54 protein-coding genes and 5 tRNA genes (1 of these 59 running past the window's edge) are annotated in these 57,671 nt (G+C 39.5%); 19 read left to right on the top strand and 40 right to left on the bottom strand.

The features are described 5' to 3' along the window. Positions 1 to 371 carry the 3' portion of a hypothetical protein gene (locus tag IC612_RS08365; protein ID WP_194739728.1) on the top strand. The gene continues 184 nt to the left of window position 1, outside the view, so 371 of the gene's 555 nt are visible here — the last part of the coding sequence; the start codon falls outside the window, past its left edge; it ends in the stop codon at positions 369 to 371. A gap of 50 nt (positions 372 to 421) precedes the next feature. Next, positions 422 to 826 carry a GPI anchored serine-threonine rich family protein gene (locus tag IC612_RS08360; protein WP_194739727.1) on the top strand — a complete coding sequence of 135 codons (405 nt, stop codon included), beginning with the start codon at positions 422 to 424 and terminating at the stop codon, positions 824 to 826. 9 nt (positions 827 to 835) lie between these two features. On the opposite strand, the gene IC612_RS08355 is transcribed toward IC612_RS08360, so the two are convergent. After that, positions 836 to 2,320: an NAD(P)H-hydrate dehydratase gene (locus IC612_RS08355; RefSeq protein ID WP_194739726.1), complete on the bottom strand. Its 1,485-nt coding sequence runs from the start codon at positions 2,318 to 2,320 to the stop codon at positions 836 to 838. Positions 2,321 to 2,416: 96 nt separating this feature from the next. On the opposite strand from IC612_RS08355, the gene mscL reads away from it, so the two are divergent. Next, the gene (gene mscL / locus IC612_RS08350; RefSeq protein ID WP_194739725.1) at positions 2,417 to 2,800 is read left to right on the top strand and encodes a large conductance mechanosensitive channel protein MscL; all 384 of its coding nucleotides are present in this window, start codon (positions 2,417 to 2,419) and stop codon (positions 2,798 to 2,800) included. Between the two features lie 42 nt (positions 2,801 to 2,842). Here mscL and IC612_RS08345 read toward each other — a convergent pair whose 3' ends face one another. Together IC612_RS08345 and IC612_RS08340 are read right to left on the bottom strand one after the other, a co-directional pair. After that, complete coding sequence (locus tag IC612_RS08345) at positions 2,843 to 3,805, bottom strand: D-2-hydroxyacid dehydrogenase (protein WP_194739724.1); 963 nt, start codon at positions 3,803 to 3,805, stop codon at positions 2,843 to 2,845. Between the two features lie 7 nt (positions 3,806 to 3,812). After that, positions 3,813 to 4,214, bottom strand: coding sequence for an LNS2 domain-containing protein (locus IC612_RS08340; RefSeq protein ID WP_194739723.1), 402 nt, complete (start codon positions 4,212 to 4,214; stop codon positions 3,813 to 3,815). Positions 4,215 to 4,367: 153 nt separating this feature from the next. On the opposite strand from IC612_RS08340, the gene idi reads away from it, so the two are divergent. Both idi and gcvT read left to right on the top strand, forming a co-directional pair. Beyond that, positions 4,368 to 4,877: an isopentenyl-diphosphate Delta-isomerase gene (gene idi, locus IC612_RS08335; protein ID WP_194739751.1), complete on the top strand. Its 510-nt coding sequence runs from the start codon at positions 4,368 to 4,370 to the stop codon at positions 4,875 to 4,877. Positions 4,878 to 4,898: 21 nt separating this feature from the next. Then, positions 4,899 to 5,978, top strand: coding sequence for a glycine cleavage system aminomethyltransferase GcvT (gcvT, locus tag IC612_RS08330; RefSeq protein ID WP_194739722.1), 1,080 nt, complete (start codon positions 4,899 to 4,901; stop codon positions 5,976 to 5,978). Positions 5,979 to 6,057: 79 nt separating this feature from the next. Here gcvT and IC612_RS08325 read toward each other — a convergent pair whose 3' ends face one another. The 7 genes from IC612_RS08325 to IC612_RS08295 form a co-directional block, all read right to left on the bottom strand. Then, positions 6,058 to 6,477, bottom strand: coding sequence for an Hsp20/alpha crystallin family protein (locus tag IC612_RS08325; RefSeq protein ID WP_194739721.1), 420 nt, complete (start codon positions 6,475 to 6,477; stop codon positions 6,058 to 6,060). A 164-nt stretch (positions 6,478 to 6,641) separates the two neighbouring features. Then, the gene (locus tag IC612_RS08320) at positions 6,642 to 6,995 is read right to left on the bottom strand and encodes an arsenate reductase family protein (RefSeq protein WP_194739720.1); all 354 of its coding nucleotides are present in this window, start codon (positions 6,993 to 6,995) and stop codon (positions 6,642 to 6,644) included. 56 nt (positions 6,996 to 7,051) lie between these two features. Then, the gene (gene rny / locus IC612_RS08315; RefSeq protein WP_194739719.1) at positions 7,052 to 8,623 is read right to left on the bottom strand and encodes a ribonuclease Y; all 1,572 of its coding nucleotides are present in this window, start codon (positions 8,621 to 8,623) and stop codon (positions 7,052 to 7,054) included. Positions 8,624 to 8,848: 225 nt separating this feature from the next. After that, entirely contained in the window at positions 8,849 to 9,136 is a 288-nt protein-coding gene (locus tag IC612_RS08310) for a cell division protein ZapA (protein WP_194739718.1), read from the bottom strand. Continuing rightward, on the bottom strand, positions 9,137 to 9,439 hold the full coding sequence (locus IC612_RS08305) for a hypothetical protein (RefSeq protein WP_194739717.1): 303 nt from the start codon (positions 9,437 to 9,439) through the stop codon (positions 9,137 to 9,139). It lies immediately after the preceding gene. A gap of 143 nt (positions 9,440 to 9,582) precedes the next feature. Beyond that, positions 9,583 to 10,302, bottom strand: coding sequence for a bifunctional demethylmenaquinone methyltransferase/2-methoxy-6-polyprenyl-1,4-benzoquinol methylase UbiE (ubiE, locus tag IC612_RS08300; RefSeq protein WP_407676053.1), 720 nt, complete (start codon positions 10,300 to 10,302; stop codon positions 9,583 to 9,585). 3 nt (positions 10,303 to 10,305) lie between these two features. Beyond that, positions 10,306 to 10,878, bottom strand: a complete 573-nt coding sequence (locus IC612_RS08295; protein WP_194739716.1) for a hypothetical protein — start codon at positions 10,876 to 10,878, stop codon at positions 10,306 to 10,308. Between the two features lie 102 nt (positions 10,879 to 10,980). Between IC612_RS08295 and IC612_RS08290 the strand changes: the two genes are divergently transcribed. The 6 genes from IC612_RS08290 to IC612_RS08265 all read left to right on the top strand — a co-directional run bounded on the left by IC612_RS08290 (position 10,981) and on the right by IC612_RS08265 (position 22,084). Beyond that, the gene (locus tag IC612_RS08290) at positions 10,981 to 12,048 is read left to right on the top strand and encodes a 3-oxoacyl-ACP synthase III family protein (protein WP_194739749.1); all 1,068 of its coding nucleotides are present in this window, start codon (positions 10,981 to 10,983) and stop codon (positions 12,046 to 12,048) included. An 83-nt stretch (positions 12,049 to 12,131) separates the two neighbouring features. Then, the gene (locus IC612_RS08285) at positions 12,132 to 13,340 is read left to right on the top strand and encodes a metallophosphoesterase (RefSeq protein WP_194739715.1); all 1,209 of its coding nucleotides are present in this window, start codon (positions 12,132 to 12,134) and stop codon (positions 13,338 to 13,340) included. 59 nt (positions 13,341 to 13,399) lie between these two features. Continuing rightward, entirely contained in the window at positions 13,400 to 17,311 is a 3,912-nt protein-coding gene (locus IC612_RS08280) for a PAS domain-containing hybrid sensor histidine kinase/response regulator (RefSeq protein WP_194739714.1), read from the top strand. Then, entirely contained in the window at positions 17,308 to 17,661 is a 354-nt protein-coding gene (locus IC612_RS08275; protein ID WP_194739713.1) for a response regulator transcription factor, read from the top strand. Before IC612_RS08280 ends, IC612_RS08275 begins: the two co-directional genes overlap by 4 nt. A gap of 8 nt (positions 17,662 to 17,669) precedes the next feature. Further along, positions 17,670 to 18,716 (top strand): HEAT repeat domain-containing protein, encoded by a 1,047-nt coding sequence (locus IC612_RS08270; RefSeq protein WP_194739712.1) that lies wholly within the window; start codon positions 17,670 to 17,672, stop codon positions 18,714 to 18,716. Then, positions 18,713 to 22,084: a sulfatase-like hydrolase/transferase gene (locus tag IC612_RS08265; protein WP_194739711.1), complete on the top strand. Its 3,372-nt coding sequence runs from the start codon at positions 18,713 to 18,715 to the stop codon at positions 22,082 to 22,084. The genes IC612_RS08270 and IC612_RS08265 overlap by 4 nt, the downstream gene beginning before the upstream one ends. On the opposite strand, the gene IC612_RS08260 is transcribed toward IC612_RS08265, so the two are convergent. From IC612_RS08260 to IC612_RS08185, 16 genes are all read right to left on the bottom strand, one after another. After that, complete coding sequence (locus tag IC612_RS08260) at positions 22,081 to 23,307, bottom strand: YaiO family outer membrane beta-barrel protein (RefSeq protein ID WP_194739710.1); 1,227 nt, start codon at positions 23,305 to 23,307, stop codon at positions 22,081 to 22,083. The two genes, IC612_RS08265 and IC612_RS08260, sit on opposite strands and share 4 nt — an antisense overlap. A gap of 254 nt (positions 23,308 to 23,561) precedes the next feature. Then, positions 23,562 to 23,635 (bottom strand) — tRNA-Asp (locus IC612_RS08255). Positions 23,636 to 23,671: 36 nt separating this feature from the next. Further along, a tRNA-Asp gene (locus IC612_RS08250) sits at positions 23,672 to 23,745 on the bottom strand. A 127-nt stretch (positions 23,746 to 23,872) separates the two neighbouring features. Next, a complete protein-coding gene (trxA, locus tag IC612_RS08245) occupies positions 23,873 to 24,190 on the bottom strand; it encodes a thioredoxin (protein WP_194739709.1) in 318 nt (105 codons plus the stop codon). A 67-nt stretch (positions 24,191 to 24,257) separates the two neighbouring features. Next, a complete protein-coding gene (locus IC612_RS08240) occupies positions 24,258 to 25,439 on the bottom strand; it encodes a cysteine desulfurase family protein (RefSeq protein ID WP_194739708.1) in 1,182 nt (393 codons plus the stop codon). 65 nt (positions 25,440 to 25,504) lie between these two features. Further along, positions 25,505 to 26,092, bottom strand: coding sequence for an HAD family hydrolase (locus IC612_RS08235; RefSeq protein WP_194739707.1), 588 nt, complete (start codon positions 26,090 to 26,092; stop codon positions 25,505 to 25,507). A gap of 15 nt (positions 26,093 to 26,107) precedes the next feature. After that, entirely contained in the window at positions 26,108 to 26,995 is an 888-nt protein-coding gene (locus IC612_RS08230; protein ID WP_194739706.1) for a UbiA prenyltransferase family protein, read from the bottom strand. 124 nt (positions 26,996 to 27,119) lie between these two features. Continuing rightward, positions 27,120 to 27,818 carry an OmpA family protein gene (locus IC612_RS08225; RefSeq protein ID WP_194739705.1) on the bottom strand — a complete coding sequence of 233 codons (699 nt, stop codon included), beginning with the start codon at positions 27,816 to 27,818 and terminating at the stop codon, positions 27,120 to 27,122. A gap of 122 nt (positions 27,819 to 27,940) precedes the next feature. After that, positions 27,941 to 29,671 carry a S8 family serine peptidase gene (locus IC612_RS08220; RefSeq protein WP_194739704.1) on the bottom strand — a complete coding sequence of 577 codons (1,731 nt, stop codon included), beginning with the start codon at positions 29,669 to 29,671 and terminating at the stop codon, positions 27,941 to 27,943. After that, positions 29,672 to 30,277, bottom strand: a complete 606-nt coding sequence (locus tag IC612_RS08215; protein ID WP_194739703.1) for a WbqC family protein — start codon at positions 30,275 to 30,277, stop codon at positions 29,672 to 29,674. It lies immediately after the preceding gene. A gap of 71 nt (positions 30,278 to 30,348) precedes the next feature. Then, positions 30,349 to 32,010, bottom strand: a complete 1,662-nt coding sequence (gene lepB / locus IC612_RS08210) for a signal peptidase I (protein WP_194739702.1) — start codon at positions 32,008 to 32,010, stop codon at positions 30,349 to 30,351. Positions 32,011 to 32,033: 23 nt separating this feature from the next. Then, positions 32,034 to 32,741 carry a 4-hydroxy-tetrahydrodipicolinate reductase gene (gene dapB, locus IC612_RS08205; RefSeq protein WP_194739701.1) on the bottom strand — a complete coding sequence of 236 codons (708 nt, stop codon included), beginning with the start codon at positions 32,739 to 32,741 and terminating at the stop codon, positions 32,034 to 32,036. A gap of 5 nt (positions 32,742 to 32,746) precedes the next feature. Then, positions 32,747 to 33,373 (bottom strand): DUF5683 domain-containing protein, encoded by a 627-nt coding sequence (locus IC612_RS08200; RefSeq protein ID WP_194739700.1) that lies wholly within the window; start codon positions 33,371 to 33,373, stop codon positions 32,747 to 32,749. After that, a complete protein-coding gene (locus tag IC612_RS08195) occupies positions 33,370 to 34,254 on the bottom strand; it encodes a ParB/RepB/Spo0J family partition protein (RefSeq protein ID WP_194739699.1) in 885 nt (294 codons plus the stop codon). The genes IC612_RS08200 and IC612_RS08195 overlap by 4 nt, the downstream gene beginning before the upstream one ends. Beyond that, the gene (locus IC612_RS08190; protein WP_194739698.1) at positions 34,244 to 35,050 is read right to left on the bottom strand and encodes a ParA family protein; all 807 of its coding nucleotides are present in this window, start codon (positions 35,048 to 35,050) and stop codon (positions 34,244 to 34,246) included. Before IC612_RS08190 ends, IC612_RS08195 begins: the two co-directional genes overlap by 11 nt. 191 nt (positions 35,051 to 35,241) lie before the next feature. Then, complete coding sequence (locus IC612_RS08185; RefSeq protein ID WP_194739697.1) at positions 35,242 to 36,528, bottom strand: adenylosuccinate synthase; 1,287 nt, start codon at positions 36,526 to 36,528, stop codon at positions 35,242 to 35,244. Between the two features lie 158 nt (positions 36,529 to 36,686). Between IC612_RS08185 and hpt the strand changes: the two genes are divergently transcribed. The 4 genes from hpt (at position 36,687) to IC612_RS08165 (ending at position 40,205) form a co-directional block, all read left to right on the top strand. Continuing rightward, positions 36,687 to 37,241, top strand: coding sequence for a hypoxanthine phosphoribosyltransferase (gene hpt, locus IC612_RS08180; RefSeq protein WP_194739696.1), 555 nt, complete (start codon positions 36,687 to 36,689; stop codon positions 37,239 to 37,241). Positions 37,242 to 37,266: 25 nt separating this feature from the next. Continuing rightward, complete coding sequence (locus IC612_RS08175; protein ID WP_194739695.1) at positions 37,267 to 37,857, top strand: adenylate kinase; 591 nt, start codon at positions 37,267 to 37,269, stop codon at positions 37,855 to 37,857. 12 nt (positions 37,858 to 37,869) lie between these two features. Further along, a complete protein-coding gene (gene obgE / locus IC612_RS08170) occupies positions 37,870 to 38,853 on the top strand; it encodes a GTPase ObgE (protein WP_194739694.1) in 984 nt (327 codons plus the stop codon). Between the two features lie 95 nt (positions 38,854 to 38,948). Then, complete coding sequence (locus IC612_RS08165) at positions 38,949 to 40,205, top strand: DEAD/DEAH box helicase (protein ID WP_194739693.1); 1,257 nt, start codon at positions 38,949 to 38,951, stop codon at positions 40,203 to 40,205. A gap of 8 nt (positions 40,206 to 40,213) precedes the next feature. On the opposite strand, the gene IC612_RS08160 is transcribed toward IC612_RS08165, so the two are convergent. The 8 genes from IC612_RS08160 to IC612_RS08125 all read right to left on the bottom strand — a co-directional run bounded on the left by IC612_RS08160 (position 40,214) and on the right by IC612_RS08125 (position 48,955). Then, positions 40,214 to 40,981 carry a TatD family hydrolase gene (locus IC612_RS08160; protein WP_194739692.1) on the bottom strand — a complete coding sequence of 256 codons (768 nt, stop codon included), beginning with the start codon at positions 40,979 to 40,981 and terminating at the stop codon, positions 40,214 to 40,216. 23 nt (positions 40,982 to 41,004) lie between these two features. Next, on the bottom strand, positions 41,005 to 41,964 hold the full coding sequence (locus IC612_RS08155; RefSeq protein ID WP_194739691.1) for a GSCFA domain-containing protein: 960 nt from the start codon (positions 41,962 to 41,964) through the stop codon (positions 41,005 to 41,007). A 13-nt stretch (positions 41,965 to 41,977) separates the two neighbouring features. Beyond that, a complete protein-coding gene (locus tag IC612_RS08150; RefSeq protein ID WP_194739690.1) occupies positions 41,978 to 42,949 on the bottom strand; it encodes a polyprenyl synthetase family protein in 972 nt (323 codons plus the stop codon). A gap of 106 nt (positions 42,950 to 43,055) precedes the next feature. Continuing rightward, positions 43,056 to 44,198: an inorganic phosphate transporter gene (locus IC612_RS08145; protein ID WP_194739689.1), complete on the bottom strand. Its 1,143-nt coding sequence runs from the start codon at positions 44,196 to 44,198 to the stop codon at positions 43,056 to 43,058. A 15-nt stretch (positions 44,199 to 44,213) separates the two neighbouring features. After that, positions 44,214 to 44,852 carry a DUF47 domain-containing protein gene (locus tag IC612_RS08140; protein WP_194739688.1) on the bottom strand — a complete coding sequence of 213 codons (639 nt, stop codon included), beginning with the start codon at positions 44,850 to 44,852 and terminating at the stop codon, positions 44,214 to 44,216. A 126-nt stretch (positions 44,853 to 44,978) separates the two neighbouring features. Further along, on the bottom strand, positions 44,979 to 46,670 hold the full coding sequence (locus IC612_RS08135; RefSeq protein ID WP_194739687.1) for a DEAD/DEAH box helicase: 1,692 nt from the start codon (positions 46,668 to 46,670) through the stop codon (positions 44,979 to 44,981). A 142-nt stretch (positions 46,671 to 46,812) separates the two neighbouring features. Further along, the gene (locus IC612_RS08130) at positions 46,813 to 47,328 is read right to left on the bottom strand and encodes a TlpA family protein disulfide reductase (RefSeq protein WP_194739686.1); all 516 of its coding nucleotides are present in this window, start codon (positions 47,326 to 47,328) and stop codon (positions 46,813 to 46,815) included. Continuing rightward, complete coding sequence (locus IC612_RS08125) at positions 47,318 to 48,955, bottom strand: alpha-amylase family glycosyl hydrolase (protein WP_194739685.1); 1,638 nt, start codon at positions 48,953 to 48,955, stop codon at positions 47,318 to 47,320. The genes IC612_RS08130 and IC612_RS08125 overlap by 11 nt, the downstream gene beginning before the upstream one ends. A gap of 190 nt (positions 48,956 to 49,145) precedes the next feature. Here IC612_RS08125 and IC612_RS08120 point away from each other — a divergent pair, with 190 nt between their 5' ends. Further along, the gene (locus IC612_RS08120; protein WP_194739684.1) at positions 49,146 to 50,621 is read left to right on the top strand and encodes a lipopolysaccharide biosynthesis protein; all 1,476 of its coding nucleotides are present in this window, start codon (positions 49,146 to 49,148) and stop codon (positions 50,619 to 50,621) included. On the opposite strand, the gene IC612_RS08115 is transcribed toward IC612_RS08120, so the two are convergent. The 6 genes from IC612_RS08115 to IC612_RS08090 all read right to left on the bottom strand — a co-directional run bounded on the left by IC612_RS08115 (position 50,614) and on the right by IC612_RS08090 (position 57,255). Then, a complete protein-coding gene (locus tag IC612_RS08115; protein WP_194739683.1) occupies positions 50,614 to 51,066 on the bottom strand; it encodes a hypothetical protein in 453 nt (150 codons plus the stop codon). The two genes, IC612_RS08120 and IC612_RS08115, sit on opposite strands and share 8 nt — an antisense overlap. A 70-nt stretch (positions 51,067 to 51,136) precedes the next feature. Next, positions 51,137 to 52,213, bottom strand: a complete 1,077-nt coding sequence (locus tag IC612_RS08110; RefSeq protein ID WP_194739682.1) for a hypothetical protein — start codon at positions 52,211 to 52,213, stop codon at positions 51,137 to 51,139. Continuing rightward, the gene (locus IC612_RS08105; protein WP_194739681.1) at positions 52,213 to 53,847 is read right to left on the bottom strand and encodes an amidohydrolase; all 1,635 of its coding nucleotides are present in this window, start codon (positions 53,845 to 53,847) and stop codon (positions 52,213 to 52,215) included. The genes IC612_RS08110 and IC612_RS08105 overlap by 1 nt, the downstream gene beginning before the upstream one ends. Further along, the gene (locus tag IC612_RS08100; protein ID WP_194739680.1) at positions 53,844 to 54,746 is read right to left on the bottom strand and encodes a glycosyltransferase family 2 protein; all 903 of its coding nucleotides are present in this window, start codon (positions 54,744 to 54,746) and stop codon (positions 53,844 to 53,846) included. Before IC612_RS08100 ends, IC612_RS08105 begins: the two co-directional genes overlap by 4 nt. 3 nt (positions 54,747 to 54,749) lie before the next feature. Continuing rightward, positions 54,750 to 56,147, bottom strand: coding sequence for an aspartate ammonia-lyase (gene aspA / locus IC612_RS08095; RefSeq protein ID WP_194739679.1), 1,398 nt, complete (start codon positions 56,145 to 56,147; stop codon positions 54,750 to 54,752). A 73-nt stretch (positions 56,148 to 56,220) separates the two neighbouring features. Continuing rightward, positions 56,221 to 57,255 carry an N-acetylmuramoyl-L-alanine amidase gene (locus IC612_RS08090; RefSeq protein WP_194739678.1) on the bottom strand — a complete coding sequence of 345 codons (1,035 nt, stop codon included), beginning with the start codon at positions 57,253 to 57,255 and terminating at the stop codon, positions 56,221 to 56,223. A 133-nt stretch (positions 57,256 to 57,388) separates the two neighbouring features. On the opposite strand from IC612_RS08090, the gene IC612_RS08085 reads away from it, so the two are divergent. The 3 genes from IC612_RS08085 to IC612_RS08075 all read left to right on the top strand — a co-directional run bounded on the left by IC612_RS08085 (position 57,389) and on the right by IC612_RS08075 (position 57,668). Further along, positions 57,389 to 57,473 (top strand) — tRNA-Ser (locus IC612_RS08085). A 14-nt stretch (positions 57,474 to 57,487) separates the two neighbouring features. Further along, positions 57,488 to 57,562, top strand: a tRNA-Pro gene (locus IC612_RS08080). A 32-nt stretch (positions 57,563 to 57,594) separates the two neighbouring features. After that, positions 57,595 to 57,668 (top strand) — tRNA-Arg (locus IC612_RS08075). Positions 57,669 to 57,671 lie beyond the last annotated feature (3 nt).

Raw genomic sequence — 57,671 nt, 5'->3', positions numbered from 1 at the left:
TATCTGCCCTGCGGCAGTATTACACTTTAACCCTAGCCCAAATGAAAACCCAAGATCCTTCCTTGGAAGCCTTCAGTAAGCAGTATTATCGAATATATCCCGATATCAATGCGGTGTTCTTTAATCGTGACAACCAATTTGTCTCCAATCTCGACGAAGAAAAAAAACAAGCACTAAATGCCCGATTGGTCCAAATTTGGAAAACCATTCCCAACCCCTTGTACAATAAAGCTGTACATGCTTCAGATAGGCTCCAAAGAGAGAAATTCCAGCTGGTAGTACCTTATAATTTCAGTTTGTTCCAATCCTACTTTGATAACTCGCAGCGCAAGCGCGATTACGTAATAAATTTTCTACTTTACTTACCCTAAGGAAATACACCGCTAAATTTGCATACCTTTAAGCTCTCAAAGAAATTAACATGAAAAGACTGATTCTACTCACTGCTGTTTTACTTCTGTCTCTGTATTCCTGCCGCTCGGAACAAGACGACGACCTAGACAATTCTGCTTATGTAGGAACCTGGCAGTGGGTGTCCACCAATCCTGGTAACGGCGGACCACTTGAAACACCAGAAACCACAGAAACCCAGGCCACATTAATTTTTACTACAGATGGTTCGTACCAATTCACTGAAGATGGACAAATAGTGAATCAAGGTACCTATAAACTGTACATTGATGTCACTGATACCGACCACTCGGAAAAGGTATTTATTGATTTTTCAGGCCGTGAAGACCTGATGGTTTTTAGTATAACCGAATCACAGCTAATACTAGTAGAAGATAAGTCGGCAGGCAAAACATTTGCTTATAGTAAACAGTAATAGAAAAATTTACAGAGCGTTAAGCTCACTATAAACCAAGCAAAGGCCCTCGATAATATCGCTTGCCACGACCGATTCTATACCTTTTGTCAAAGACACCAACTCGGCACTTCTCCCATGAATCCAGACGCCTAGAACCGCCGCCTGGATTGGATCATAATTTTGTGCCATTAACGACGTAATTACCCCCGTAAGGACATCACCTGATCCAGCCTTTGCAAGTGCGGCGTTTCCAGATAGATTATAATAAATGTTTCCATCCGGACACACTATCTGTGTCCTGTGGCCCTTGACTACCACTATAATTTTGTTTTTTTTCGCAATCTGTAATGCCGTGTCAAGCCGAGCAAATGAACTAGCATGCAATCCAAATAAGCGGTCAAATTCTTTGGGATGAGGCGTTAAAATACTCATTGGCGGTATTAATTCCATAAGTTCGCGATTCTGCCCAATGAGATTGAGCGCATCTGCATCGAGTACAACGGGGAAACAAGAATTTTGCAACAAGTGGCGTAGTAAAGCCAGGGATTCGGCACCTGTACCCATTCCAGGTCCAATCCCAAATACCTGATGCACCTGATCTGCCTCAAAGTCATCCTTATCTAAAAAAATTGCTTCTGGAGCCGCTGTTTGTAATACCACGCGACACTCATCGGGTCCTACTGCATACGTGTACCCACTTCCTGACCTAAGGGAAGCCCTTACTGCAAGAAGAAGTGCACCACACATGGACAGACTGCCTCCAATGAGAAAGCTTTTGCCGTAATCGCCTTTATGGGAAAAATTGCTTCGTGAGCGGTAGATAGACCGGACCGACTCTGTATCTACAGTGCATCCGTATATGGAGCGCAAACCTTCGGGAAATTCCAGTCCGATCGGAACAAAAATTAAAGTACCACAGTACTCTGCGTACTCGGGGTGCAGAAGGTTTCTTTTCCATGCGCCCAGAACGAGAGTATACTCTGCTTTAAAAATTCCCTCAACAGACATGTGCGCATCTACAGAAAGGCCAGAGGGCAGATCCAGGGACACTTTAATCCCTTGACTTTGGTTCATCAGGAAAATTATTTCTTGTAAACCCGAACGTAATGGACCGGTACATCCCGCGCCCAACAGAGCATCAACAAGAATGTCGCAACTATTCGTAATTTCTGAAGTAAAATCCTCCCACTTCATGATGAATTTAGGAAAGTCCATTTGTATTAGTGACAGTTGCTCTTCAAATAGGTCCGAGCAATGGGTTCTATCTGCGTTCAAGTATACAAAACAAGGCACCTCGTTTTCAAGTAAATGACGGGCAACTACCAGTCCATCACCACCATTATTACCAGAACCACAGAATACGTGGACTCTACAACCTGGCTGAATATTGCGGAGAAGAACTTCAAAACATGCCCTTCCTGCCCTTTCCATAAGTTGGGAAAGAGTTGTAGACTGCTGGGATGCAGTAAACTGCTCCACATCTAACAACTGCTGGTAGGAAAGTATCCACATAGAGCTTTTATTTCGATCGTAATTAAAATCGTGTTTGCTTTATACTAAGTTATTTATATTTATTATTAACTTTGAAGAGAACACTAAAAATAAATTATGGGATTTGTACAGGAATTTAAGGCTTTTGCATTTAAGGGCAACGTGATCGACCTGGCAGTGGGTGTAATAATTGGAGCTGCATTTGGTAAAATTGTTTCCTCTTTAGTGGAAGATGTAATTACCCCTTTACTTCTAAACCCTGCACTTAAAGCCGCGGGAGCTGAAGATATTGCTAAACTTACATGGAATGGGGTGGCTTACGGAAATTTTCTTTCCGCAGTGATTAGCTTTCTTTGTATTGCACTAGTACTTTTCTGGCTCATCAAAGGCGCAAATAAACTTAGCAGAACTGCTCCAGAAGAGCCTGCTGTTCCTGCTGGACCTACCCAGGAAGAACTTCTCACGGAAATCCGCGACCTTCTTCGTTCAAAAAATCTGTAGACCAGAGGCCAAAATAGAATAATCTCAGAGCTGGGTATGCTACTAACTCTGGATTTGCAGAATGCTGGAAATTTGCTCAGCAAGCGACAGACCGATACGGTCTTGGGCTTCAAGGGTTGAGGCGCCAGTATGCGGCGTTAGAGAAATTTTAGGATGGGTAAGAATCTCCACTTTTGGCTGTGGCTCATTCTCAAACACATCAAGACCAGCAAAGGCTACTTTTCCCGAATCCAGCGCTTCAATCAATGCCCACTCGTCAATGATACCTCCACGGGAGCAATTCACTAGACCTACACCTGTTTTCATCTTTGAAAATTGATCAGATCCAATAAGATATCCTCCTGTTTGTGAAGGCACGTGAAAGGTTAAGAAATCCGAATGTTCTAGTAACTGCTCCAGTGGCTCGGTTTCGATATCCACATTGATAAATTGGTTATTGTAAAACTTGACCTTTATAGATGCTCTTCCCACGTTGCTGTCTGCAGCAAGGACGCGCATTCCCATGCCCAGAGCTATCTTGGCTACTTCTTGTCCTATTCGGCCCATTCCGATGATGCCAATGGTTTTACCACGAAGTTCGATGCCAGGGGCGTATTTCTTCTTTAAGGCCATGAAATTACTATTTCCTTCAACGGGCATTCTGCGGTTACTATCTGGAAGAAACCTTACCCCTGAAAATAAATGCGCAAACACCAATTCTGCAACCGATGCAGAGGATGCTGCAGGAGTGTTTATCACATGAATATTCTTAGAACGCGCATAATCCACATCAATATTGTCCATTCCAACTCCTCCCCTTCCAATGATTTCTAGTGAGGGACATGCATCAATAAGTTCCTTTCGTACCTGCGTGGCACTGCGTACCAGCAAGGTCCTTATTTTATGTGTATTAATAAAGTCTTTTAACTCTTCCTGCGCCACTTTTTGAGTAAGCACAGTAAATCCTTTCGTTTCGAGTGCATCAATTCCGGACTGATCAAGCCCATCGTTTGCTAATATCTTCATAAACTTTCTAATCTTTAAAAACCTGAACAGTCACTTCCTTTTCCACAAAATCCGTGAATTTACCTTCGTATCTTGTGGCTCGTACAATATGATTGTCTACCCAGTGGTAGTTACCTCCTCTGGGCTTCCCACAGAGAATACTATGGTATTTGAATCCGTGTCGGTTCAACCATTCTGCAGTAATTTCCTTTAAATCCTCTGTCCTAGAGGTAAAAAAACAGATTTGGTGACCCTCATCGTACCACTTATTTATTGTTTCCAAGGCATCAGGAAATGGTTGACAGGTAACCATGCGTTCTGGCTCTTCATTGGGTATATCCTCTGTAATGGTGCCGTCAATATCAATGAGATAATTTTTGATTCCCTTGCCAAGAGAGGGTGAGATGTTTTTATGGTCCATAGGTTCCATGCAAGTAAATTTAAGTGCCAAAATTACAAATAATCGTTCAAATAGGGTGAAGTATACAGAAGGAATGCATAGGAAGTGTTATGCAATCGGATTAGAAAATCAATAGGGTTTTTTCTGAGCCTTGACTAGTAAAAAATGATTAAATTTGTCTATATGGAGGAAATGGTAGTTTTAGTGGACCCTAAAGATAACGTTTTAGGCAGAATGGATAAATTAGTGGCGCACCAAACTGGGGTTTTACACCGTGCATTTTCTGTGTTTCTATTTAACCAAAAAGGGGAAATGCTATTGCAGCAGCGCGCCAAAAGCAAATACCATTCTCCAGGTCAGTGGACCAATGCCTGTTGCTCACACCCGCGCCTATTAGAATCCTACAAGGATGCTGCAAAACGAAGGTTAATGGAAGAGCTTGGAATAGAAGTCTCCATTTCAGAAAAATTCCATTTCATTTATAAAGCGTCTGTTGGTGGTGAGTTAACGGAGCACGAACTTGACCATGTATTTACTGGTATCTACGATGGTAAATTCCATCTAAACCCGGAGGAGGTCATGAATGTCCGATATATTTCATTAGAAGAACTAGAAAAAGAAATGCAGGCGTATCCTAACCTGTTCACTCCGTGGTTTACCATCATTCTCAACGAGTATAAACAACATCTTTAATACGATCAAAAAAATAAAGAAATGAATAAAACACCCCTCTTTGCTACACATGTAGAAATGGGCGCCAAGATGGTACCTTTTGCTGGATTTGAAATGCCGGTCCAATACAGTGGGCTTATGGAAGAGCATTTTGCAGTACGTGAGAAAGTCGGACTTTTCGATGTATCGCATATGGGCCAGTTGATGGTCGAAGGACCGGGAGCAAAGGATTTGCTTCAGTTTGTCACATCCAATAATTTGGAAACCCTTGAAAACAACAAAGCACAATACACATGTCTTCCAAATGAGAAAGGCGGAATAATCGATGATTTGATAATCTACCAAATTGATGACCAAAAGTACTTCGTGGTAGTAAATGCCTCCAATATTGAGAAAGATTATTCTCACATTTGCAAATACAATGCTTTTGATGCCAAGGTCAGCAATCTCTCTGATGGAATGTCTTTATTGGCTCTACAAGGGCCTAAAGCTTTAGAAACCCTACAGAAACTAACCGATGCAGACTTGAGCACTGTATCCTACTACCACTTCACAACAGGTTCTCTAGCCGAAGTCCAGGACATTATCATTTCCAACACTGGATACACCGGGAGTGGAGGGTACGAACTTTATTTACCGAATGAGCATGTGCTTAAAGTATGGAATGCCTTACTGGAAGCGGGTAAGGAATTTGGCATCCTGCCTTGTGGTCTAGGGGCGCGAGATACGCTACGCCTAGAAAAGGGTTTTTGCCTTTATGGGAACGACATTGACGACACCACTTCACCATTAGAAGCTGGCCTTGGATGGATCACTAAGCTTGATAAGGGTGAGTTTGTAGGCAAGACTGCCATAAGCGAATTAAAGGAGAAAGGCATTACAAGAAAACTAGTAGGTTTTATCATGCAGGAAAAGGCCATTCCAAGAAACGGATACCCTGTGGTCGATGAAGACGGAAAGACAATTGGGCATGTCACCTCAGGAACCATGTCCCCTATGCTAAAAGTTGGTGTGGGACTGGCCTATGTGGAAAAACAGTTCTCCGCAGTGGAGAGCAAAATTTACGTTCAAATACGCAACAAGCAAATAGAGGCCAAAGTAGTAAAACTTCCTTTCGTATAACATATACATGTTCTCAATTTAAAAGCGTCCCGACAAATTTTTGCCTGGACGCTTCGCTTAAGTTCTATTCAAAAGTATACTATTTCACTTCTATTGCTTTGGCTTTGTGCACAGTCACTTCTTTCTTAGGTACTACGACTTTTAAGATACCATCCGTATAGCTGGCCTCAATGTTTTCCTGATCTACAGACTCAGGAATCGTGAAGGAACGACGGAAGGAACTATAATTGAACTCGCGGCGCGTGTATCTGCCGTCCGAACTGGTATCTTGTACATCGGATTTATCCTCTGCAGAGATTTCCAGTTGGTTGCCTTCTAGATTGATCTTGAAATTCTCTTTTTTCATACCAGGAGCAGCAAATTCAATTTCAAAGGCATTGTCACATTCCTTTACATTTACAGATGGTAAAGTAGCGGATGACTTCTGACTATCAAAATCAAAAAGATCTTTTGTAAAAAAATCATCAAACAAACTGTTTCGTCTCATTAATGTTGTCATAATATTTGGATTTTGGTTAAAAATAATTTGCATTCTTTTTAATCAAAAACCGCAAAGAATATTCCGAACACTCCTTTTAGTAATTATGACAGTAACCCACTCATTTATTGGACATTACGTCATACAAAAACTACATAAAAAAGTAAATAATGTCAATTTGACTGCTATTTTTTTCCATAAACCTGACGCAGTTCCTCTTGCACTGCTTTATCATTACCTATAAAAATTTGCTGCTCTGTAATCACAACAGGTCTTTTAAGAAAACTATAGTGTGAAAGAATCAGTTTACGGTATTGCTTTTCATCCAACTGCGAAAGATCAATATTTCTAGCTTTGATCTGCATTGATTTCCGACTGAATAAAGCCTCATAGGAACCTGCTAGTTTTACCATCTCCTCAAGTTCAACTTCGCTTACCGGACTACTTTTTATTTCCCGCAATGCAAAGTTAGAGAGATCCAATTGCTCCATTATTTTCTTATTGGTTGAGCATGTCTTTAAATAAAATAACTTTTTCATTATAATTGGTATATCAAAAAAAACCTGACACGTGGTCAGGTTTTCGTTTCATTTTGTTATCGTGCAATATTAACTGCTCGGGTTTCTCGGATTACCGTCACCCTGACCTGTCCAGGGTAAGTAAGTTCGTTTTGAATCTTTTCTGATATATCGTACGATAATTGGGAAGCAGCATCGTCATTTACTCGGCCACTTTCAACCATAACCCGTAGCTCACGACCTGCCTGTATTGCATAAGCACTAGAGACGCCCTCAAAACTCATCGCTGCGGCCTCTAAGTCCTTAAGTCTTTGAATATACGATTCAAGTACCTGTCTTCTGGCGCCTGGTCTAGCACCAGAAATAGCATCCGCCACTTGGATTATAGGAGACAATAGCGAAGTCATCTCCACTTCATCGTGGTGTGCTCCAATGGCGTTAATAACCTCCGCATTTTCACCATATTTTTCAGCCCATTGCATACCTAGCAATGCATGCGGAAGCTCAGATTCCTGTTCTGGAACTTTACCAATATCATGTAATAGTCCCGCACGTTTAGCAAGTTTAACGTTTAATCCTAATTCAGCCGCCATCGTTGCCGCAATGTTGGCCACTTCTCTGGAATGCTGAAGAAGGTTCTGACCGTAGGAGGACCTGTACTTCATGCGACCTACAATCTTCACCAACTCAGGGTGCAAACCATGTATACCTAAATCAATTATCGTACGTTTCCCTATTTCAATGATCTCCTCCTCAATTTGCTTTTTAGTCTTCTCAACAACTTCTTCAATACGAGCCGGGTGAATTCTTCCATCGGTTACCAAGCGGTGCAAAGAAAGCCTTGCAATTTCCCTGCGAACAGGATCAAAACAAGACAGCAATATTGCCTCCGGAGTATCGTCGACTATAATTTCCACACCAGTTGCAGCTTCTAAAGCTCTAATATTTCGTCCCTCTCTACCAATGATTCTTCCTTTGATCTCATCCGATTCAATGTTAAAAACGGACACAGAGTTTTCAATGGCCTGTTCGGTCCCAATACGCTGGATGGTCTGAATGACAATTTTTCTTGCTTCATTCTTCGCATTAAGCTGGGCCTCCTCCATGATAGTTTGTACATGTGCCTGCGCACGAGTCTTGGCTTCGGCTTTTAGAGTCTCCACCAACTCTGCCTTGGCATCATCCGCAGAGTACCCTGCAATCTTCTCCAGAATTTCAATTTTCTGCGCAGTAATAGTATCTAATTCTGCCTGCTTACGCTCTAAGAATTCAGTCTTCTTTGCGTAATCTGCAATTTGTCTGTCTAGATCCTTTTCCAGTTTGCCATTTCGACTCAGATCATCGTTGAGTTTCTGTTCTTTATCTTTAATCCGCTTTTCGGCTTCCTGCATTTTTCTTTCTCTCTGTTGAATATCTGCATCGTGTTGGGATTTTAACTCTAAGAACTTTTCCTTTGCCTGTAACTGCTTTTCCTTCTTTATAGATTCTGCTTGCACAGAGGCCTTTTCAAGTAAATTTTCTGCATTCTTCTTGGCGTCTTGAATTATAAATTTTGCCTTGGAATTTAGTGAGCTACGGCTGTAAAGCATGCCAAGAACACCTCCAATCAATAAGGCAACAATGCCAATTACTAAGTGTACTATATCCATATTTTATTCTAGTTTAATTTGTTTCAATTTGTTTAAAAAAAAACCTACAGCAGTTCAATGATATAGAGTAAACTCCTAATCAACACGATTTGAGCTGTTTTTTACGGTTTGTAATCCGCGCAAGACGGCACGCCATTCCGTAAACTTTCGCCCGGTAATTGTTTAGCGTTGAGTTTACCTGTAATGTGTTAGAACTACTGTAGGCAGATGTCTGGAAAAGAAAATCTACTTTTCCATTGCTTCTAAAAGCTTATTCAGATGCTGAACACGCTGTAATGAAGCATTAATATTTTTATCATTAGTACTTTGTACTACTTCAGCGTTGGTCCCTAATTTGAGTGCACACATAGCCAAGGCATCCTGCTTGTCCCGTATGTCAAAATTGGATTCAAATTCCTTAATCATAGTCTCAATCTGCTTTCCCACTTTACGTAGGGTTTCCTCCTCATTGGAAGGCACATTGAGAGGATAATTTCTTCCTGCAATCGTAATGGTTATTCGTCTTACCTCCATTTATAATCCCTTATGCTGAAGTTCTGCAATGCATAAATCTACTTCCTTTATTAGCCGATTAATATGGTTTTTCATTAAGCGGTTATGGTCTGGATTACCTGAAATTGCAGAATGAAGTTTAATGCTTTTATGCTCTTCCTCAAGTTGTTGACTTCTTCTGCGTTCAAGCGCTAGTTTATCCTGCAGTATTTTATGTTCCGCAGTAAGTTCTGCAAGCTGAAACTGAAGATCCTGATACTCTTTCTTAAGACTCAGAATCCTTCTTTCTAAAACAGAGAAATCATTTTCCAAATCCTTTAGCATCTTAGACTTTTCATTCTAACTATTGCAAAAATATAAAAAAAACTTTCATTTAAAGGCAAAAGCAATCGATATTTTAGGACAGAATGCTTCCCCGAAATTGACATTCAACTCGTGAGCTAAATACGGGTTAAGGCAAGTTAACGTTACTTGGTAGCCTTGTAAATGGTGGCAATTCCCATACTTACTTTGGTGTATTCTACTCTAGTAAACCCCACCGTCAAGAGTATCTTTCGTAATTTTTCTCCGTAAGGAAAGGCATTTACTGAATCCGGCAGGTAGGTATATGCACGGTTATCCTTTGAAACCATGCGCCCAATCAAAGGAAGTATATTTTTGAAATAAAACATGTACAAAGGACCTAGAAATCCTTCCACTTTTGAAAACTCCAATATATAGACGCTGCGTTCCTTTTTAACCACACGAAGAAGTTCACTAAGCCCTTTTTCAAGGTTCTCAAAGTTACGAACCCCAAAAGCTACGGTAACTCCGTCAAAATGATCATCCCCGAACGGCAAATTCTCTGCATCTCCTTTCACCATCTCAATTTGTGTGGATTTATTTAATTTGGAGATTTTCTCAATACCCACGTTTAACATTTGCTGCGAAAGATCAAGTCCAATAACCTTGGCCCCAGTACCTTTTTGAACTGCAATTGCTAAATCACCAGTGCCCGTTGCTACGTCCAGCACTGTCTGTGGTTGGTCCTTTTTCAACCATTTGACCAACTTGTTGCGCCACAGTACATCTATTTTCATAGATAGTACATGATTTAAAAGATCGTATTTCGGAGCAATATTGTCAAACATATCTTCTACTTGACTTTTTTTGCTCTGCTCGCTGTTATAAGGGGTAACTTGTTTCAAAATCTAAAATTTGTAGTATTGTTTGTAGTAAAGTAAAAAGTCCTGCTTTCTGAAGATCTTCACACGGGATTCCACTTTATCAATATTTTTCACCACTTTATCGTAATCTTCGTTGATATTAAAATAAAATTCATCCGTATATAATTTATCCATCTTTTTTGCTCCTCCAAAATATTTCTTTCCATCAATCATCGTGTGCCCTAAAGTGGATAGTAGTGAATCCTTTTTTAAATCGTAGCCATAGTATTGTCGGTGTATATAGTAATCCGAGTGGGTGATGTTTACCAAACCCCGCACTCCATTTACTGTGAACATACTGTCATACATAAGTTTCTTCTCAGAATCGAATACCTCGATCCGGTTGGATCCCTTTTTTAAATCCACCTCTACATACTGTCCAGAAGACAGAATCTTTTGCGGCCCGGCATTGATTTTAAAGTAGTATGTTTCTGGAGTGGGATTATCAACAAGATACACATCTTTCTTTGCAAGAAACTGGAAATATACCCCGAAGGACAGAGCAAAGGCTCCAAGAGCAACAAGGAGTCCAAATAGAGCTGGATTTTTCTTAATCATACGATATATCGAAAGGCAAATTTAATAATTATTTTGCTTTGTACTTGATTACGTATTAATTCTTAACTTTGCTTCCCTAAAACAGTGAAGACAGATAACTTTATGCCTAATACAATTATCATAGGATCCGGCAGTTATATACCCTCTCTTACCATTAGTGGTAAGGACTTCGAAGATTCGGTGTTCTATGACGACAACAATGTCTTAATAGACAAACCAAGTAAGGAAGTAATTCAAAAATTTGTTGAAATTACCGAAATTGAGGAACGCAGATACCTCGAGCCAGGCATGGTCAATTCCGATATGGCCGCCAAAGCTGCTAAAATTGCTATTGAAGATTCCGGAATCGATCCCGAATCACTAGACTACATTATCAGTGCAACCAATTTTGGGGATGTTGACGAACACGGACAACAAAGCTTTATGCCTTCCCTATCGGCAATAATAAAAAACAAATTGGGCATCGCCAATCCCCGTTGCGTCAATTACGACATGATATTTGGCTGCCCAGGTTGGATTGAAGCTTTAATCCTGGCAGACACGCTTATTAAGGCTGGAAAAGCTAAGACAATTTTGGTTGTAGGCTCCGAAACTTTAAGCAAGGTTACTGATTCTTTTGACCGCAACAAGATGATCTTTGCCGACGGTGCTGCCGGAGTAGTGGTGCAGGCTACAGAACGGGAAGATGTTGGAATTCTCTCTACAAACACTCTTTGCTTTAATGGAGAAGAAATAGAATACTTAGAAAACGCAAGGTCATTGAATCCAATGGCCGATCAAAGTAAGAAATATATACGCATGCGTGGTCGCAAAATATATGAATTTGCACTCAAGCATGTACCTGACGCCATGAAAGCTACGGTCGAAAAGGCAGGACTTTCTATAGAGCAACTGGATAAAATCCTATTGCACCAAGCCAATGCAAAGATGGATCATGCCATCATCTCCCGACTTTTTAAACTCTATGGTATTTCCAATTACGATCATAGTGTAGCGCCTATGACTATTCAGCGGTTTGGTAATTCTTCTGTGGCTACAGTCCCTACGATGTATGATCTTATCAAAAGAGGTCGTATGGAAGGACAGCATTTCGATCCAAAAGGTTACGTTTTAATGGCTTCCGTGGGTGCAGGGATGAATATCAATGCAGTTATTTATAAACACGGATAACACATATACAATAATTTAATATAATAAGAAACCGGGGGGCATGCATTTTGAGTATAAATGGTGCCCCCTAGCATTTTGATTTAATGAGACAAAGTATACTTATCCTTACAGGAATACTCTTCTTTCTGGAATTTTACATTTATTTGGGTTTTAAATCCCTATTCACCAGCTCCACTGCCAGAAACATTTATCTTCTATTTACCGCTTCTATTTATATTTTTCTGCTCTATCATTTCTTTCAGTTCCGCTCCGATGAGCAAAACAATCATGAGCGAGTGCAACTTGTAGCAACTGTGTTTCTTGCTTTCCTTCTTCCCAAACTGCTAACGGGCATCATTTTACTCATAGATGATATCATACGGGCAGGACAATACTTGTACAGCACCACTACCCCTGGAGATACTTATCTGCCCGAGAGGCGTAAATTCCTTAGTGGAATAGGGTTAGGACTAGCCGCCACTCTAACGCTATTAATCCTTGATGGTGTTGCATTTGGAAAATACCGCCACAAGGTTCGGAGGGTAAAAATTAGACTTCCTAATCTACCCGAAGCCTTCAGAGGGTACCGCATCGTACAGATTTCAGATATGCACGCCGGAAGCTTTCTAAATCCAAAAAAGCTAGAGTCCGCCTTTAAACTGATAAACAAGCAAAACGCAGACCTGATCGTATTTACTGGAGATATGGTAAACAATAAAGCCACCGAACTTCTCCCTCTACAGCATTTGTTTCGATCTCTTAAAGCGAAAGATGGAAAATTCTCTGTCCTTGGCAACCACGACTACGGCCAGTATGTGGAGTGGCGTACCGAGAAAGAAAAAGACCAGAATTTACTGGATCTAATATCCTATAAAGAGGACGCAGGATTTGTTACACTTCGTAATGAACACGTCACAATCCGCAGAGATGGTCAGGCGCTACATCTTGTAGGTGTGGAAAATTGGGGAGAGAAACCTTTTCCTCAGTACGGGGATCTGGACAAGGCTACCAAAGGTTTGGAAGTAGACTCTGCAAAGGTGCTACTAAGTCATGACCCTACACATTTTGACCAAATAGTGAAGCACCACCCCAGCAAAATTGGTCTCACTCTCTCTGGCCATACCCATGGAATGCAGTTTGGACTGGACCTAAAAAACATTAAATGGTCGCCTGTACAGTATAGGTATAAAAAATGGGTCGATTTATACGAATCCGCTGGTTCTTATTTATATGTAAATAGAGGGTTTGGCGTCATTGGTTATCCGGGACGCGTGGGAATGCATCCGGAAATAACTGAGATTGAGCTCATCTAATCAATAGTACGAAAAGATATAGGTTATTTGCTTAATTTTGTGGACATAAGTTTTCGCTCATGCCCCAAAAAATAAAAGAAAATCTCAGTCAGGAAAAACTCCAACAATTGGAGATAATTGGCGCTATAAAAGACACTCAGGATCCTAAAATACATGCTTTACTTCACGCAGTTTCAATCATTGCCAGGGCACCCTTTGTTGCCTTAGTGGTCGCTGGCAAAGAAAAACCCTGTATAATTGCTTCGCACGGCTCAAAGGACTCTTTCACTAATCTTACAGAACATATTTCTCTTGACATACTTGGAAGTTCCTCAGTGTATAGTGGAGTCTATCCATCTGAAGAAGATAGATTTACTTCGGTCGACAATTCAAATAGTCCCCTATACTATTCTGGCTTCCCTCTTCATTTAGATAAAGACATCGTCGTAGGTAGCTTAATTATAGTACATAATCATGTAAACCCCTTCACAGACGACCAAAAGGAATCCATTGAAGAGATACTGCGAGTGGTAAGACACTTGCTTCAAGAGAAGAAAACAAGTATGCAATCGGGATTTTTTGAAGACATTTATAACCTTACCACCAATTTAGTTTGTGTTCTGGACTGTAATGACCAAATCATCGAATACAATAAGGCATTTGAGCGTATATGTGGATCTAGTCGCATCATTGAAAATAATAATTTTTATCAACTTCTCCAAACTATCTCCAAAGCCAGTAGCAGTACCTTAGGCGACCATTTAATTAGTGGTAAGGGCGAAGATTTCTTTATCACCACCATACAAACGGATGTTGAAGATGTTATTGTAGAGTGGCATCTAAAGCCTGCTAAAGATTCCTCCCATCAATTCTGCTTTGGTAAAAACGTAACACATTTACTTTCTGAAAATTTAAAAGTCGAACGTTCCCAACAAAGATTCCAACGGTTTTTCGAAAATGCAATTGGCCTAATGACCATGCATGATCTAGAAGGAAATATCATAGCAGTGAACGAGAAAGGTAGGGAAACTTTAAAATATAGCACTTCGGATTTAAAGCAACTCAATCTTAAAAATTTAGTACCAGAAGAAAATTTAGTATTTCTTGATCAGTACTTACAGCGCATAGAAAAAAATGGCTCTGATGTGGGCACAATGGTACTTAAATCTAAAGACGGGCAACGTCTGGTATGGATGTACCACAATATTTTAGATTACGATGAACAGGACAAACCCTACGTAATTAGTACAGCACTTAATATGACAGAACGTATGGAACTGGAAAAAGACCTGTTTTTTACTCAGAAGATCTTAATGCAGACCAATGAAGTAGCCCGCGTCGGAGGGTGGCATTTAGACTTGGAAACAGGAAAAATCTTTTGGTCGGACTCAACAAAACGAATATATAAGGTTTCTGACGACTTCGAACCCACATTGACAAATATCCTAGAGTTCTATAAGGAGGAAGAGCAACTTATTCTACAAAACCATATAAATACAGCCATTGAAAAGGGAATCTCTTACGACTTTGTAACCGAGATGCAGACTTTTGAAGGTGAGCAGATATGGCTACGAATTAAAGGGGTACCAGAGTTTGAGAAAGGGAAGTGCCGCTCCCTATTTGGCATTGTACAAGACGTTACGGAAGAAAAGAAAAATCTAATAGAACTGCAAAGAAAAGAGGCCATGATGCGTTCGTTCGCAGAAAATGCTCCGGTTCCACTTGCAATGCTTGATAACGACTTGCGTTATATGGTAATGAGCAGTGCTTGGAGCAATGAGTTTGACATTCCACAAACTTCTATTGGGAAGCATATTTTCGAAGCTAGTGTAGTACCTGAGGAGAGAAAGCGACTCTATGTCAATGCTGTCCGTGGAAAGGAGTACCGCAATGATAATTTTGAGATAATACATCCTGAGAAGGGACGGTTAAATTATAAATTGGTAGTAAAGCCTTGGAAAATATCTGCCGACTCTATTGGAGGCGTAATTATTTCCATTGTTAATATTACTAATAATATCAACATTCAAAAAGAACTTAAAGAAGCCAAAGAACTTGCCGACAGAGCAAGCATTGCCAAAACGGAGTTTCTGGCCAATATGAGTCATGAAATAAGGACTCCATTAAATGGGGTAATAGGTTTTTCCGACTTGCTCTTACAAACGCCGCTAAACGAAGTCCAGAATCAATATTTAAAATACATTAACGAGTCGGGTGAAGCTCTACTTAGTCTTATAAACGACATACTTGATTTTGCTAAAATCGAGTCAGGTAAGATGGAACTGTACATCGAAAAGCAGAATATAAAGGAGCTTCTCGGTCAGGTGGTTAACATCATACTCTATCAGGCACAAAAGAAAGGGTTAGAACTACTGCTCAACGTTCCTCCAGAAATTCCGGAAACGGTGTGGATGGATAGTACCCGCACGCGGCAGGTACTTATTAATCTACTAGGGAATGCACTTAAATTTACCGAAACAGGAGAGATAGAACTCAAAGTAGAACAAATTGAAAAGGAGGACAGCAATGTCACTCTTCGATTTACAGTTCGTGACACAGGCATAGGAATCCCGGAGGACAAACAGGAACGTATTTTTGATGCGTTTACTCAGGAAGATTCCTCTGTTAGCAAAAAATACGGTGGCACAGGTCTGGGTCTCACTATTTCTAGTAATATTTTACGTTATATGAACAGCCAGTTAACGCTTCGCAGTGAGCCCGGTAAAGGATCAGAATTTTCATTTGACCTTACCTTACCTTACGAAGAATCGAAGCGGGCTGAATTTAAAATCACTCTAAAAAATGCACTTGTTGTTGACGACAATGAAAATAATCGCATAATCATGGAGCATATGCTTCGTTATAAGGGTATATCGTCCGTAGTTGCCTCTAGCGGATTGGAGGCGCTCCAAATCTTAATGCAGCGAGATGATTTTGACGTTATTTTGATGGATTACCATATGCCGATACTGACAGGTGCAGAAACCATCACCAAAATCCAAGAGCTTTATAAGACTAAAGGAGAGAAACAACCCGTCACCATCTTGCATACATCCTCCGAAGAGCATGAATTAGTTCGAAAACTAAAACTGGATCTCAATTCACTCTATCTTATCAAACCAATAAAATCCGAGGAACTTTATGCGATTTTAGAGAGGGCTAGTTTGCAAGAAGACAGTACCTACACCAACCCGTTAACTGACTCCGGCCCGATAGTTACGGAAAAAGATAACAGTACACTTAACCACTTAAAAATACTGGTAGTTGATGACAATCCAGTCAATCGTGTATTGAATATAAAAATGATGAGCACAATAGGATCGGATGTACAAACAAGTGAAGCTACAAATGGTGAAGAAGCACTAGATCTTTGCCAGAATAACCAGTACGATTTAATTCTAATGGACGTTCAAATGCCAATTATGGATGGCATAGAAGCTACAAAGAAGATAAGGTTATTACCAGCTTATCAGCATACGCCGATTATTGGAGTCACCGCAGGAAATGTCCTAGGAGAGAGAGAAAAATGTATTTCCGCAGGGATGAGCGAGTTTTTGCCAAAACCGTTACGAAGAAACGAACTGGAAACTGCACTATTCAGTTTCTTTCCTTCAAAGCATTCTATTCCTACCCCAAAAAAAACAGCTTTACTGGAAGACACTTTTCCAACACTTGATAAAGAAATACTACAAGAACAAGTACAAGGTGATGAAGAATTTGCTCAGGTATTTCTTAACCTGGTCAATGAAGAAATTTCCAAAGCACAGGAATCTTTAAAAGCAAATGCACTAACCAGAGAAGAACTTAAGAGTCTCGCGCATAAGTTAAAAGGCACTTCTTCCACCAGCGGACTTATGCGCACTTCTAACCTATGCAAAGAACTGGAAGAGCAACTGAAAAATGGGAACGAAATAGAGCATCTGTTAACTGAATTAAAAGAGGAGCTAATAAAAGCCCAGCAGGAACTTGAAAACTTAAAATTAGAATTATGACTATATTATTGTCAGAAGATGATGAACTTATATTAAGAACAGTAGAACACCATCTGAAAAAGCAAGGCTACCATGTGCTCATTACGCGTAATGGAAAAGAGGCAATAGAAATTCTGAAGATTGAAAACGTTGACCTTATTATTACCGACATTATGATGCCCTTTGCAACAGGTATAGAAATTTTAAGTGCGGTAAAGCAGATGAATAAGAAAATTCCAGTGATTATGCTCTCTAGTTTAGGGCAAGAAGACGTCGTTCTGGAAGCTTTTAATCTTGGTGCGACTGATTTTATCGTGAAACCGTTTAGTCCTGCGGAACTGCTTGTACGGATAAGACGATTTGAAAACTAACTGACTCAATGCAGAACCAAACCTTCGAGGTCCTCTATTTCGCACTGCTAAGCATTCTCTTGGCTGTGGGAATATTGATTGCGATAGTGTTGATTCTTAATTACTTGAAAATTTTTGAAGTTAAAAGAAAAAAGAAATGGAATTTACTCATTGATCAGTTGCTTGTGGAGGCAATTACCAGGACCGAAATTGCCGACAGAAATGATCAAATTCCCTATAAGCTTTTAAAGAATAATAGTTTCCGCAAGCTCCTAACTCTACGAATTGTAGAGGCGTCCCAGAAATTTTCTGGAACGTCGAGACAGCAGCTTCGCTCCTATTATCAAAGCATGGATCTTCATACTTATTCTTTAAATAAATTACTGTCCAACCGGGAGAGCACAATAGCAGAAGCAATACGTGAACTCTCCGTGATGGAGCAAGTAGACTTGCTGCCCCAAATAAAGGAATTTATTCACCATCCTTCTAAGACTGTCTATTTGGAAGCACAAAGTGCACTTGTTAAAAACTATGGATTTGAAGGACTCCATTTCATGGACAGGTTGGATAAAACGCTTTCCAAATGGCAAATGCTACGACTTCTTATAGCAGTAAAAGAAGTACAACCGGAGCAGTTAGAAAAAATAAAAACTTGGCTTTTACATGATAATCCAAGCGTGGTTTCCATGGCCTTGATGCTTGTTAAAAAATTCCGTCTATGGGAATTGCATGCAGAAGTTTCTACGCTCCTAACACATGAAAATAAAGAAATCGTAAAAAACACGATCACAGCATTAACCTACATAGAAAACGATAGTACTAGTAAGATCCTAACTTCCATTTACCACAATAAAGACACCGAGATTCAGCTTGAGATTATGTGTGCCCTAGGCAAGATAAGGGACCAAGACACATATCCTTTTATTAAAGAGCAGCTGCTAAATAGTAAGAGTACCGATATTAGAATACAAGCTGCAAAAAATCTGGAGTCTGGTACATGGACGGGATGGAGTACTGACATAGACGATACCGTTACATTAGCAATAGTTCGTCATGCTAAAAGTGAATTGATATGACGTTCGGAAATAATCTTGTCATAGATATACTTATGGGGTTCTTTTTACTCTATGGTTTGGGTGTGTTAATCACATACGCATGGATTGCGGTTTATGCTTTGGGTGCGGTAAAACACTACAAGAAAGGCAATACTCTAACTGATTATGGTCTAATTGCATCTAATACTGACGCTCCTAGATTCTCGTTACTGGCTCCGGCATATAACGAAGGGATGACGGTTGTGGAAAATGTACGGTCACTGCTTTCTCTCTATTACCCAAATCTTGAAATTATCATAATAAACGACGGCAGCAAGGACGATTCCATATCCCGACTTGTGGAAGCATACCATCTTGAAAAGGTACCCTACTTCGTTGAAAACAAGATTGCTACTAAGGAGATTAGGGCTATATATAAAAGTTCCAATCCTGCCTTCAAAAGACTCGTTGTTGTAGATAAAGAAAACGGCGGAAAGGCTGACGCACTGAATGTAGGAATCAACGTTTCCACCGGGGAGTATCTTGTATGCATTGACGTAGATTGCATTTTAGAACAAGATGCTATTCTAAAATTATCCAAACCGTTTATGGATACTACAGACAAAAGAGTTATCGCATGTGGTGGAGTGATTAGATTAGCAAACAATTGTACGATTAAAGACGGAAAGGTTGTGGAGGTCAAAATGCCTCGTAGTTGGCTTGCACGCGTGCAAGTTCTCGAGTATATTAGAGCTTTTATATTAGGAAGAATGGCTTGGTCACGAGCCTCGGGTCTTATTTTGATTTCTGGAGCATTTGGGGTTTTTGATAAAAAAATCGTGTTAGCTTGCGGAGGATACGATTCCTCTACAGTTGGAGAAGATATGGAACTCGTAGTGCGGATGCGCCGCTACATGGAAGAGAAAGAGCTGCCCTATGATGTGGTTTCTATTCCAGATCCCTTGTGCTGGACTGAAGCACCAGAATCAAAAGATATTTTAATGCGCCAACGCAACCGATGGATGCGCGGAACGATGGAAACGTTATGGAGCCATCGAAAAATGATATTCAATAAGAAATACGGTAAAATGGGGATGTTAAGTCTCCCCTACTGGTTTTTGTTTGAGTTCTTAGGACCTCTAGTCGAATTTACAGGCTATGTCTTATTCTTTGTTTTCTTACTTCTTGGTGTTATAGATTGGCAAATTTTTCTTGTACTCCTTTCTCTTGTACTTTCCGTCGGATTCTTGTTCTCCATTTATGCAATTCTGGTGGACTTAACAAGTTATCAAGTTTATTCTAACAGAAAAGATTTCCGCTTGCTTGTACTTACCGCTTTGATTGAGCCTTTCTACTTCCATCCGAAGGTGGTGTGGGCGAGTGTTCTTGGTTTCAAAGACTATTTCAAAAAAAACCATTCGTGGGGGGTAATGACCCGACAGGGTTTTTCTCAGAATACCACCAAAAAAACTACAGCGGCCAGAAGTTGGAAACATGCACTCTATTTTTCTTCCGCTGCAGCACTTATCTATATTGTCCTGGCATCAATCCTAGGAATAGTCGAAGTAATTATTGCACACTCTGAAAGACCGTTTACTGATATTTTTGGTACTACAATAACCCTCTTAACCAATGTAGCTCGGACTTCTGTCTTAGTAGCTACCGTAGGAATGGCTTTAGGTTTTGTCATAATCTTAATTCACAAAAAATCAGGTGAACTGTTTGCAATAGTTTATGTAATGCTAATGGTAATTTTACAATTAATATGCTTAATCTACTTTCAAGAATCTCATAATCTTTTAGGTGCAGACCTGTGGCATTACAACCTCCAGGATGTACAAACCACCTTGCAGGCGGCGGGAGTTTTAAAGGCAAATTACTTTGTGATTGGATTTATTGCTCTTCTTCTACTTTATCAAATTCTTATGAAGCTGACATTGAAACTAAAAAGTAATGAGTGGATTGCATTGTCTATAGCCACTATAGCTATAATATCTTTACTACTACCTCCAGCCACATTCGCCAGCAAAACAGTGACCTACCACGAGCAAAATACGTCAACCAGTAAGTTGGGATATTTTATCAAACAAAATTGGGAAGAATTGATCAGCTCAACCCAAAGTACTCAACCACTTAAAAAAGCAAGTAATTTTGATTCCAATTACCCTTTTTTAAAAGAGAGGACCTCCACCAATTTCTTTGATAAATATTTCACATCCACCAAGCAAAAGCCACATGTAGTGCTTATTATTGTCGAAGGTCTAGGAAAGGCCTATAGCGACTCTAATGGGTACATCGGTTCCTTTACCCCTTTCTTACAATCATTGAAACCAAAGAGTCTTGTATGGGACCACATGTATAGTTCCTCAGGAAGGACATTTGAAGTGTTACCAGCCATACTCGGTTCTTTACCTACAGCAAAAAATGGCTTCTTGGACCTTGGTGAGTATCCAGAACATTTTAATTTGGCCAACATCTTCATAAAAAATGGCTATCGGGCAAATTACTACTATGGTGGCGATGCGGATTTTGATAATATGTCCAAATACTTATTAGCTTCTTCTATTAAAATCAAAGATCTAAGAGATTTTCCAAAGACGTATCGTAAACTACCCTCGAACTCGGGAGAGAGCTGGGGCTACGAAGATCAAGCGGTTTTCTCAGAACTGCTAGTGGACCTCTCAAAAACACAGCAACCAATGCTGGCCACAATGATGACCCTTTCGGCACATAGTCCGTTCAAGGTTAATGACCAAGATTTTTTTTCAAAAGAAACTCAGAAGATCATTTCAGAGTTGCCCGATTCAAAAAAGAAAATTGCAAGTACTTATAAAAATGAACTAGCTGCAGTAGTTAATTCCGATTATGCAATAAAGAATTTTTTTACAGAAGCGCGTAAATTTCCATTCTTCGAAAACACGATTTTTATAATTACAGGCGATCACAGTATTCCTGAAATAGAACTTGAGAGCAGAGCCAGCCGCTACCAAGTCCCGTTTTTAGTTTATTCTCCTCTGCTGACGCAATCGGACCGCTTTGAAGCTATAGTAAGTCACTACGATGTGGCTCCTTTTATAACCACCGTATTTGAAAACCTATACGGCTTAAAAGTTCCAGCGAAGACCTCTTGGTTAGGAACTGGCTTACAGCCAGACCTTAGAACGTCCAGATATATACCACTGATGCAAAGTAAATTTCTATCCGATGAGTATATTTATGGAGATGTGTATACCAGCCCCCAAGGACAATATAGACTTCCTAATTTATCGCCTGTTTCTGATCCGTTAATTAAAAAAGCTTCCAAGCAAGCACATAAAGAGTATATTGAAAAAAATTCTTTGTTTCTGCAATCCAGAAAGTTACTACCGGACTCCACTTTCAATAACTATATTAAACGAAAGGACTTTTAAAAATTTCTGGCGTAGCCCAGACTAAAATCATATTGGTTACCAATAGTTTCAGGGCGGTACTCTTGGCGGTAGTATGTGCCGGAAATAGTGAATAAATTATTTTTCGATAGGGTAAAATTATAATCCGCCCCTACCTTAAATGTCTTCAACTTGTACACGCCATCAGGAAGCAAACTATTCAACTGTTCTTCTGGGCTTATACCCGTTCCTACTTGAATTCCCAAATAATTGTTTGCATCACTAAAATAATATCGGGTTGTAGCAGTATAGGAATGCGATACGTTTTGGGAAGATGGGGTTAAATACGTCCGGAAATTAAACCAGAAGTTTTTATAATACTTACCAACGCTGGCTGTATACATCCAAAGACCGTCACTAAAATACAAATGTCTAACGCCAACTTCAGCCTCAAAACTTTTAGGAAGATTGGCATACAAGGAGGCTCCTAGTCTAAATTTGGGAAAAATACCCACGTCTGCAGAATAACCCGTACCTACATACATATAAAAGGTCTCCGAAATCCTTGGGTACGCTTCTAACTCGCCTTGAAATCCAGAGTCACCAAACTTGCTGGCATGATTTAATTTTAAAATCACAGATCCTAACTTGGTCCCTCGTTTATAACTTAATGTAGAGATTCGCCAGTCATCTTCAAACTGCTTATCAAAATGCGAGTGCGTGTATGAAACTCCTATACTGTTTTTTACACCATTAGACTGAACTCTGGTTAAAAGTGATCGCGCATCGGTATTTTGCGGATCAATTTTTAATGCATTCTCCAGATCTGCGAGCGCACTGGCATAATTTTGATCACTGTTATTAATCTTAGCTCTTAGAATGAGCAAGTCTGATGAGAGGGGGTTCTTTGAAACCCCCTCATTTACTATCTCTAGGGCCTTTTCATTGTTATCATTCCAATATTCTAGTGATCCATAAGCAAGAAAAAAATCGGCATCTTCTGTGCCTTTTTCCTTTAGCTCCTTAAATATTTCACGCGCTTTCTCTGGTTGATCGTCCCAAGTGTAAAGTCTAGCTAAAAATATTGAAATATCAGTATAATCAGGTGTAATCTCTAGAGCCTGTTGTGAGAGGCTAATTGCCTTATTATAATCCTTGTCATTAAATGCTGCATTGCGAGCCATTTGAAATAGATCGTCTGAAGAATATTGCTGGGCACTCAGAAATCCAGCAATCAACAGAAATAATACAATAAAGTGCTTCATATAGTCTATTTAACTGTAAAGATACCGAAGATATTTAAATTCTTGATTGAATTTATCGCTACTTTGCGGCTATAATCTTGTGCACAGTCAATTTATCATGAAGAGGAGATAGTCCGGTAATTTAACACGTGCGCTACCACAAACCAAAACGGAGGCAATTTAAACAGAAAAATACTAATTACTACGCTTAGACGTAAGCCAAAAATGAAAATTGCCGTAAGACTTAACTCCTACAGCAATTATTATACTTAATGCGATCCGGACGGGATTCGAACCCGCGACCTCCGCCGTGACAGGGCGGCATTCTAACCAGCTGAACTACCGGATCATTTATATTTTTTTGAAGTAAATATAAAAAACTTTGCGATCCGGACGGGATTCGAACCCGCGACCTCCGCCGTGACAGGGCGGCATTCTAACCAGCTGAACTACCGGATCATTAAAAAGCAAGAATGTCTTTCTTTTAGGTGAGTGCAAAATTAAGATATTTTCTCTTGCCTGCAAATTTTTTGACTAAAAAATGCCTTCCTGTATGGAAGACATTCATTTTCAGTTGTATTATTTTTTACAAATGTGCTGATAATTTCTCAGCAATCACTTCTTTAGGTGCTACCCCCACAATTTTATCTACTACTTCACCATTCTTAAATATTAAAACTGTTGGAATATTACGAATTCCATAGTCCACAGAAACCTGCTGATTGTTATCAACGTCTACCTTCCCTACTATTGCCTTACCTTCAAAATCCTGTGCTACTTCCTCAATGATAGGTCCTAGCATTCTACATGGACCACACCATACTGCCCAAAAATCAACGAGCACTGGTTTATCCGATTGTAAAACGGTTTCTTTAAATGAACTGTCTGTAATTTCTATAGCCATAATTAATTGTATTTAATTTAAAATATCTGACAAATGTAATAAAACAATTTCCAAAAAATGCAGCCTTTTATCTATGTATCGCATCTGCATTTTCTATCAAAGAAGAAGAACTACTTATCTCCTTTACCGCCTGCACAAAATAATCTATTTCTTCCTTAGTCGTTAAATGAGAGAATGAAACTCGCAATGGCGTAGAATTTTCCAGCTCATGGTCATCGAGAAGCATCATCAGTACGATCGAAGGCTTAGAAGCTCCGGCGCTGCACGCACTTCCTTGAGAAATTGCAATACCTTTCATATCAAGTTGAAGTCCAATCAAAGGATTTTTAAAAGGAAGCAGTACCGATAATACAGTATACAAGCTCGAATTTAGATCCCCGGACAATCCATTAAACGTAACACCAGGAATAGAATCTTTCAGCTGTTGGATGGCATAGTTCTTAATCTCAGAAATATGCTTTGAATAAGTTTCTAAATTATCATATGCTAGCTCAAACGCTTTACCTAATCCTGCAATACCTGCAACGTTCTCGGTTCCTGCGCGCAGCTCTCTTTCTTGAGGTCCTCCCAAGATATAAGGCTTTAATCGGGATGTTTTACGAATGAAAGCAAATCCTGAGCCTTTCGGACCGTGGAATTTATGTGCACTGCACGAAGCGAAATCTAGCGGAATATCAGTTAGATCTAATGGTAAATGCCCAATGGTTTGCACTGTGTCAGAATGAAAAAGTGCATTGTACTGTTGTGCTAATTGCGACACTTTTTTAAGATCCAACAGATTACCCACCTCATTATTTGCATGCATTAAACTTATGAGAGTCTTTTTATCTGAGCTCTTTAGCAAATCCTCTAGATCAGTTAAAGACAATACACCCATTTTGTCCGGTCTTAAATAAACAACTTCCACTCCTTTGCGCATTTTCGTATCCCGTATTGCCTCAGCAACACATTTATGCTCTAAAGGAGAGGTTATAATACGTTTTACCTCTAAATGATCCACACAAGAGTGGATAATCATATTATTGGATTCGGTACCGCAGGACGTGAATATTATTTCACTTGGTTGTGCATTTAGTACCTTCGCGATTTGACGTCGGACATTCTCAATTACTGTTTTAGCTTCCTGGCCAGCGCTGTGTGTAGAAGATGGATTACCGTAATTTTTCTCCATCGTATCCATCATACATGCAAGTACTTGCTTATCCACGGGAGTCGTTGCAGCATTGTCAAGGTATACTCTTGTAGTCATTACTCAAAGGGGTTATTAATGGTAAAAAATCAGCCTTAATTCCAAGGCATTTTATACCATGCAAATTAATGAAAATATTTATAATGGCCCTCGTTGGAATACTCCAGCATGGGGAAATCTCCTGAACTATCGCCAAAAGCAATTAAACGGTCAAACCTTTTCCCATCTAAATATCTTTTTAAACGCACTACCTTCTCCTGTTGTGTGCAGTTCGGAGTGGAGAACTTTCCGCTAAACTTATTATCCACAAACTGTGCTTGTGTACATATCAGGTCCAAATTTAACTGACGCGCAAATGGTTCAAGCCATATATTAAGAGAAGCGGAAACGATTACTCCAGAATGTCCCTCTTCGTGCATTTGCGATATGAATCGTTTCGCATTTGGCCGTAAAATAATCTCGGCGTTAAGCTCGTAAAATTTTTCGCTAGCATGCTTCAGTTTCTCCTGACTTTCTCCTTTCAAAAGAGAAGCTATAAAGCTCTCCTTAACCTGCTCTGCTTTAAGAAGGCCCATTTTAAGGAGAATAAAAAGTGGTAGAAACTTTAAAAATTGCCTGTAATACTGTTTTTTATTATAGAACTTTAGAAAAAGAAACATCGTATCCTTAGTTGTAAGTGTACCATCAAAATCGAAACAGTAAAGTTTTACCATACTTTAATCTTAGTTCTATTTTTTAAAATAAATCAATAACAAGAAAGAAAACATCCATAATAACACTGTTATCTGAATGTACCGGTCTTTATAAGCCACCTGAGTTGGTGATTCCGTCCTATTGTATACCAATGTTTGCTGTAGGTAACGCAGAAAAGCAAACACTACAAATAAAACGGTGAAAAAGACTTCCTTACCAAATCGCAGTTGTGCTTCGGGAGTTACCGTAAACATTAAATAGCTTACTATAGCTAAGGTGACAGAAATTGATAATGCAATATCAGCAAACTGCACATTGTAGCCGTCCAGTGCTCTACGTGTTTTGCCTGAAATACCTGAATTAATAAGTTCTCCTCTTCTTTTTCCCAATGCCAGAACCATTGCCAGTACAAAGGTCAGCAATATAGCCCATTGAGATATAGGGATACTGGTAGTAGCGCCCCCTGCAACTACGCGTAATACAAAACCGAGAGATACGATAGTGACATCGATTATTGCCACATGTTTTAATTCCAAGGTATAGGCAATATTTAGAAGCAAGTAGATGAAGATCACTAAACCAATGTTGGGAAAACTAACTTCCAAACAGGAAGTCCCGACTACAAGAAGAATAAATAGAGCTAGGAGCAAAACTACAAAAAACACTAAAGCTTTACGTGGAGACACCGCACCGCTTGCAATAGGCCTGTTTTTCTTCTCGGGATGTGCACTATCTGCATGACGGTCCTTGAAATCATTAATTACATAAACCGCACTGGATGCCAAAGAAAATGCTAGGAAAGCAAAAACACTTTTTAAGAGTAAATGGAAATGTAGAAAATTACCAGAAAAAAACAGTGGTAGGAATACGAAAAAATTTTTAACCCACTGCTCTGCACGCATTAGCGCAATATACTTTTGCATAACTAATTCTAATTAAAGCAAAAATAGAATATTTATACTTAAAAGCACATCTACCATTCGTAGATTGAAAAAAGCCACTTCCTATAAAGGAGGTGGCTAGAGATAAATCAATTCTAAAATTTGATTATTGATTAGCTTGGGCTTGAGCCTCTTTTATCATTTCTTCGTTCGCAGTTATAGCAAACTCAACCCTTCTGTTCTGTGCACGTCCGGCATCCGTAGAATTACTAGCTACTGGCTCCTGCTCACCCATACCCATGGTAAATAGTCTGCTTGCTGCTACACCTTTACTAACAAGATAGGATTTCACAGCGTACGCTCTTCTTTCTGATAGACTCTGATTATAAGAATCGGTGCCCTTGCTGTCTGTATGTCCGTAGATATTAATATTAGTGTCTGGATTATTTATTAATACTTGTGAAAGTCTATCCAAGTTTAATTTAGCAGAACTAGTAAGAACTGAGGAATCAAAACCGAAATTAACAATGCTTTCAGGCAAAGTTACTTTAATACCTTCTCCTACTCTTTCCACTTCAGCACCCGGTAAAGAAGCTTCAATTTCTTCTGCTTGCTTATCCATTTTGCGACCAATTACGTTCCCAACAACACCACCAACAACACCACCGAGCACGGCACCTTGTGGTGCATTTCCACCTTTTCCGATGTTATTACCTAACACTCCACCGATTACCGCTCCGGCTGCAGCTCCAATTGCTGTGCCTTTTTGCTGGTTTGAGGCATTCTGAATAGTTTCACAACTTGTTAATAGAAAAGCTGAGGATAGAAATAATGCTCCAACAGTAGTCTTATTCAATAGTTTCATAATATAATATTTAAATTTGTTTTTTTTGTACACCACAATAGGTATATAAAACCGTGCCAATAAAAAGAAAAAGCCAAACATCGAAATGGAAGTTTGGCTTTATATAACAATTTAAAATAATCTTATTTTGTTGAGGGATGTTTCTTAGCAGTAGTACTTCTTGTAGCACCTCCCGTTTTTTTTAGTCCAGACTTGTGTAAGCTTGCTTTATGGAAATTTTCATAGGCATATTGTGCTGCTTGCCCCAGATCTATTACCCCACCGGCTCTCGAAATTAAATCAAAGCGATTATTCTCATTTACCGGCAGCATAGCGTTGACAGTGGACTTGTTAGAAGTCGCGATCAGAGACTCTATTATTTGCGTTGCTGATAAATTAGGCATGTAGGCCCATAGAACTGCTGCGGCACCAGCTACTACGGGAGCTGCCATCGAAGTACCTTGTAGGTATTCGTATTTAGCCTCAGGAACAGTGGAATAAATCTTATCTCCAGGAGCGAACACATCTACCATCTTTCCATTAAAGTTAGAGAAATCAGCACGCAAAAATTCATTAGAGTTTGTACTAGCCCCAACTACTAACATATTGTCTATAAATGGAGCCGGATCGGTCGCATTGATAAAGTTGGTTGGGTAGTACACATTCTGGGCAATATCTTCATTCTCATTTCCTGCTGCTTTAATCAGTAGCACTCCTTTACTCTGCGCATAGCGCATAGCGTCCCAAACTACTTCTTTTCCAGGAGAAACAGGTTTGCCAAAACTCATATTAAGAATTCGGGCCCCATTATCTACAGCATAACGTATCGCATTGGCTACATCTTTATCTCTTTCGTCGCCGTTAGGCACCGTACGAACGCTCATTATCTTAGCTGTTTTATACGCTACTCCATACTGCGGATTCGCAGAGGTAGGTACAGCCGCTATGATACCCGCTACATGAGTTCCGTGCTGCGCATCCGGGCCTTCGTAATTATTATTACCGTAGAACCGTTCATTGTAATCATCATAATTGTCACCCACAATTTCAGCCCTTGGATCATAATCCAAATTATACTGTTTAGTTGCTTGTGGACCATAATACTCTATAGCGGCCTTCATCTGCTCACTAAGATCCTTTTCTAATTTCTTAGCGGAACTTCCACGCATAGAAGGATCCTGAAGCAGATTCGTCAGAACACTTAAAGCAATAGCTTGATCCTGTGTCTCGGGCTTAATACTTGAAATAACTTCTGGAATTAAAGTTTTATCTCCAAGGAGAGAAACCATCGTAGGTATTAAAGACTGAATTTTACTATAGGTCTGGTAACCCTGTTGTGCTTCGAGCGATTTCCTAGAAAAGATTTCCTTACTCTTCATATACAGTTGAAATTCCTCGGGAAATTTCAACTGGTTATCTTTATTTTTGACAGAATCAGATCCTTCAAAAACGTCCTGGTATTTTTTAACCACGCGCGTAACTTCCATATTATCTACGTCTACATCTTTCTCTTTCCCTCCAATGAAATTCCAGCCATGTATATCATCGACATAACCATTGCCGTCATCGTCTTTACCATTACCCGCAATTTCTTTAGGGTTAACCCACATATTTGACTTAAGGCCCGGATGATCAACTTCTACGCCGCTATCAAGCACACCCACCACCACTGGCTTGGCCCTAAGCCCTTTCGCTTCCAGATATTTATAGGCATTTTGAGTGTTAACTCCGTATGTGTTAGTCTGCGTAAAGTCTTTGTGGTACCAGGTTACTAAATCCACATCTAACACTTCTTCTTCTTCTTCCACTTGAGCCTGTGCGTATGCACTTACTACGCCGGCGAAAAACAGCGCACTTATGTATAATTTCTTCATTTAATTAATTGCATTTTTTATATATGTACTACTCTCGGGACCAATGTTACAAATCAAATCCAAAACTGATAAATCCGACAAAAAACCAAACCTATCACTAAATCCCTGAAAGTAAGGAGGATAAAGAGGTGGTGCCGCTTTTGCCGAGAAATACGCCCGAAAGTCATAATCATGTTGATCCACGTACTTTGTATTCAAAGAGTATGCCCTTTCTACCTTTAAAATAGAGAGTAAAACGTGTAGTGTTCTTTGATTAAAATCGAATAAGGAAGAACCCTCAAAATCGTAGATCTCTTTCAATCGATCCTCGTAGTATTCAAAAAAAGCAGACGTCTGATAGGCATTTTTAATAGATTTCCAATGCTGCTTTCTCCAATCTTCTGCGTACGACATATCTATATCTTTATACGTTCGATGACCTTTGTGTCGAATCGGAATTATAAGTGACAACCGACCGTTGGCTCCGTATATGTTAGCCCTATTGCGGTAGGTTTGTTTAGGGAAGTTCTCATATTGTTCCAATACTATTTGACTATCTTCTTCCAAGAATTTAGTAAACCAAGAAACAGGAGGTAAGTAAAAAAGGGGTAATAAAATTTCTTTCATTAAATTGATTTAAAAAAAATGCACCGAAGAAAAAGTACTCCGGCACAAAGATTAGTACTTGCTAGTAAAAACTACTTTTTAAACTTTTTTATGAAATTCATAATATATTCCCATCCAAAAAACACAATTAGTAGAAGAACCGCAAGCCAGGTATAGGAAGTTTTGTGTAGCTCTCCTGTATTGGTAGCTTTAAACATGCGATCCCAGCGCAGGCTTTTGCCATTGGCCTGATAGGAAGAATTTTGGTCTTGAAACAATCCCTCTACGCTAAGCCAGGTAAACATGGGTTTACCTACAATATGGGTTTCCGGTACAAAACCGAAGTATCTCCCATCTAAAGAAGCATCGCGATTATCCCCCACCATCATATAGTAATTGTACGCAAACGTATATTTTTCTGTTGGTCGGCCATTAATTATAAATTTCCCGTCCTTTAGTTCTAGCGTATTATTTTCATAAACTGTAATGATCTTTTCGTATAGTCTTATATTCTGAGACGTTAAAATAACTGTCGTTCCTTTCTTGGGAATAGTGACCGGCCCATACCAGTCCATATTCCAATTCTTATCATGTGGAAATATGGTGGACGAATAATTTATTTTAGTGCTTGGAACAAAACTTTGGGACTCAATGGACTTGTTTACATCTGGGTAATAACTAAGGTCCTTATCCCCCTTCTTCTCGATAATCTCATTAATACTCAGCACTAGTGACGACTGTGATAATTCCTTAGCCACATCGTCGGTTAAACCTTGGAAATGGTAGTAATATCCATTGGTCGTTTGTTGCTCTACTACTGGTAAGAAACCATAAAGGTCATATAGAGAGGGAATGTCTAATTGTGAACTTGTATATACTTCATAACTATGCTGTACCTGAGCATCCCCCATACGCACTTCGGGCTTTCCGTTAATAAATAGTCTTCCAGCACGCATTTCCATTACATCACCTGGCTCAGCCACCAACCTTTTGACATAGGGATCTTTTCTGTCAATTGCAATATGCACCGAATCGTCTGGATAATTAAAAACCACAATATCATTTCGTTTAGGCTCTTCCCATCCTGGAAACCGGAAATAAGGAAGTTTTACTGCTTCCACATATGATTTTGGATCGTCTTTGGGATTTCCTTTTTCACCAGTATCCCAAATAGTCCCCTGTATGAAAGGAATAGACACTGGTCGCATCGGCATTCTAAATCCGTAATTCAACTTATTCACAAATAAGAAATCACCCACAAGCATAGTGCGCTCCATAGACCCTGTTGGAATTCCAAATGGTTGGGTTATAAAAACATGAATTACAGTGGCAAACACAACAGCAAAAGTAACCGATCCAAGAAACGATTCCTTTCCGTGCTTTTCTTCTTCTTCACCAGGTAACAGGTATTCGGGCGCTTCAAGTTCGGTTTTCGCGTCGTAATTAACTAGCGCAATGTAGAGGAAAGGTAACAACACAGTTAGTACTCTCTGTGTAGTAGATGTTTTGCCAAAAAGTCGCATTAGGTACAAATGAAATACGCTTATCATGATTGGTCCTACTACAGGAAAATAAGCAAAAACAGTCCACCACGCGGGTTTTTCAGCTTTTTTAAGTATTAGGTAATAGTTATAGAATGGTATAAACGCAAATAGCGGGTTAATTCCCAGCTTTTTAAACAGCTTCCACGTACTAATTCCCATCAATAGGGATAATAGCAACACGTACAGGGAATAAATTACAAAATAGTTCATTTCAATTTTTCAGGAGTCTGTTATTAATAGGTGATTCCAAGTACGTCGCGCATAGAAAACACCCCTTTTTTATTTTTAATCCACTCTGCAGCGACTACGGCACCTAGAGCGAAGCCTTCTCTACTGTGGGCGGTATGCTTTATCTCAATTTCGTCTACATTGGACCTATAGAATACACTGTGCGTCCCAGGCACGTCGTCTTGGCGAACGGCAAAAATACCAAGTTGATCTTCTTTAGTTTCATTCATTTTCCAATAGCTGTATCGCACAGAGTTGTCTACTATTCCTTCCGCAAGCGTAATTGCAGTACCACTGGGTGCGTCTTTCTTATGCACGTGGTGTATTTCTTCCAACTGACAGGTATATTCTTTTTGTGCTTCCATTAGCTGCGCTAATTTTTCATTTAAAGCAAAAAACAGATTCACTCCTAGACTGAAATTGGACCCGTATAGAAAAGCACCCTCTGTAGCATGCGTTAATGCTTCAATTTCAGGTTTCTGAGTAAGCCATCCAGTGGTTCCACACACCACAGGTACTCCCAGCTCAATACAACTTTTAACATTATCAAATGCTACTTCAGGTTTGGAGAATTCGATAGCCACTTCCGCACCTCCAAGATTTTCCCTGGTCGGTGTCTCACTGAGGCGTGCACAAATTGAATGGCCTCTTTCCATAGCTATCTTCTCTATTATTTTCCCCATTCTTCCGTAACCTACTATTGCTATCTTCATCTCTTTTAAAAATTATAGTTTAAACTAATTCCCGCTTTGGCCCATTGTGTGGAATATTCATCATGTATTAGAACTGGTTTCAAAGCCAAATCCGGATCGTTTCGTTGCTGATACAAATGCGCATCAACTACTGCATCCATAATATTTAGAATATAAACTAATGCAGTTACCGCAATGGAATAGTCCTTTTGACGTTTCATCTTATCCTGCGTCCGTCCAAGTGCTTCTTTGGTAATTCCCGGTATGTCAGAAAATTCATGCGGCTGACCGTTTAGCTCCGCGATGAAAGCCTCACGGTACCGCTTATATTGTTTATCATTCCAAAGTGTTACGCCCACGCCGGTACCAAGAGCACCCCACACGATGGGCACTTTCCATAATTTTTTATTATAGTATTGCCCTAACCCCGGAAGTACTGCCGAATACAGTCCTGCTTTTATTGGGCTAAGTGTTGGGGAGACCACCGTATTGGCTTCTTGAATCTCTGATTCTATAAGCAGTTCGGATTTTGGTGTCACGCTAGAGAGTGAATCCGTTGGGTAATTTTCCACCCGTATTGTGTCGTTCTTGGTTACTTGTCCCTGAACAAAGATTACCAGTATACTAAGAATTAGAGTGATACTTTTACTCATAGAGAAAAATATGAAATAATGGCTTCAAGTTCTTTTTCACTTTTAAAGTCCAGCACTATCTTACCTTTCTTACCTGTGGAATTGGTCTTTATCTCTACTTTAACTGCTAGCTTATCTTCCATTTGCTTCTGCAGCTTTTTTATCTCATTAGGCACAATCTTTCTACCTGGCATCTCGCTGCTTTTCTTTAGGGCTTTTGCGGCAGATTCAGTTTGACGTACATTAAGACCCTCCTTGAGTATTTTCTCCAGAAGAAGTGACTGTGACCTCTGGTCTTCTACTGTCAGTAAAGCTCTACCGTGACCTGCGGAGATCTCCCCTCTACGAATAGCATTCTGAATCTGTGGATTTAAACGCAGTAGTCGAATGGAATTTGTAATGGTACTTCTTTCTTTACCCAGCCTTTTACTAAGGCTCTCCTGTGTCATCCCTATTTCCTCAAGTAAACGTTGATAGGTCAATGCAATTTCAATAGCGTCTAAATCCTCTCGTTGAATATTTTCTACAAGCGCCATTTCCAGCAATTCCTGGTCGTTAACTAATCTTATATAAGAAGGAATGGATTTAAGGCCCGCCAACTTTGATGCACGGTATCGCCGTTCCCCTGAAATTATTTCGAATTTTTCACCTTCCTTACGAAGTGTAATGGGCTGAATCACTCCTAAACTTTTGATTGATTCCGAAAGTTCTTCTAGTGCTTTGGTATCAAAGTAAGTTCGAGGTTGGGTTGGGTTTGGAAAAATATCTTCAATAGGCACTTCAATAATAGTACCCACAAAAGATTCCGCGCCTTCGTCACTTGCAGAATGAATGGACACCTTGGATTCAGAATTTAGAATAGCTCCTAATCCACGACCCATCGCTCTTTTTTTATCTTTCAACTTTCTGCTGTTTTTTTGGTTTAACGTTTGACTTTAAGTGGTCATTTTTCAAAAGCACCTCTTCAGCTAATTGGATATACTGGATAGCTCCTTTGCTTTCCGCATCGTACATAAGAATGCTTTCCCCAAAGCTTGGCGCTTCACTTAACCGAACGTTTCTACTTATCACGGTTTCAAATACCATTTCTGGAAAATGCGAATTTACTTCCTCCACAACTTGGTTGGATAGACGTAATCTACTGTCGTACATGGTTAATAGTAAACCTTCGATATCCAAATCCGGATTATGGATTTTTTGGACGTTCTTGATCGTATTGAGTAGTTTCCCCAAACCTTCAAGTGCAAAATACTCGCATTGAATAGGAATAATAACCGAATCAGCAGCAGTGAGTGCATTTACAGTGATAAGTCCTAAACTTGGCGCGCAGTCAATAACTACAAAGTCGTAACGGTCTCTAACTTCATTTAAAGCATTCTTCAGCATATACTCACGCTTAGCTTTATCGACCAGTTCTATTTCTGCTGCCACCAAATCGATATGAGAAGGCACTATATCCACATTAGGCGAACTTGTTCTTTGAATACAGTTTTCTACATCTGCACTATGCTCCAGGAGATTGTAGGTAGAATAACGCACTTCTTCTACCCCTAGTCCTGAGGTAGCATTCGCTTGGGGATCTGCATCAATTAGAAGCACTTTCTTTTCAAGCACTCCCAATGCAGCAGCTAAATTAACTGCAGTTGTTGTTTTTCCTACTCCACCTTTTTGGTTTGCTACACCAATTATTTTCGCCATTCTATGGTATTTAATGACCAAAAATACAATTTTTTTAATCCCAAATCCCCTTAGCATAGTGATGCTAAAGTTAAAGTACTGTTAATAAGTGTATTAACTAATAAAAAAATTATCCACATCACGTGGTGCAATGTGGATAATACTCTGTATGAATAGGTAGCGCTGCTAACCCCAACTTAAAATGACTCTAGTTAAAAAAGTTCCTTTCGAATTATGTTTTGACTACGCTCAGGCCCTACCGAAACCAAGTATACATTAATACCCAAATACTCTTCTATAAATTCAATGTATGCCTTCGCATTGCGAGGTAGCTCGTCGTACGATCGGGCATGGCTAATATCTTCATCCCATCCTTCCAACTCCTTATAAATAGGCTCGTAATGGTACAATTTTGTTGTTGAGGAAGTAAAGTAGTCAATTATTTTACCATCCTCTGTACGGTAGTGCGTTACAATTTTCAGTGGTTTTATTCCAGTAAGTACATCGAGTTTAGTAATGACCAAATTGTTGATACCATTTATCATGCAGGCATGTTTGAGTGACACCAGATCAAGCCAACCACATCTTCTGGGACGTCCCGTAGTAGCCCCAAACTCATTGCCAACTTTGCGCATTTGTTCCCCCAATTCGTCATTCAGTTCTGACGGAAACGGCCCATTTCCAACCCTGGTAGTATAGGCTTTGGAAACACCAATTAAATTCTGTAATGCTGTGGGTGGGACTCCAGCGCCTGAACACACACCCCCCGTTGTAGGAGATGAAGACGTCACATAAGGATAGGTCCCAAAATCAATATCGAGCATAAGCGCCTGTGCTCCTTCAAAAAGAACATTTTTACCTTGCTTTATTGCCTCATTTAATTCCACTTCAGTATCGACAATCCTGTGTTTGAGTTGTTGACCGATTTCCAGAAATTCGTTATAAATCTCATCCAGATCCATAGTCGGTTTCTCAAAATATTTTTCAAAAAGACTGTTTTTAACCCGTAGGTTTTTTTCAATTTTCTCACGTAGAACTTCAGGATTAAGCAAATCCACCATACGTATTCCTACTCGAGCGATTTTATCCTCATAACAAGGGCCTATACCTTTTTTAGTTGTGCCAATTTCTGTACCGCCTTTTTCTTCTTCACGGTACGTGTCTAGAGCAATATGATAGGGCATAATCACATGTGCACGTCTGGAAATGTAGACATGGTCGGTACGCATTCCCTTGCTCTCCAGTTGGCCAATTTCACGCATGAAAGCCTTTGGGTTAACCACAACCCCGTTGGCTATTATGCACTTTCCCTTGCATTGTAGCACACCTGAAGGAAGCAAATGCAAAACAAATTTTTCATCTCCTACATATACAGTATGACCTGCATTATCACCACCTTGAAACCGAACAACATAGTCTGACTTGGCAGAAAGTACATCAGTAATTTTACCTTTACCTTCGTCCCCATACTGAAGACCAACTACAACATATGTAGACATATTTTACTTATTTATGGATAGGGTACAAATTTACTTTTTAAATAAGAGTCATACAAACTTCACCCTTGCTTTTTTCAGGATATAGCTATCTTCGTTCAAATACTAGTTCACAGACTTCACTTAGAGAAAATGTCGTAAATTTGCATTTTTACTATTCTATGCAGACAATTAAGATTCACGATAAGGAGTTTGTACCATATCTCAAAAATGATGAAATCCAGCAAATCATAAAAGATCTTGCGCACAAGGTTTATGAGGATTATAAAGACGAAGTTCCTGTTTTCATAGGCGTGTTGAATGGTGTTATAATGTTCTTTTCCGATTTTCTTAAGCATTACCCTGGGCAATGTGAAATTGCATTTCTTCAGGTTAGTTCTTATGCCGGCACACAGTCAACTGGGATTGTGTATAAGAAGATGGACCTTACTAAAGAAGTGGAGGGTAGACACATCATCTTAATGGAAGACATCGTGGATACCGGTAATACCATTGAAAGTTTGTTTGAATATTTCAAAAATACCCAAAGACCTAAGTCCCTTAAAGTAGCTTCGCTTCTCTTGAAACCGGAAGTATTTAAGAAGGATTTTACTATTGATTACGTTGCCAAAGAAATACCAAATAAGTTTGTGCTTGGCTACGGTCTGGATTACGACGAATTGGGAAGAAATCTCCCCGATTTGTACCAATTAGCGGAGGGTCGCATTAATCACTAATATATAGTTAAATACAAGCATACCGATGGTAAACATTGTTCTATTTGGGCCTCCAGGAAGCGGAAAAGGAACGCAGGCTCTTAATTTAATCGAAAAATATAATCTAAAACAAATTTCTACGGGGGATCTCTTCAGATACAACATGAAGAACAACACCTCATTAGGGCAGCTTGCAAAAAGCTACATTGACAGTGGTAAATTGGTTCCAGACCAGGTGACTATAGATATGCTTGTGGATGAGGTGAGAAAACCGAGTAATGCAAATGGCTACATTTTTGATGGTTTTCCTCGTACTGCAGCACAAACTCAAGCTCTTGAGGAGATTGTAGACAAGGAACTCAATGCGCAGATAGACATCTGCCTTGCCTTAGTGGTAGACGATGAGATCCTAGTAGATCGTTTAGTTAACCGTGGTAAAACAAGCGGACGCACCGACGATAGCGACGAGGCTATCATACGTGACCGAATCAAGGAATATTACACTAAGACCGCAGAAGTGGCGGAGCTGTATAAGCAGCAGGGTAAATATGTAGAGATAAATGGCGTGGGAGCTATCGAAGAAATCACCATGAAACTTTGCCAAGAGGTGGATAAGCTAATTAAAAACAAAACTTAAGTAAAAATACATATGTCCAATTTTGTTGATTACGTCAAAATACACTGTAAGAGTGGTCACGGTGGAGCTGGTTCAGCCCATTTGAGAAGGGAAAAATACATTCCCAAAGGAGGACCTGATGGTGGGGACGGAGGACGTGGAGGACATATCATCATGCGCGGAAATGCCCACGAATGGACACTCCTTCCATTACGATATACCCGTCACGTAAAAGCGCCCCGCGGTCAGAACGGTGCTAAAAATCAACTTACAGGTGCCTACGGAGAGGACGTCTATATTAATGTACCAATTGGCACCATCGCAAAAAATGAAGAAGGAGAAATCATTGGCGAGATAATGGAGGACGGACAGGAAATTATCATTATGCATGGTGGAAAAGGAGGTTTAGGTAATGAACATTTTAAATCCTCTACCAATCAGACTCCACGTTATGCACAGCCTGGACTGCCGGGAGAGGAAGGATATGTTACATTTGAACTTAAGATTCTAGCTGATGTAGGTTTGATTGGTTTCCCTAACGCAGGAAAGTCCACTTTACTGGCAGCGGTATCTGCTGCAAAGCCAAAAATTGCAGACTATGCCTTTACTACTCTTACGCCTAACCTTGGTATCGTAGAGTACAGAAATTACAAATCATTTGTGATGGCAGATATACCTGGGATAATAGAAGGTGCTGCTGAGGGGAAGGGATTGGGGCATCGTTTCTTGAGACATATTGAAAGAAACTCGATCTTACTTTTTCTTATTCCTGCCGACTCAGAAAGTCATTATGAAGAATTCAAGATTTTGGAACACGAATTGAGAAAATACAATCCTGAACTTTTGGACAAACAGTTTGTGGTGGGAGTATCAAAATCAGACCTTTTAGACGCGGAATTGAAATCGGAAATCTCCAAAGAGTTTCCTATGGAGAACCCTCCTCTCTTTATTTCAGGGGTAACTCAAGAAGGACTGATGGAGCTCAAGGATGTTATCTGGAAGAAACTGCACGGATAACAGCTACTGTCACTACAAATATTAATTCCGTACATTTGCAGCTGCGCAAGATACAGGACTACCCTGTTTGCAATTACTATTAAATTTATCATCATTTGAATTTTTCAGACTTACAACTCATTGAGCCCATTGCCAAGGCATTGGAGCAGGAAGGGTACCAACAGCCCACCCCCATTCAACAAAAAGCAATTCCTTATATTTTAGACGGCAGAGATCTTTTAGCAACCGCACAAACGGGTACTGGAAAGACTGCTGCTTTTTCTATACCGATTCTTCAAAACCTATCAAAAAAAGGCAGACAGTCAAAGGACATTAAGGTACTAATTCTTACTCCCACTAGAGAACTTGCAATCCAAATTGATGAAAGTATTAAGTCTTATGGAAGGAACTTAAATTTACGTTCACTCGTTATCTTTGGGGGAGTAAAGCAGGGTGCGCAAGAAAAAGATCTTAGACGGGGCGTGGATATCCTGGTAGCAACTCCTGGACGCTTACTAGATTTTATCTCGCAGCGTATCATTTCCCTTAAGAATCTAGAGGTTTTTGTGCTCGATGAGGCTGACCGCATGCTTGACATGGGATTTGTTCATGACGTAAAGCGTATTGTGAAATTAATTCCGGAAAAAAGACAGACCCTGTTTTTTTCTGCTACCTTTCCTTCGGAAATTCAGACATTAGCACAATCCATATTGAAAAATCCTGTAAAAGTAGAGGTGGCTCCTGTATCTTCCACAGCAGATACTATCAGTCAATCTGTATATTTTGTCCAAAAAGACGAGAAACTTGATTTACTAATTCATATACTTCAGGACAAAAGCTTAGACCAGGTCCTTGTATTTTCCAGAACTAAACACGGCGCGGACAAAATAGCAAGAAGGTTACATAAATCCAATATCTCTGCCGAAGCAATACACGGAAACAAATCGCAGAATGCAAGACAAAATGCTCTTTCGAATTTCAAATCAAAAAAAACGAGAGTTTTGGTTGCTACTGACATTGCTGCACGAGGTATCGATATTGACGACTTGCAGTATGTCATCAATTTCGAACTTTCCGATGTTTCAGAAACCTATGTACATCGGATCGGCAGAACCGGTCGCGCGGGAGCTCAGGGAAGTTCTATATCTTTTGTTGACGGTTTGGACCTAATTAATCTTAAGAATACCGAGAAGCTTATTGGGAAGAAAATCCCAGTAGTTCGTGACCACCCCTACCACACTGATAATTTGGTAGTGGAAAAAAGAGACAGTAATAACAAACCATTCATTCCTCGAGAGCACGTAAAGCCAGCTGGAATGGGTAAACCTGTACATCGTAAGAACAATTTCCAACGAAAAAAATCCGGTAATTAACCGGATTTTTACTTTAGATTAAACAATCTCTTTGCATTAGCAGTGGTTATGGAGACAATTTTCTCTAGATCCGTATCGTATAGTGTTGCTAACTTTTCTGCCACGAGTTTTACGTACGCACTTTCATTACGTTTTCCGCGAAATGGTACGGGAGCCAAATAGGGCGCATCAGTTTCCAATAACAACCTTTCAATAGGTAATTCATTTATAAATTGGTCAATCTTGCCGTTTTTAAAGGTAACTACTCCTCCAATACCCAAATAAAACCCTAAAGAGATGGCTTCTTGGGCCTGCCCTAAAGTACCACTAAAACAATGAAACACTCCACGAAGTTTCGGTGATGAATACTCATTGAGGACATTCACCACCTCCCTAAAACTCTCTCTGGAATGAATTACAATAGGCAAATCATAGTCTAGGGCAAATTCAATCTGATTTGCAAACGCTTTCTTCTGAATTTCCAGTGTATCGGTATCCCAATACAGGTCGATACCAATCTCACCAATGGCACAAAAAGACCTCTTTGAGAGATATTGTTGAACTAATGCAATTTCTTGCTCCCAATTATCGTACTTAACACTGCACGGATGAAGTCCCATCATTGCATAAATGCGAAGTGGATACCGTTGTTCCAAGGAAAGCATTGCTTCATGGGTGGTACTGTCGATGGCCGGTAGAAGAAATCTCTCTACACCTTGCTCTACAGCGCGCTCCACAACTTTATCAATATCATTATCAAATTCTGCGGAATACAGATGGGTATGGGTATCTATCATTACTCAAAAAATCTTAAAGTAGTTTATAATTCTAGAAAAATTGGATGCTCCACTTTAAGACGTTGCCGATTAACACGCTCTTTTATTTTTACAATAAAACGCTCATATTCTTGACTTTGCGGTTGAAATGGACGGTGACTTAGTGCCCTCGATATACTTAGGTTTTCTTCCAGAAAAGACCTCGCATCAAAAGAAAAATAACTTTCCTCAAATTTACTAAAAATATAATCTACAGCCTGCTCATTAGGATGAAGCAAATCTGATTTATAAAATCGATAATCTCTCAAATCATCCATTAACAACTCATAGATAGGAAGGTATGCTGCGTATTGCATTCCATTAAGTGCATTCAAAATTCCGTCTATCAGTCTGGATTTGCTCCACAGATTCTCTGTAAACCCATCCTTTACATGTCGTACGGGGGAAACAGAAAACAGAACGGTAGTATCTACCGGGCAAATATCTTTCACTAGTGCGTACATTTTAGATACATACGAACTGATTTCTTCGCTGGTCAACATGTTCTTCGCAAAAAACTTCTGTGGAATCTTGTGACAATTAGCCACACGTCTATTCTTTGGTAGAAAGTCATATACAAACGAAGATCCCAACGTGATAATAACCCAATCTGCAGATTGCAAAAATAAATTCCCTTCCTCAATCTGATAATTGATTTTCTCCAATGTTTGGTGGGTGTAAAGGGAACTGAAAGAACTGTGATGATCCAAAGAGATTATTTGGTCTCCATACTGAATAAGATCCTGTTCATCATAATACTGGCAGCTATGAAGTCTTGATAGCGCGGTGTGCACCGCATGTGGGCTAAAAAGTGTACCGAACGGATTATGGAATGTCTGGAATTGTCCTTTATGAAAAACTGCCGCCATTTCGGTAGCGAAACATGATCCTATGGTAAATATCTTATGGCGAGGCTCAATCTTTCGCTCCGACGGGCCAATTGAAACTTCTGTTCGGAATTTCATTTTAAGTAGCTTCTTACGATTCTCTTTTCAGCAAATAGTTGGCAAGCTCAATAAACGGTGCTTTCTTTTCTTGAGGGAGGTCAATTTGCTCCAAATAATTCTGTCCAATTTCGTTGTGCTTCTGAATTGTTCGTAGAACCTTCTCATCTACTTTAGTACGACGGAATATTTTCAAAACCCCATGCACCTTATCAATGTTTTCTGTCTTTTTAGAGTACCAGTACAAAAGCTCTTCCTGCTCTTCCTTTGTTGCATGATCCATCGCTAACAGATAAAGTATCGTTTTCTTGTTCTCAAAGATATCACCAGCTTGACGCTTTCCAAATTGCGCCATATCTCCAAATACATCTAGATAATCGTCCATGATTTGAAAGGCAATGCCCATATGCTTCCCGAATTCATAGAGCAACTGTGCATCTTTTTCACTAGCTCCAGCAATTAGTGCCCCTATTTTAAAAGACGCCGCACTCAGAACACCTGTTTTATTTCCTATCATCGTTATATAATCCTGATAGGTCACATCTGCCTGTGTTTCAAAATTCACGTCCATTTGCTGACCTTCACAAAGTACAGCAGCAGTCTGAGAAAAAATACTAACGCACTTTTTAAACAATTCCGCATCCAAATCTTCAAAGAATTGGTAGGCTTTAATTAGTAAAGCGTCTCCCGAGAGTATGCCTACATTAATACCATGAATAGTGTGGATTGTGGGATGACCTCTTCGAAGCGGGGCTTCGTCCATAATATCATCGTGGATAAGAGAAAAATTATGGAAAAACTCAATCGCAAGTGCAGGCTTGATGGCAAGTTGCATATTCCCATCAAACAAATCGCAACCCATAAGTACCATGATAGGACGTAGACGCTTACCCCCATGACCGATAATATAATTCATAGGCTGGTAGAGCTGATGGGGCTCATTTGAAAATTCGTATTCCTGTATTGCTTTTGCTACTATTTCCTGATAGCTGTCTAAAAATTCCATAAATTCAAATATCAGCAAAAATAACACTTATTAAGCGGTAAGAAAAATGAGACATAAAAAAACCACCTTAAAAGATGGTTTCCTATTTATTAAAAGTAAAAGTTAATCAAAACAGAGTAACCATTAAATAAGTTAATGCTGCGATAAAAGCACTTACTGGTATGGTAAGTATCCAAGCCCAGAGAAGGCTTACCGTAATACCCCATCGAACCGCTGAAACCCGTTTTGTTAAACCTACTCCAATGATGGACCCGGTAATAGTATGGGTGGTAGAAACAGGTATTCCCAAATGATCCGTAATAAAGAGTGTAATAGCCCCGGCACTTTCTGCAGACACCCCTTCAAGAGGTGTCACTTTAGTAATACGTGTTCCCATCGTTTTCACGATTTTCCACCCGCCACTCATTGTACCAAGTCCAATAGCTAAAAAGGAAACGAATGGAACCCAAATGTAATGCTGGGTGAAATAATTAAAACGTTCTGAGTGGTCGAGTACCGCATACGGATCATCCCCACCAATCATATTGACATGGAAATAAATGATGGCTGCACCAATGATACCCATAACTTTTTGTGCATCGTTAAGTCCATGTCCCAAACTAAATAATGCAGATGAAAACAACTGCCAATTTTTGAACTGTTTTTCAGCTTTGTGCGGCTTCGAGTTTTTAGAAAGATTGACAATAATAAGGGTTATGATAATGGAAACTATCATACCTATAATAGGAGCCATGAAAATGAACAGAAAAATTGGGATAACCTTTTCGTATTTCACTACACTTTGCGTAAAAAGTTGCTGCAAAGCAAGTTGTAGCGACTCCATAAGTCCAAGTCCTGGGCTGGAAGCAACTACATGTTGATAGTCCATAATAAAGGCATGCATTAGTGCGGCCCCAAGGAACCCTCCAATCAATGTATGAGAGGAGGAAGACGGTATACCAAACCACCATGTTAGCAAATTCCAGAAGATAGCTGCAATCAATCCGGAAAATATGACTTCCAAATTAATAAATTGTTCATTAACCGTTTTTGCGATTGTATTACCTATCTTAAATTCCCCAATAACGTAGGCTGCAAGGAAAAAAGCTGCAAAATTCCAAAGTGCTGCCCATAATACAGCCTGAAAGGGTGTCAGTACTTTGGTAGAAACAATAGTTGCAATGGAATTAGCTGCGTCGTGAAATCCGTTGATGAAGTCAAATATCAAGGCAAGTGCAATGATAATGATAAGAAGTAGTGGAAAATCCATGGAAGATTATCTTGATTAAGCGTATTTAATAAGAATGTTTTCTATGGTATTTGCTACGTCCTCCGCTTTATCGGTAACGATCTCCATATATTCTAGTACATCCTTTACCTTGATAATATTAATCGGATCGTTGGTTTCAAAGAGTCTAACTAGCGCCTGACTCAGTACATCGTCTGCTATATTCTCATACGAATTGATTTTAATACAAGACTCCTTTACCTCTGCTGCATTCTTAAAACCATTCAAGTTTTTAATTGCCGACTGTAATTCCACGCACGATTTATGTATTAAAAGAGAGAGTTCCGTAAATTCTTTTACCTCAGGAGTCTTATACAAAAAGATGTACTTTGACGAAGCAAAGATATAATCTGCAATATCGTCAAGGCCGGCCGCCAGGTGGTTAATATCCTCTCTATCAAAAGGTGTTATGAAGTTTTCACCTAGCTGAACGAATACTTCATGGGTTAAGTCGTCAAGTTGGTGTTCAAAATCACTCATCTTTTTCAATAAAGATTCGTCGTTTGTATCAAAATCTATTAAACCTTCGTGAAATTCTTTTGACATTTGAACTAATGTATCCGCCGTTTTTTCAAATAAAACGAAAAAAACCTTGTCTTTTGGTTGGAATGCCTTAAATATATTACCTATACCCATTGTGTAATTTTTAGAGTGCAAATATCGCACTATGCGAAATAGTAAAAATAAATTTAATATTAACTTTTGTTAACATTAACCAATTTTCTATAAAAAAAACCGGAAATTAACCGGTTTTTTTTTTTACTAGTTTGCCACTTCTGCGCGCATATCTTTTCCCTTGAACTTCATCGACCCCAAATTTCTTAGGATGTCGTTTTGAAAATCTTTCTCTACTTCAAAGAAACTGAACTTCTCCATTATCTCAATATCACCAATATCAGGCCTGCGCTTAGAGCTCTTAGTAGCTTTATTTATGATATCAAGCATATCTACTTTCTTAAGATTGTCCTTTTTACCTAGGTTAAAGAAAAAACGTGTCATATTAGCACTTTTTCTTCTCGGCTTTCTACCTCTATCACGGTCACGATCTCCTTTTCTATCTGACCAACTTCCTCCTTCCCTGTCGTCCCTTCTGCGCTCTCTGCGAGAGAAAGGAGCATCACGTTCATCATTTAATTTTTCATTGCGTAGGTCACTCTTGTCTTTATAAAACATCGCTAAATCACGTAATTGCAACTGGAGAAGTTTATGCACAAGTTCTTCCTTAGAGAAATCAGACAAATCGGGGATCAACGAATCATCAAAAGCAAAGAATTCGGTATGTTCGGTGAAAAGTCTTTCAAAGACACCCTCCACTTGACTCTTTATAATCTCTTCACCTGTAGGCACTTGTTTTTCATGGATTTCAATCTTTGTAACAGACTTTATCTGTTTCAGCTTACGTGTCTCCTCAGGCTTAATCAGTGCCATGGAAATCCCATCCTTGCCGGCCCGACCGGTTCTTCCGCTACGGTGAACAAATACTTCTGGGTCATCAGGCAATGAAAAGTGAATAACGTGGGTCAGTGAATTCACGTCCAATCCACGCGCAGCAACGTCTGTTGCAACCAAGATATCAATATTCTTTAGACGGAACTTCTTCATTACTGTATCTCTCTGTGCTTGGGATAGATCTCCATGCAAAGCATCAGCTGCATATCCATTCTGCATCAAGAAATCAGCAATTTCCTGGGTCTCCATTCTTGTACGGCAAAAAATAATTGAATATTGATTGGGGTTGGCATCAATCAGTCGCTTTAAAGCTTCTTTTTTCTGACGGTACCCAACGATATAGTATTCGTGCGAAATGTTCTTTTTTACTTCGTTTATCGATCCCACACTGATGCGGTGCGGTTTTGTAAGGTAATTTTTTGAAATACGCTCTACCTCTTTACTCATTGTAGCCGAGAAAAGAAACGTTTGCTTGGTTTCCGGTGTCTCACTTAGGATGGTCTCCAAATCATCTTTGAATCCCATGGAAAGCATTTCGTCCGCTTCGTCTAAAACCAACCAGCTGATTTCTGAGAAGTCTAATGCCTTGCGATTTATGAGGTCAATGACCCTCCCTGGTGTACCTACAATGATTTGCGGTTTGTCTTTTAGGGAACGGATTTGTTCCATGATGCTACTTCCGCCGTATACCGCAGTTGTCTTAAGACCTTTAATATATTTGGAGTAAGATTTAATATCCTTCGTGATTTGAAGGCATAATTCACGTGTCGGACAAAGGACCAAAAATTGGATTTTGCGACTTGTTGGATCAATCATATCCAAAATCGGAAGCGAAAACGCTGCTGTTTTGCCTGTCCCTGTCTGCGCAAGAGCGATTAGATCGCGAATATCTGTTAAGATGAAAGGAATAGTCTGTTTTTGGATTTCTGTTGGGGCTTCGTAGCCCAGTTCGCCAATTGCCTTAAGAATATCAGGACTTAAATTGGACTCGGAGAATAAATTCATTAAGTATTATAAAAATTTCTGCAAAAGTACGATAATTTTATGAATAATTCAATTTTATTATTCTGCCAGAGCTTTTATTCGCCCGTCCGAACTGAAAATAAATAAACAATTACGACAATCACCAGAATCTTTGAACTGGAATTTAAAGTATTGATTCTAACGTTTTTAAAAACAAGGGGTCCTCAGGTGATATCGAATAATAATGTGCAATTTTGCCACTTTGATCTACTACTAGAAAGCGCGGTACCCAATTCAATTCTATGTAATCGTTAAAAGTATTTTTCCAACCCTGGTCAAACCAGTAATTCTTTTCTTCATTTAGACCATATTTTTCAAGTCCTCTCGTCCATTGCGCGTGGGATCTATCCACCGACAGATATATAAATTCCAAATGTTCAAACTTGTCTTTTAGTTCTTTGGTTTTAGGAAGTGCCAAAATACAGTCCTGACACCAACTGGCCCAGAAATCCAACACTACTACTTTCCCTCTGTAAGGTTCAAGCACCTCACCCACAGTAGTTTTTTTGCCATCCAGACCAATCACACTTGCCTCCAATGCAGAACTGGTAAATTCCTTCTTGATATCTTGGACAGGTTTCTGCGCGTAACTAAAAATTCCAACCAGTAAAGACAGTACTAAAATTATTCTATTTTTCATTTTCTTCTAGTAAAATTATATTGTAAGATGTATTAAGATTAACCGATCCTCCTTTAACGCGTGCGCGCAATCCACTGTAAAAGTCTTTTACCACTATTCCTTCTTCAAAAACTCCCTCTACGGGCACCTCCTTCATTCCTTCTGGTAAATCGAGTCCAATTACTACTTTATCCGCGTTATAGATCCGCGAAAAATAGTACGGTTTTATTGAAAGCATTTCATGTCTCCCAGCACCCACTGCAGAATGTTTGGAGCGAAACTGGCCAAGTTTCTGATAATACAAGTGAAGGAGTTGAATGTCTTTGCTAGATTTTAGCTCGTCCCAATTCATAGTACTACGTAACGTTGCATCACCTTCTGCCCCAGGAATAATAAGATTTCTTGCAGTTTCATCACCATAATAAATCTGGGAGATACCGGGCGTCAGTAGTAATTTTGTGGCAGCTTCATAGGTTCGGCTGCGACTCTTGTCAAAAGGCGACCCATCATCGTGTGATGTAGCATAGTTCATAACAAGCTTCCCTGGCATTTGTTCATGAAGCAAACTAGAATACTTGGAGAATAACTCTTCGTAAGGTAAATTGGCATCAGCCTTAAAATCAAAATTAATAAGACTATCAAAACCGTTTGCAAAATAATCCACGCTGTAATCTCCAAAGCTGTAATTTGATTTTTGGGAAATTCCGTAACCATATACTTCCCCAATGGTGAAAAATTTCTGGGCTTCAGGTATCTCCCCTGGATTGTTCCTTTTATATTCCTCAAAGGCCTCCTGTGCCACTTTCTGGAATTCAGCCCAAACTTTCTCGTCCGTATGTTTAACTGTATCCACGCGGTATCCGCTTATCCCATAGTCGCGAATGTAGTCTGTTAGCCACTTCATGATGTAATACTTGGGTGCGCGTGGAAATCCAGTTTTGCTAAAAAAAGTATTAAGTTCACTTATTTCTTGCTCGTACCTCCCTTGCTTCTTCCACTTTTCCACCAAGTGTTTTGGAAGTGCAACATCCTGCTCGCTCTCGGTAAGAATGTCAGGTAAATTAGATACTAATGTACATTTTGTGGTAGTTAAAAAATTCTCGTACGTACACACTGGATGTGTTCTAACCCAATTTGTTGGATATGCAACATCTTTAGTCGTTATTGGCCCTGTATGGTTTATAACGGCATCTAGCAAAATTTGAATACCTTGCTTCCGTGCTTCTTGTACCAACGCGCGCAGCTGCTTTTCATTCCCAAAGTTTGGATCTAACTCTGTCCAATCTCTGGTCCAATACCCATGAAACCCATAGGTTTTTCCAGTTCCTTCATCTACACTACCGTGCACCTGCTCCACCACAGGTGTCATCCAAATAGCATTCACTCCCAAATCTTTAAAATACCCCTGCTCCAATTTAGTTAGTACTCCTCTCAAATCTCCTCCTTCGAAACCCCGAAGGATTGCGGTACTATCGGTTCTTCCAAAATTAATATCATTGGAAGGGTCACCATTACTAAAGCGGTCCGTCAACAAAAAATACAAATTTGCACCCGCCCAATTAAAAGGTTCTTTAGGGGCTGTATTTAACCTAGCAGTACAAGAATACAGCACGAACAGTACTGTAAAGACGATAAAAAATTTCTTCATAGAGAATCTTTGGGCTTAAAGGTACAAAACAATACTTCGTTGCCGAAACAAATAGAAGGTGCCTATGAAGTAATTAACACATTTTAACAAAAACACTATATTTGCAGCTTGCCGTAACATCAAAAAGGATTTTTTTTCTGCCTTTTTGCGAATTTAAAGGTTTATAATGTTGTAGTATAAAGCAGTACGTATGAGTATCATTGCAAGACAGGGTATAAAATATTCCATCATTGGATATCTTGGTTTTTTCCTGGGTACTTTCTCGGCGATTTTTATTTTCCCTTATGATATGGCTTTTTATGGAAAGCTACAGTATATCTTACCTTCTGCGGAAATGTTACTGCCAATTGTCGTATTTGGCATTTCGTTTTCAAATGTGAAGTTCTACCCTCAAGCGCAAGCTGCCGGAAAGACACATAATTTCTTGTCGTTATCTTTACTAGCAGTAGGTCTAAATTTTATTGTATTTCTTGTTCTTTTTTATCTGTTTTTTCATTTTTTTCCACAATACAGACTCTCGCAGTTGTATCAGATGAAAGAGATAGTGCTGCCTCTGATATTTATATTGGCACTCTCTGCTGTTTTTAATAAATACATTAGCAACTTCAAAAGAATCGCCGTATCTAATATCTTCGAAAACCTTTTTCCTAAAATAGCCAATCTATCTGCTTTTTCCCTTTTCGTCTTTCTTGGATATACTCAGCAGTGGTCCTATGTACTGTTCCTAGTAGTATTTGCTTTAGCTCTTGGAGGATACTTTTTCTATACAAACCGTCTCGAAAAGATCAAATGGGATTTTAGTTTGGAGTACATAAAAAAGAACCGTCTCTATGCTACGGTCATTACTTATAGTTTATTTGGTTTTTTAGGAAATATTGGAAATTATATTGCCTTCCGTGTAGACAAATTTATGATTGGGGAATTTTTATCTTTCGAGGAAAATGGAATTTATAGCATTATGCTTTCGGTTCTCTCTTTTGTTATGATTCCTCAAATGGGTTTATTCAACATTTCTGCACCACTAATTAATAAATGTATTACTGAGGATAATCTAAGGGATCTGGATAAGCTTCATAAAAAAACGAGCCTCTCGCTATTTTTCGTAGGTGCTATTTTATTTAGTTGCATCCTTGTAGGTTTTCCGTATTTAACGGATTATATAAAAAACGGCGATCAACTTAAAATCGCAAGTCCAGTCATTTGGATTCTAGGCTCTGCTATGATTTTCGACTTGGCTACCGGTTTTAATGGTCATATTATTTCTTTAAGTAAATATTATCGCTTTACAATTGTAGTAATGTTATTTTTAGCAATAACAACCATCCTATTAAATTATTTCTTCTTAACCTACACCACCTGGGGACTTTATGGAATAGCAACTGCTACAACTATTTCGTTGACACTTTTTAATATCGTTAAACTTGCCTTTAACTATTTGAAGTTTAAAGTTTTTCCTTTTACTATAGAAATGGTATATGCGTCTGTCGTTTGTACCCTAGGTATAACAGTATCTATCCTATTGCCAGAAAGCACGCAGGCGTGGATCAATTTATTTTATAAACCTCTTGTGGTTATAATCATTATAGGAATAGGTAATCACTATATGAGAATAATTGATATTGAGAGATACCTTACCCTTAGTTTTGTTAAAAGTCTTTTTAAATGAGATCTTTAATATATCTAAGAAAGTATCCTTCCCCACTATACATAACATCCTCGGTGTTTTTCAACTTTACAATGTAGCGGGCAGGGCGGTTTGGACTAGTAACCAAATAAGTTGCTTCAATTGGATGGGCTGGATACTTGGTATTAATATGAGATTTGGAAATTAGAGGTAAATCATTTTCGCTTATACCAAAATAAGTTTCCACCAATTCTTTGTCTCTACTGTAAAGTGCATAGGACGGTTTACCGTTATTGGAGATAAAATAAACTTTATAGTGACCATCTTTAAATTCCACTTCCTTAAAAGTAGCGGTCGGAAAATCAGATTTAAACTGAAATAAAAATTCTGCATTAACCACGGTTGTCCCTGGCGTACTTATAGGACTTGCTACTAAAGGCAGAGAAAGTATTATAAATAGAGTTATAGAAAATAATTTAGTTTTCATAAAAGTATATTTATGAGTATTATTTCATAAAATATACCATCATTCTTTAATATGGGAATATTATAAATAGCTACAGACTTCTTGCAAACTGCAGAAGAACATTTTCCAATTCACTTGCCACCTTTGACTTTTCATATTCCTGTTTATCGTAACTTTTCGATTGCTCAAATAGTAATTCTGAAATAAGACGGTCAGTGGAATTTATATTTAGAAGCGTAAAAACTGCCCGCTTCCCATACTTTATTGCATCTCCTATATTTCCACTTACTTTTGTACTTCCATACCATTCGGTAATACTAAAGAAAGTGGTTCGATGTTGTATGGGACTCCAAAGTATATGGGAGCGTTTCATCCAATGGTTAAACGTCTCTTGAGGGACTTTTTCTTCAAAAGTGATAATTGGAATTTGTTTTTCCAATAATTCAAAACCTTGTATTTGTTGTTTGGGATCCTTTCTTCCCAGAAGTACCAATTGCAGGCGGAAATATATTTTCCCATCCCACAAAAAGTTGCCATTTGTTTGAAGCTCTTTTGCAAAAGCAGAAATTTGCTCAAATAACCCTATATAATCTCGTCTTTTTTGAGAAACTTCGCCTGGCACCACTATTGTAAATTCGTCATTTGTACCACTTTCATCGTCAAACATCTTGTATTGGAGTGGCAACAAGTGGTATCCAGAAGAAGGTTGGTGTAACGTTTTATCCAGGACATAAAGCGCTCGCAGGTTCTTCCTTACACTTGGAAGACATAGTAAACCCTCTAGCAGAAGCAATTTTATACGATATACTGCATCCTTACTTACTACCCTTGTAAACAATTTCCAACGGCCTGCCTCGAAGAAGTTACGGTTGTGCACTAAAGCAACAGTCGAATAATCTTTTGCAATAGAATTGAAAACATTAAAATAGCGATGTACGGTGCCTAAAACGATCATATCGTGATGAGAAGCAGATAATTGTGATTTAACAATTCTAGGTTCAGAAACTAACAAATTTGAGTGGTTATCGTAGATGTTCAGCTGTCGAAGAATTTTCTCGGAGAGGAAAAATGTAACATCTATCTTTTCAAAATGTTGCGATAGTTCATAAAAACTCAAAGAAATCTCCGCGTGCGTATCTAGTTCAATATATGTGAGTTTTCTTTTCATTATTCAATAGAGTGGACGCGTTGCCCCCCAATATACGTGCGCAAAATTCTGGTATTAAGAATAGACGACTGCTCCTGAGTGAAAATATCATTATCCAAAATGATAAAATCTGCTAACTTACCTTTTTCCAAGCTGCCCTTTTCATTCTCTTCAAAGCTAGCAAATGCAGCCCATATAGTCATACCTCTGATTGCTTGTTCACGCGAAAGTGCATTTTCGGACTGAAATCCTTCTTGCGGATAGCCCTTTGCGTCTTTTCGTACAACGGCAGCATAATAGGTTCTTAAGGGGCTGATTTCCTCCACTGGAAAATCCGTTCCAAGTGCAATTAAACCATTCTGATCAAGGAGGTTTTTATATGCATATGCATTCTTAATTCTTTCAGGCCCCAGACGATCTTCTGCCCAATACATGTCTGATGTTGCATGAGTGGGTTGTACGGATGGAATTATAGAGTACTCTTTGAAGTAACGAATGTCTGAGGGCTCCACCACCTGGGCATGTTCAATCCTCCATCGCAAATCATTTTTCCCTTTCAGTACGTTGGCATACACCTCTAGGATAGCCCGATTGGTAGAATCTCCAATTGCATGCGTGTTCATCTGAAAACCCCTCTCACTTAAAAGCTTTGCCATTTTTTCAAAATGGACAATATCTGAAAGTAAGAATCCCGATTCTTCTGGTTTGTCGCTATAAGGACGCAATAGGCACGCACCCCTAGAGCCTAATGCACCGTCTCCATAAAATTTAAAACCTCGCACCTGCAGACGGTCGGTTTTAATTATTCCCTTTTCAGAGAGCCATTCGACGTTGCGCATATTATCAGATAGCATTACATTAAGCCTAATCTTAAGGTCTCCTTTTTCATGCATACCCTGAATCACTTCCACAATAGGATAGTCCAGTCCTGCATCCACCACACTGGTGAGCCCTTCCCGAATACTGTATTTTTCGGCATCTCGAAGAATTCTTTCCATTTGTGACCTGTCAGCGGCTGGAATCTTAGATTCGACCAAACCCATTGCATTGTCGATCAAAATACCCGAGAGCACTCCATTAATTACTCCCACCGTGCCACCCTGTACAGAGGTCTGCTGAGAGATTCCTGCAAGGTCAAGTGCTTTTTGGTTTACAAGAGCAGCATGACCGTCTACACGAGTAATATAAACCGGCCGTTCAGGAAAGAGTATGTCTAATTGTTCTTTGTTGGGAAATTCTTTATCAATCCAGAGATTTTGATCCCAACCTCTGCCAATGAGCCATCCATCTGTATTTCTACTGCCAAATTTCTTTAAGACTTCTAGTGTCGCCTCCCATGATTTCAATCCTTTTAAATCCGCCGACTGCAAATTAGTACCATACCCATAAAAATGGGCATGTGCGTCAATGAATCCTGGAAAGATAGTTCTGTTTTGTGCATTATATATGCTGTCCGCTTTAAACGCCCCACGAATCTGCTCATTAGATCCTGTACGTACTATTCTACCCCGTTTAATAGCCATAGCTTCGGCGGTGGAAAATGTGGAATCTACGGTATAAATAGTTGCATTATAAACAATAAAATCTACCGGTGATTTCTGCAACCCACAACTTGTCAATAGCAATAGAGTAAGCAGGATTAAAATTCGTTTCATAAACTCTTTTTTAATGTTGTGAAAAACTGATTCCAGCGTAGTTTTCTTACAAACTTTATTTCTTGAGCATTTAATATACGTGGCGAAGAAGATTTACGCAGAAAAGAAAATAGTGTAATTAGAAGAAGGAATGGAGACTTATCTAGATAACTGGCTTTAAGTGCAGCTATGAATGCCAAAGGAAAGCTCAATCCGATATTGTAGTAGTACTCCCCTAACTTCCTAGCTTTCTTTTTATTGTAGCGATTAGCAGTAGGTCTTAAATGCTTTACCCAAAGTGAAGGGATTGTACGAACCTGCCAGCCATGAAACTGGGCGAGCATCACGTCGATATTATCCCAACCTAATACTGGCCGTAGACCTTGCATGGAGTAAAAGCAGCTTTTTCTATATGATTTTATTGGGCCCCGTACATGCTTTCGGCTGGAAAGATTTTCAAAAACCCAGTCAGAAGTATTAGTAGAAAAATCCAAATAATCCATATCGGACGAAGCTTTACCTTGAATATAAACTACTCCTGAGACCATCCCCACCGCACGGTCACGATCATAGATTTCTCGTACTTGCTCTAGATAATTGGAAGGAAAGACAATATCTGCATCAAACTTACATAGTATGTCAAATACAATAGCCTTCTCTTCTGCCCACTTTAATCCAACATTAAAGGCATGTACTACCTTAGCTCCAGGACTGTGACTGGAAGGGGGAAGATTTATACAAACTCCCTCTAAGGAATACTTTTCGAATGTCTCATTCACCACTTTCTTTGTAGCATCTGTGGAACCGTCATTAACCACCACAATCTTATAATCTGCAAAGGTTTGCTTTGCGAGTGATTCTAAGCAATAGGAAATAAAATCCTGTTCATTATGTACAGGAATGACTATTAGGAACTTCAAAGTCTAATTATGCGGTTTTAACATATTTTTAGGATCAAGAACATAATCTAATTCCTCCTGGGACATGAGTTTTTGCTCAATGACCAAATCATACACGCTGCGACCAGTCTCTAGAGCGGTCTTGGCAATTTGTGTAGAATTCTTATATCCGATATAAGGATTAAGTGCAGTGACTATTCCGATACTGTTGCGGACCATGGCAAGGCACACCTCTCTGTTCGCAGTGATACCTACCACACATTTCTCCCGTAAAGTATCCAATGCATTACAAAGAAATTCTATATTCTCAAATATGCAATGAGAAAGAACAGGTTCCATGACATTTAGCTGTAATTGTCCCGCTTCGGCCGCGAATGTAACAGTAAGATCGTTGCCAATTACTTTATAACATACTTGGTTGACTACTTCTGGTATAACAGGGTTCACTTTCCCAGGCATTATAGAAGATCCTGGTTGCATTGCTGGCAGGTTGATTTCAAAAAAACCCGCTCTCGGACCCGAGGAAAGAAGCCTAAGATCATTACAAATTTTCGAAAGTTTGACTGCAAGGCGTTTCATCGCAGATGAATAAATAACATAAGAACCCGTGTCTGGTGTAGCTTCCACTAAATTCGGGGCTGAAACAATCGGATATCCTGAAATTTGCGCCAAATTTCTTGCACATAAAACGGCATAACCTACCGGAGCATTAAGTCCCGTACCAATTGCTGTAGCTCCCATATTAACCTCTACAAAAAGCCCGGCATTATTATTGAGTTTTGAGATATCTTCCTCGAGTGTAGCGGCAAAGGCTTCAAATTCCTGACCTAAGGTCATAGGCACGGCATCTTGCAACTGTGTCCGACCCATCTTTATGACATCTGCGAACTCTTTTCCTTTCTCTCGAAAAGAGTCAACTGCAAAAGCTAGTTTTTTAGCGAGTTTTTCGTTAAGCTGTAGGAGAGCTAGCTTGATTGCTGTAGGATATGCATCATTAGTAGATTGCGAAAGATTTACATGATCATTAGGAGAGCAGTGTTGGTAATCCCCTTTTGGGTGCCCCAATAATTCTAATGCAATATTTGCAATCACCTCATTTGCATTCATATTTACAGACGTCCCAGCACCACCCTGAATCATATCAATGGGAAATTCAGCATCATAATCTCCGGAAATGACTTTGTCACAGGCCTGCGAGATTGCCTGATACAGTTTTTCAGGTAGCAGTCCTAATTCATAATTGGTTTTTACCGCTGCCTTCTTCACCAATCCTAGTGCCCTAATAAATTCCGGATAAGAGGATAGAGTTTGGCCTGATATTTTGAAATTTTCGATAGCTCTCTGGGTCTGAACCCCATAATAGGCACCCTCAGGCACCTGTAGTTCACCCAGTAAGTCGGATTCTTTTCTGAAGTTGTTCATTAGAAAAAATTTCATGGAAAGTTACACCATTTTAGGTCATTAGCAAACCCTATAAGCAACGTATGCTTAAACCTTATTTACCTGGATACTTATCCAATAGTGCCTGTAAGATGGCGTACGTTTCCACATCCATTGAGCCAGTTGCTTTTTCAGGCCTAAATCGGTATTGAAATGCCTCAATCGTTTTTTTTGTGTCTGAATCTTCGGATCCGGAAGGGTTTAGACCATAGCCAAACTGCTTGAGCATAGTTTGGTATTTGAAGATAAATGTAGGATCTGTCGACTGCATGTAAAAATTTTCAGCATCCATCTGATTCATGTAGGATTCCATGACTTGCTGGTCGTACCACATGCCCACTCCATATTCCTCATAAAGCCTTTTCCATGGAAATAATGGACCTGGATCTTGTTTTCTTGTTGGCGCCACATCCGAATGTCCAAGCACATTCTCGGGCAAAATCATGTACCTGTCTACAAGATCCTTTACAAGCGCACCCACTTTTCTGAATTGCCATTCGGGATAAGGGTAAAACTCGCGCTGTCCGGTAGCTCCATTGGTGAAGCCTGTATTTACAATTTCAATTCCGACTGAACTGTCATTAAGATTCTCCACACCTCTCCAATGACTTAAACCTGAATGGTAAGCTCTTTTATTCTCATCTACTAGTTGATGAATGATTTTATCGTTTTGATCACCAATTAGATAGTGTGAACTAACACTTTGCTCAGTAAGCACTCGCACCGATTTATCGTGATCCAATGCAGTGTAATGCAAAATAATATACCTCTGTCGAAAATTCTGTCCAACAGCAGGAAAATATTCTTTGCTAATTTTATAGCCTGCTGCTTTTGCAGATACTATGGAACCATGACTAATCGTGTTGTCGTTCTTTGCAGCATCGGCAATGTTAATTTTGAAAAAATCTAAATCACCCTGGTGCTGTATTTGCGGCTTAACTATTTTGCCAGGCACTGGTTCAGCTTTTACTGCGGTTTCTTTTTTTTCCTCGACCTGAATCGGAGGTTTCTGTGGGGTGGCAGAGGTTTTCTGTGTGCTGCAAGACACAGCAAATACTGATAAAGCAATGAGAGATAATGTATTACGCATAAGCAGTTTTTTCGGGGTTTATATACTTTCAAAAATACAAAAAAAATTAGGCTAATTTGTTTGGTTAATATCTAAATCCGTACTATATTTGCACTCGCAATTAGAGAAAAGCAGGTCTTATAAAAATTTGCAAGGAGGGTTGCCGGAGTGGTTAACGGAGCAGTTTGCTAAACTGTCGGCGCGCAAGCGTCGCGTGGGTTCGAATCCCACACCCTCCGCAACCAAGTATCTTCGGGGTGTAGCGTAGTCCGGTCATCGCGCCTGGTTTGGGACCAGGAGGTCGCAGGTTCGAATCCTGCCACCCCGACATTTTTACCACAAAGGTGGAACAGCTATTTAGGGTGCGTAGCTCAGCTGGATAGAGCATCTGCCTTCTAAGCAGACGGTCAAAGGTTCGAATCCTTTCGCGCTCACAC

This window comes from Planobacterium oryzisoli, from assembly GCF_015354315.1.
GTDB classification, from domain to species: Bacteria; Bacteroidota; Bacteroidia; order Flavobacteriales; family Weeksellaceae; genus Planobacterium_A; species Planobacterium_A oryzisoli.
Note: the sequence above shows the minus strand (reverse complement) of the source record. Positions and strands in the feature narration are given on the sequence as shown.

Coding starts and splice junctions, on each gene's coding strand:
- IC612_RS08360 (WP_194739727.1), top strand. CDS start 422: ATGAAAAGACTGATTCTACTCACTGCTGTTTTACTTCTGTCTCTGTAT.
- IC612_RS08355 (WP_194739726.1), bottom strand. CDS start 2,320: ATGTGGATACTTTCCTACCAGCAGTTGTTAGATGTGGAGCAGTTTACT.
- mscL (WP_194739725.1), top strand. CDS start 2,417: ATGGGATTTGTACAGGAATTTAAGGCTTTTGCATTTAAGGGCAACGTG.
- IC612_RS08345 (WP_194739724.1), bottom strand. CDS start 3,805: ATGAAGATATTAGCAAACGATGGGCTTGATCAGTCCGGAATTGATGCA.
- IC612_RS08340 (WP_194739723.1), bottom strand. CDS start 4,214: ATGGAACCTATGGACCATAAAAACATCTCACCCTCTCTTGGCAAGGGA.
- idi (WP_194739751.1), top strand. CDS start 4,368: ATGGAGGAAATGGTAGTTTTAGTGGACCCTAAAGATAACGTTTTAGGC.
- gcvT (WP_194739722.1), top strand. CDS start 4,899: ATGAATAAAACACCCCTCTTTGCTACACATGTAGAAATGGGCGCCAAG.
- IC612_RS08325 (WP_194739721.1), bottom strand. CDS start 6,477: ATGACAACATTAATGAGACGAAACAGTTTGTTTGATGATTTTTTTACA.
- IC612_RS08320 (WP_194739720.1), bottom strand. CDS start 6,995: ATGAAAAAGTTATTTTATTTAAAGACATGCTCAACCAATAAGAAAATA.
- rny (WP_194739719.1), bottom strand. CDS start 8,623: ATGGATATAGTACACTTAGTAATTGGCATTGTTGCCTTATTGATTGGA.
- IC612_RS08310 (WP_194739718.1), bottom strand. CDS start 9,136: ATGGAGGTAAGACGAATAACCATTACGATTGCAGGAAGAAATTATCCT.
- IC612_RS08305 (WP_194739717.1), bottom strand. CDS start 9,439: ATGCTAAAGGATTTGGAAAATGATTTCTCTGTTTTAGAAAGAAGGATT.
- IC612_RS08295 (WP_194739716.1), bottom strand. CDS start 10,878: ATGATTAAGAAAAATCCAGCTCTATTTGGACTCCTTGTTGCTCTTGGA.
- IC612_RS08290 (WP_194739749.1), top strand. CDS start 10,981: ATGCCTAATACAATTATCATAGGATCCGGCAGTTATATACCCTCTCTT.
- IC612_RS08285 (WP_194739715.1), top strand. CDS start 12,132: ATGAGACAAAGTATACTTATCCTTACAGGAATACTCTTCTTTCTGGAA.
- IC612_RS08280 (WP_194739714.1), top strand. CDS start 13,400: ATGCCCCAAAAAATAAAAGAAAATCTCAGTCAGGAAAAACTCCAACAA.
- IC612_RS08275 (WP_194739713.1), top strand. CDS start 17,308: ATGACTATATTATTGTCAGAAGATGATGAACTTATATTAAGAACAGTA.
- IC612_RS08270 (WP_194739712.1), top strand. CDS start 17,670: ATGCAGAACCAAACCTTCGAGGTCCTCTATTTCGCACTGCTAAGCATT.
- IC612_RS08265 (WP_194739711.1), top strand. CDS start 18,713: ATGACGTTCGGAAATAATCTTGTCATAGATATACTTATGGGGTTCTTT.
- IC612_RS08260 (WP_194739710.1), bottom strand. CDS start 23,307: ATGAAGCACTTTATTGTATTATTTCTGTTGATTGCTGGATTTCTGAGT.
- trxA (WP_194739709.1), bottom strand. CDS start 24,190: ATGGCTATAGAAATTACAGACAGTTCATTTAAAGAAACCGTTTTACAA.
- IC612_RS08240 (WP_194739708.1), bottom strand. CDS start 25,439: ATGACTACAAGAGTATACCTTGACAATGCTGCAACGACTCCCGTGGAT.
- IC612_RS08235 (WP_194739707.1), bottom strand. CDS start 26,092: ATGGTAAAACTTTACTGTTTCGATTTTGATGGTACACTTACAACTAAG.
- IC612_RS08230 (WP_194739706.1), bottom strand. CDS start 26,995: ATGCAAAAGTATATTGCGCTAATGCGTGCAGAGCAGTGGGTTAAAAAT.
- IC612_RS08225 (WP_194739705.1), bottom strand. CDS start 27,818: ATGAAACTATTGAATAAGACTACTGTTGGAGCATTATTTCTATCCTCA.
- IC612_RS08220 (WP_194739704.1), bottom strand. CDS start 29,671: ATGAAGAAATTATACATAAGTGCGCTGTTTTTCGCCGGCGTAGTAAGT.
- IC612_RS08215 (WP_194739703.1), bottom strand. CDS start 30,277: ATGAAAGAAATTTTATTACCCCTTTTTTACTTACCTCCTGTTTCTTGG.
- lepB (WP_194739702.1), bottom strand. CDS start 32,010: ATGAACTATTTTGTAATTTATTCCCTGTACGTGTTGCTATTATCCCTA.
- dapB (WP_194739701.1), bottom strand. CDS start 32,741: ATGAAGATAGCAATAGTAGGTTACGGAAGAATGGGGAAAATAATAGAG.
- IC612_RS08200 (WP_194739700.1), bottom strand. CDS start 33,373: ATGAGTAAAAGTATCACTCTAATTCTTAGTATACTGGTAATCTTTGTT.
- IC612_RS08190 (WP_194739698.1), bottom strand. CDS start 35,050: ATGGCGAAAATAATTGGTGTAGCAAACCAAAAAGGTGGAGTAGGAAAA.
- IC612_RS08185 (WP_194739697.1), bottom strand. CDS start 36,528: ATGTCTACATATGTTGTAGTTGGTCTTCAGTATGGGGACGAAGGTAAA.
- hpt (WP_194739696.1), top strand. CDS start 36,687: ATGCAGACAATTAAGATTCACGATAAGGAGTTTGTACCATATCTCAAA.
- IC612_RS08175 (WP_194739695.1), top strand. CDS start 37,267: ATGGTAAACATTGTTCTATTTGGGCCTCCAGGAAGCGGAAAAGGAACG.
- obgE (WP_194739694.1), top strand. CDS start 37,870: ATGTCCAATTTTGTTGATTACGTCAAAATACACTGTAAGAGTGGTCAC.
- IC612_RS08160 (WP_194739692.1), bottom strand. CDS start 40,981: ATGATAGATACCCATACCCATCTGTATTCCGCAGAATTTGATAATGAT.
- IC612_RS08155 (WP_194739691.1), bottom strand. CDS start 41,964: ATGAAATTCCGAACAGAAGTTTCAATTGGCCCGTCGGAGCGAAAGATT.
- IC612_RS08150 (WP_194739690.1), bottom strand. CDS start 42,949: ATGGAATTTTTAGACAGCTATCAGGAAATAGTAGCAAAAGCAATACAG.
- IC612_RS08145 (WP_194739689.1), bottom strand. CDS start 44,198: ATGGATTTTCCACTACTTCTTATCATTATCATTGCACTTGCCTTGATA.
- IC612_RS08140 (WP_194739688.1), bottom strand. CDS start 44,852: ATGGGTATAGGTAATATATTTAAGGCATTCCAACCAAAAGACAAGGTT.
- IC612_RS08135 (WP_194739687.1), bottom strand. CDS start 46,670: ATGAATTTATTCTCCGAGTCCAATTTAAGTCCTGATATTCTTAAGGCA.
- IC612_RS08130 (WP_194739686.1), bottom strand. CDS start 47,328: ATGAAAAATAGAATAATTTTAGTACTGTCTTTACTGGTTGGAATTTTT.
- IC612_RS08125 (WP_194739685.1), bottom strand. CDS start 48,955: ATGAAGAAATTTTTTATCGTCTTTACAGTACTGTTCGTGCTGTATTCT.
- IC612_RS08120 (WP_194739684.1), top strand. CDS start 49,146: ATGAGTATCATTGCAAGACAGGGTATAAAATATTCCATCATTGGATAT.
- IC612_RS08115 (WP_194739683.1), bottom strand. CDS start 51,066: ATGAAAACTAAATTATTTTCTATAACTCTATTTATAATACTTTCTCTG.
- IC612_RS08110 (WP_194739682.1), bottom strand. CDS start 52,213: ATGAAAAGAAAACTCACATATATTGAACTAGATACGCACGCGGAGATT.
- IC612_RS08105 (WP_194739681.1), bottom strand. CDS start 53,847: ATGAAACGAATTTTAATCCTGCTTACTCTATTGCTATTGACAAGTTGT.
- aspA (WP_194739679.1), bottom strand. CDS start 56,147: ATGAACAACTTCAGAAAAGAATCCGACTTACTGGGTGAACTACAGGTG.
- IC612_RS08090 (WP_194739678.1), bottom strand. CDS start 57,255: ATGCGTAATACATTATCTCTCATTGCTTTATCAGTATTTGCTGTGTCT.